Origin of the sequence: Arthrobacter sp. NPDC058130, from assembly GCF_042884475.1 — a bacterium.
In the GTDB taxonomy this organism is placed as follows: domain Bacteria; phylum Actinomycetota; class Actinomycetes; order Actinomycetales; family Micrococcaceae; genus Arthrobacter.
Genome location: NZ_JBHVTV010000013.1, coordinates 1 through 57,005, shown reverse-complemented (window position 1 = coordinate 57,005; position 57,005 = coordinate 1). Strand labels below are relative to the sequence as shown.

51 protein-coding genes, 1 tRNA gene and 1 riboswitch are annotated in these 57,005 nt (G+C 64.3%); of the genes, 32 read left to right on the top strand and 20 right to left on the bottom strand.

Features of this window, described 5'->3' with window-relative positions; all coding sequences use genetic code 11:
- Nucleotides 1-28 precede the first annotated feature (28 nt).
- Together ACFVTM_RS18830 and ACFVTM_RS18825 are read right to left on the bottom strand one after the other, a co-directional pair.
- Nucleotides 29-892 (bottom strand): winged helix-turn-helix domain-containing protein, encoded by an 864-nt coding sequence (locus ACFVTM_RS18830; protein WP_390205421.1) that lies wholly within the window; start codon nt 890-892, stop codon nt 29-31.
- A gap of 546 nt (nt 893-1,438) precedes the next feature.
- Entirely contained in the window at nt 1,439-2,068 is a 630-nt protein-coding gene (locus ACFVTM_RS18825; RefSeq protein ID WP_390205420.1) for a hypothetical protein, read from the bottom strand.
- Between the two features lie 593 nt (nt 2,069-2,661).
- On the opposite strand from ACFVTM_RS18825, the gene ACFVTM_RS18820 reads away from it, so the two are divergent.
- The 6 genes from ACFVTM_RS18820 to ACFVTM_RS18795 all read left to right on the top strand — a co-directional run bounded on the left by ACFVTM_RS18820 (nt 2,662) and on the right by ACFVTM_RS18795 (nt 12,111).
- A complete protein-coding gene (locus tag ACFVTM_RS18820; RefSeq protein ID WP_390205419.1) occupies nt 2,662-3,402 on the top strand; it encodes a response regulator transcription factor in 741 nt (246 codons plus the stop codon).
- A 21-nt stretch (nt 3,403-3,423) separates the two neighbouring features.
- On the top strand, nt 3,424-5,046 hold the full coding sequence (locus tag ACFVTM_RS18815; RefSeq protein ID WP_390205526.1) for an ATP-binding protein: 1,623 nt from the start codon (nt 3,424-3,426) through the stop codon (nt 5,044-5,046).
- 171 nt (nt 5,047-5,217) lie between these two features.
- A riboswitch (cyclic di-AMP (ydaO/yuaA leader) is annotated at nt 5,218-5,375 on the top strand.
- A gap of 2 nt (nt 5,376-5,377) precedes the next feature.
- Complete coding sequence (locus tag ACFVTM_RS18810; protein ID WP_390205417.1) at nt 5,378-6,202, top strand: hypothetical protein; 825 nt, start codon at nt 5,378-5,380, stop codon at nt 6,200-6,202.
- 182 nt (nt 6,203-6,384) lie between these two features.
- Nucleotides 6,385-7,908, top strand: coding sequence for a glycosyltransferase (locus ACFVTM_RS18805; RefSeq protein ID WP_390205416.1), 1,524 nt, complete (start codon nt 6,385-6,387; stop codon nt 7,906-7,908).
- The gene (locus ACFVTM_RS18800) at nt 7,909-9,993 is read left to right on the top strand and encodes a glycosyltransferase family 39 protein (RefSeq protein ID WP_390205415.1); all 2,085 of its coding nucleotides are present in this window, start codon (nt 7,909-7,911) and stop codon (nt 9,991-9,993) included. It abuts the gene before it with no gap.
- A gap of 6 nt (nt 9,994-9,999) precedes the next feature.
- Nucleotides 10,000-12,111: an ArnT family glycosyltransferase gene (locus ACFVTM_RS18795; RefSeq protein ID WP_390205414.1), complete on the top strand. Its 2,112-nt coding sequence runs from the start codon at nt 10,000-10,002 to the stop codon at nt 12,109-12,111.
- 9 nt (nt 12,112-12,120) lie between these two features.
- Here ACFVTM_RS18795 and ACFVTM_RS18790 read toward each other — a convergent pair whose 3' ends face one another.
- The 4 genes from ACFVTM_RS18790 to ACFVTM_RS18775 all read right to left on the bottom strand — a co-directional run bounded on the left by ACFVTM_RS18790 (nt 12,121) and on the right by ACFVTM_RS18775 (nt 14,847).
- Nucleotides 12,121-12,801 carry an HAD-IA family hydrolase gene (locus ACFVTM_RS18790; protein ID WP_390205413.1) on the bottom strand — a complete coding sequence of 227 codons (681 nt, stop codon included), beginning with the start codon at nt 12,799-12,801 and terminating at the stop codon, nt 12,121-12,123.
- An 82-nt stretch (nt 12,802-12,883) separates the two neighbouring features.
- Entirely contained in the window at nt 12,884-13,261 is a 378-nt protein-coding gene (locus ACFVTM_RS18785) for a glyoxalase superfamily protein (RefSeq protein WP_390205411.1), read from the bottom strand.
- A gap of 83 nt (nt 13,262-13,344) precedes the next feature.
- Complete coding sequence (upp, locus tag ACFVTM_RS18780; RefSeq protein ID WP_390205409.1) at nt 13,345-13,980, bottom strand: uracil phosphoribosyltransferase; 636 nt, start codon at nt 13,978-13,980, stop codon at nt 13,345-13,347.
- A gap of 12 nt (nt 13,981-13,992) precedes the next feature.
- On the bottom strand, nt 13,993-14,847 hold the full coding sequence (locus ACFVTM_RS18775) for a phosphatase PAP2 family protein (protein WP_390205408.1): 855 nt from the start codon (nt 14,845-14,847) through the stop codon (nt 13,993-13,995).
- Between the two features lie 82 nt (nt 14,848-14,929).
- On the opposite strand from ACFVTM_RS18775, the gene ACFVTM_RS18770 reads away from it, so the two are divergent.
- Complete coding sequence (locus tag ACFVTM_RS18770) at nt 14,930-15,430, top strand: nucleoside deaminase (RefSeq protein ID WP_390205406.1); 501 nt, start codon at nt 14,930-14,932, stop codon at nt 15,428-15,430.
- 10 nt (nt 15,431-15,440) lie between these two features.
- On the opposite strand, the gene ACFVTM_RS18765 is transcribed toward ACFVTM_RS18770, so the two are convergent.
- Genes ACFVTM_RS18765 through ACFVTM_RS18750 form a run of 4 tightly spaced genes read right to left on the bottom strand, consistent with a single transcriptional unit; the run spans nt 15,441 to nt 19,515 of the window.
- Nucleotides 15,441-16,772, bottom strand: a complete 1,332-nt coding sequence (locus tag ACFVTM_RS18765; RefSeq protein ID WP_390205404.1) for a DNA glycosylase AlkZ-like family protein — start codon at nt 16,770-16,772, stop codon at nt 15,441-15,443.
- A gap of 4 nt (nt 16,773-16,776) precedes the next feature.
- Nucleotides 16,777-18,018 (bottom strand): glycosyltransferase, encoded by a 1,242-nt coding sequence (locus ACFVTM_RS18760; protein WP_390205403.1) that lies wholly within the window; start codon nt 18,016-18,018, stop codon nt 16,777-16,779.
- A gap of 12 nt (nt 18,019-18,030) precedes the next feature.
- The gene (locus ACFVTM_RS18755) at nt 18,031-18,429 is read right to left on the bottom strand and encodes a 6-pyruvoyl tetrahydropterin synthase family protein (RefSeq protein WP_390205401.1); all 399 of its coding nucleotides are present in this window, start codon (nt 18,427-18,429) and stop codon (nt 18,031-18,033) included.
- Between the two features lie 3 nt (nt 18,430-18,432).
- Nucleotides 18,433-19,515 (bottom strand): dehydrogenase, encoded by a 1,083-nt coding sequence (locus ACFVTM_RS18750; RefSeq protein ID WP_390205399.1) that lies wholly within the window; start codon nt 19,513-19,515, stop codon nt 18,433-18,435.
- Between the two features lie 128 nt (nt 19,516-19,643).
- On the opposite strand from ACFVTM_RS18750, the gene ACFVTM_RS18745 reads away from it, so the two are divergent.
- Nucleotides 19,644-19,733: transfer RNA gene (locus tag ACFVTM_RS18745), tRNA-Ser, on the top strand.
- A gap of 230 nt (nt 19,734-19,963) precedes the next feature.
- Here the strand turns inward: ACFVTM_RS18745 and ACFVTM_RS18740 are convergent.
- Entirely contained in the window at nt 19,964-21,421 is a 1,458-nt protein-coding gene (locus tag ACFVTM_RS18740; RefSeq protein ID WP_390205398.1) for a hypothetical protein, read from the bottom strand.
- Between the two features lie 214 nt (nt 21,422-21,635).
- Nucleotides 21,636-22,424: a hypothetical protein gene (locus ACFVTM_RS18735; RefSeq protein WP_390205396.1), complete on the bottom strand. Its 789-nt coding sequence runs from the start codon at nt 22,422-22,424 to the stop codon at nt 21,636-21,638.
- Nucleotides 22,425-24,280: 1,856 nt separating this feature from the next.
- Here ACFVTM_RS18735 and ACFVTM_RS18730 point away from each other — a divergent pair.
- The 3 genes from ACFVTM_RS18730 (at nt 24,281) to ACFVTM_RS18720 (ending at nt 25,608) form a co-directional block, all read left to right on the top strand.
- Nucleotides 24,281-24,511, top strand: coding sequence for a hypothetical protein (locus tag ACFVTM_RS18730; protein WP_390205395.1), 231 nt, complete (start codon nt 24,281-24,283; stop codon nt 24,509-24,511).
- Between the two features lie 16 nt (nt 24,512-24,527).
- Entirely contained in the window at nt 24,528-24,701 is a 174-nt protein-coding gene (locus ACFVTM_RS18725; protein WP_390205394.1) for a hypothetical protein, read from the top strand.
- A 463-nt stretch (nt 24,702-25,164) separates the two neighbouring features.
- Nucleotides 25,165-25,608 carry a hypothetical protein gene (locus ACFVTM_RS18720; protein ID WP_390205392.1) on the top strand — a complete coding sequence of 148 codons (444 nt, stop codon included), beginning with the start codon at nt 25,165-25,167 and terminating at the stop codon, nt 25,606-25,608.
- A gap of 17 nt (nt 25,609-25,625) precedes the next feature.
- On the opposite strand, the gene ACFVTM_RS18715 is transcribed toward ACFVTM_RS18720, so the two are convergent.
- Both ACFVTM_RS18715 and ACFVTM_RS18710 read right to left on the bottom strand, forming a co-directional pair.
- Complete coding sequence (locus ACFVTM_RS18715; RefSeq protein ID WP_390205390.1) at nt 25,626-26,132, bottom strand: hypothetical protein; 507 nt, start codon at nt 26,130-26,132, stop codon at nt 25,626-25,628.
- Between the two features lie 83 nt (nt 26,133-26,215).
- Nucleotides 26,216-26,731, bottom strand: coding sequence for a hypothetical protein (locus ACFVTM_RS18710; protein WP_390205389.1), 516 nt, complete (start codon nt 26,729-26,731; stop codon nt 26,216-26,218).
- A gap of 328 nt (nt 26,732-27,059) precedes the next feature.
- On the opposite strand from ACFVTM_RS18710, the gene ACFVTM_RS18705 reads away from it, so the two are divergent.
- Nucleotides 27,060-27,473: a hypothetical protein gene (locus ACFVTM_RS18705; RefSeq protein WP_390205388.1), complete on the top strand. Its 414-nt coding sequence runs from the start codon at nt 27,060-27,062 to the stop codon at nt 27,471-27,473.
- A gap of 223 nt (nt 27,474-27,696) precedes the next feature.
- Here the strand turns inward: ACFVTM_RS18705 and ACFVTM_RS18700 are convergent, their stop codons facing one another.
- Nucleotides 27,697-28,593 (bottom strand): SDR family oxidoreductase, encoded by an 897-nt coding sequence (locus ACFVTM_RS18700; protein ID WP_390205386.1) that lies wholly within the window; start codon nt 28,591-28,593, stop codon nt 27,697-27,699.
- 283 nt (nt 28,594-28,876) lie between these two features.
- Nucleotides 28,877-29,947, bottom strand: a complete 1,071-nt coding sequence (locus tag ACFVTM_RS18695) for an alkene reductase (protein WP_390205384.1) — start codon at nt 29,945-29,947, stop codon at nt 28,877-28,879.
- A 192-nt stretch (nt 29,948-30,139) separates the two neighbouring features.
- Here ACFVTM_RS18695 and ACFVTM_RS18690 point away from each other — a divergent pair, with 192 nt between their 5' ends.
- Nucleotides 30,140-30,592, top strand: a complete 453-nt coding sequence (locus tag ACFVTM_RS18690; protein WP_390205382.1) for a MarR family winged helix-turn-helix transcriptional regulator — start codon at nt 30,140-30,142, stop codon at nt 30,590-30,592.
- Between the two features lie 1,318 nt (nt 30,593-31,910).
- On the opposite strand, the gene pyk is transcribed toward ACFVTM_RS18690, so the two are convergent.
- The 3 genes from pyk to ACFVTM_RS18675 form a co-directional block, all read right to left on the bottom strand.
- A complete protein-coding gene (pyk, locus tag ACFVTM_RS18685) occupies nt 31,911-33,407 on the bottom strand; it encodes a pyruvate kinase (protein ID WP_390205380.1) in 1,497 nt (498 codons plus the stop codon).
- Nucleotides 33,408-33,566: 159 nt separating this feature from the next.
- Nucleotides 33,567-33,875 carry a winged helix-turn-helix transcriptional regulator gene (locus ACFVTM_RS18680; protein ID WP_390205379.1) on the bottom strand — a complete coding sequence of 103 codons (309 nt, stop codon included), beginning with the start codon at nt 33,873-33,875 and terminating at the stop codon, nt 33,567-33,569.
- Nucleotides 33,876-34,083: 208 nt separating this feature from the next.
- Nucleotides 34,084-35,469 (bottom strand): FAD-binding oxidoreductase, encoded by a 1,386-nt coding sequence (locus tag ACFVTM_RS18675; protein ID WP_390205525.1) that lies wholly within the window; start codon nt 35,467-35,469, stop codon nt 34,084-34,086.
- 320 nt (nt 35,470-35,789) lie between these two features.
- Between ACFVTM_RS18675 and ACFVTM_RS18670 the strand changes: the two genes are divergently transcribed.
- The 5 genes from ACFVTM_RS18670 (at nt 35,790) to ACFVTM_RS18650 (ending at nt 39,230) form a co-directional block, all read left to right on the top strand.
- Nucleotides 35,790-36,581, top strand: coding sequence for a GntR family transcriptional regulator (locus ACFVTM_RS18670; protein ID WP_390205377.1), 792 nt, complete (start codon nt 35,790-35,792; stop codon nt 36,579-36,581).
- Nucleotides 36,520-36,885 carry a heme-binding protein gene (locus ACFVTM_RS18665; RefSeq protein WP_390205375.1) on the top strand — a complete coding sequence of 122 codons (366 nt, stop codon included), beginning with the start codon at nt 36,520-36,522 and terminating at the stop codon, nt 36,883-36,885. Before ACFVTM_RS18670 ends, ACFVTM_RS18665 begins: the two co-directional genes overlap by 62 nt.
- Complete coding sequence (locus ACFVTM_RS18660) at nt 36,843-36,983, top strand: heme-binding protein (protein WP_390205374.1); 141 nt, start codon at nt 36,843-36,845, stop codon at nt 36,981-36,983. Before ACFVTM_RS18665 ends, ACFVTM_RS18660 begins: the two co-directional genes overlap by 43 nt.
- 80 nt (nt 36,984-37,063) lie before the next feature.
- Nucleotides 37,064-38,260, top strand: coding sequence for an enolase C-terminal domain-like protein (locus ACFVTM_RS18655; protein ID WP_390205372.1), 1,197 nt, complete (start codon nt 37,064-37,066; stop codon nt 38,258-38,260).
- Nucleotides 38,261-38,279: 19 nt separating this feature from the next.
- Nucleotides 38,280-39,230 carry a DUF4862 family protein gene (locus ACFVTM_RS18650; protein ID WP_390205370.1) on the top strand — a complete coding sequence of 317 codons (951 nt, stop codon included), beginning with the start codon at nt 38,280-38,282 and terminating at the stop codon, nt 39,228-39,230.
- Between the two features lie 282 nt (nt 39,231-39,512).
- Here ACFVTM_RS18650 and ACFVTM_RS18645 read toward each other — a convergent pair whose 3' ends face one another.
- Nucleotides 39,513-39,815, bottom strand: coding sequence for a DUF4193 domain-containing protein (locus tag ACFVTM_RS18645; protein WP_390205368.1), 303 nt, complete (start codon nt 39,813-39,815; stop codon nt 39,513-39,515).
- A gap of 635 nt (nt 39,816-40,450) precedes the next feature.
- Between ACFVTM_RS18645 and ACFVTM_RS18640 the strand changes: the two genes are divergently transcribed.
- From ACFVTM_RS18640 to ACFVTM_RS18575, 14 genes are all read left to right on the top strand, one after another.
- Entirely contained in the window at nt 40,451-40,639 is a 189-nt protein-coding gene (locus ACFVTM_RS18640; RefSeq protein ID WP_390205366.1) for a hypothetical protein, read from the top strand.
- Between the two features lie 69 nt (nt 40,640-40,708).
- On the top strand, nt 40,709-40,984 hold the full coding sequence (locus ACFVTM_RS18635) for a hypothetical protein (protein ID WP_390205365.1): 276 nt from the start codon (nt 40,709-40,711) through the stop codon (nt 40,982-40,984).
- A 352-nt stretch (nt 40,985-41,336) separates the two neighbouring features.
- Complete coding sequence (locus tag ACFVTM_RS18630; protein ID WP_390205363.1) at nt 41,337-42,869, top strand: ABC transporter substrate-binding protein; 1,533 nt, start codon at nt 41,337-41,339, stop codon at nt 42,867-42,869.
- Nucleotides 42,870-42,946: 77 nt separating this feature from the next.
- Nucleotides 42,947-43,891 carry an ABC transporter permease gene (locus ACFVTM_RS18625; protein WP_390205362.1) on the top strand — a complete coding sequence of 315 codons (945 nt, stop codon included), beginning with the start codon at nt 42,947-42,949 and terminating at the stop codon, nt 43,889-43,891.
- The gene (locus tag ACFVTM_RS18620; RefSeq protein WP_390205360.1) at nt 43,888-45,693 is read left to right on the top strand and encodes a dipeptide/oligopeptide/nickel ABC transporter permease/ATP-binding protein; all 1,806 of its coding nucleotides are present in this window, start codon (nt 43,888-43,890) and stop codon (nt 45,691-45,693) included. Before ACFVTM_RS18625 ends, ACFVTM_RS18620 begins: the two co-directional genes overlap by 4 nt.
- Nucleotides 45,690-46,541, top strand: coding sequence for an ATP-binding cassette domain-containing protein (locus tag ACFVTM_RS18615; protein ID WP_390205358.1), 852 nt, complete (start codon nt 45,690-45,692; stop codon nt 46,539-46,541). Before ACFVTM_RS18620 ends, ACFVTM_RS18615 begins: the two co-directional genes overlap by 4 nt.
- Nucleotides 46,542-46,588: 47 nt before the next feature.
- A complete protein-coding gene (locus tag ACFVTM_RS18610) occupies nt 46,589-47,401 on the top strand; it encodes an IclR family transcriptional regulator (RefSeq protein WP_390205356.1) in 813 nt (270 codons plus the stop codon).
- Nucleotides 47,402-47,408: 7 nt separating this feature from the next.
- Entirely contained in the window at nt 47,409-48,521 is a 1,113-nt protein-coding gene (locus ACFVTM_RS18605) for a hypothetical protein (protein ID WP_390205355.1), read from the top strand.
- 221 nt (nt 48,522-48,742) lie between these two features.
- Nucleotides 48,743-50,908, top strand: a complete 2,166-nt coding sequence (locus ACFVTM_RS18600) for a beta-galactosidase (protein ID WP_390205353.1) — start codon at nt 48,743-48,745, stop codon at nt 50,906-50,908.
- Nucleotides 50,908-52,947, top strand: a complete 2,040-nt coding sequence (locus ACFVTM_RS18595; RefSeq protein WP_390205351.1) for an alpha-amylase family protein — start codon at nt 50,908-50,910, stop codon at nt 52,945-52,947. Before ACFVTM_RS18600 ends, ACFVTM_RS18595 begins: the two co-directional genes overlap by 1 nt.
- Complete coding sequence (locus ACFVTM_RS18590) at nt 52,944-53,891, top strand: D-2-hydroxyacid dehydrogenase (protein WP_390205349.1); 948 nt, start codon at nt 52,944-52,946, stop codon at nt 53,889-53,891. Before ACFVTM_RS18595 ends, ACFVTM_RS18590 begins: the two co-directional genes overlap by 4 nt.
- Nucleotides 53,892-53,934: 43 nt before the next feature.
- Complete coding sequence (locus tag ACFVTM_RS18585) at nt 53,935-56,121, top strand: malate synthase G (protein ID WP_390205348.1); 2,187 nt, start codon at nt 53,935-53,937, stop codon at nt 56,119-56,121.
- Between the two features lie 14 nt (nt 56,122-56,135).
- The gene (locus tag ACFVTM_RS18580) at nt 56,136-56,546 is read left to right on the top strand and encodes a heme-binding protein (RefSeq protein ID WP_390205347.1); all 411 of its coding nucleotides are present in this window, start codon (nt 56,136-56,138) and stop codon (nt 56,544-56,546) included.
- Between the two features lie 109 nt (nt 56,547-56,655).
- Nucleotides 56,656-57,005, top strand: a 350-nt coding sequence (locus ACFVTM_RS18575) for a TIM barrel protein (RefSeq protein WP_390205345.1), incomplete at its 3' end; no start/stop codon positions are given.

Here is a 57,005-nt window from a genome sequence, read left to right as displayed (position 1 = left end):
GGACGGACGCTTTTGCGCTAAGAATAGGCTAGATCGAGTATTCCGGAGCGGCCCATACTACGACCTCGGGGTGCTCGTAGAAGCGGTAGCCCTGGCCGCGCACGGTGCGCACGGTGTTGGCGAGGCGGCCGAGCTTGGAACGCAGGCGGCGGATGTGGACGTCGATGGTCCGCTCGTTCGGGACCTCTTCGGCGTTCCGCCACAGGCCCTCGAGGAGCTCGTCACGGCCCACGGTGCGGGTGCCGTTCTCCACGAGGTAGTTCAGGAGCTCGAATTCCTTGAACGTCAGGTTCAGGGATTCGCCGTCGAGGTGCACCTCACGGCGGGCGAGATCGATCAGCACGCCGGAGGGCCGCGGATCCTGTGGCTGCTGCAGGCGGGCGGTCTCGGTCCGCTGCCGGGCCCCTGCGGTCGGGTCGCCAAAGGTTGAACGGACGACGTCGAGGGCGGAACCCGGGGCGCTGGCCGGCGCTACGGCGACGGCGGCATAGCTTTCTGCCCCGGCAACGAGCGACTGGGCGTAGGCCCGGATTTCCTGGGCAAGCTTGGCGATTGACGTGCCGGCCGCCGCTGCGGTTTCCTCGTCGATCCCCATGTAGAGCACGAAGCCGCGGGCGACGTTGTCGCTGGGGGCCGAACGGACCGGGCTGCCCGCGCCCGGCGCGATCACCGGCGTGGGGGCAGTAGCTGGTGCGGGCGGAACGGCGCGGAGCTGGCCGTAGGAGTCAGGGTTGTAGCCCTGTGCTGCATATCCGGGGGCCGGGAAGCTGCCGGTGGAACCGGCGGGTGCGAACGCCGAGCGGCCGCCAAAGCCCTGGCGGATCCCGGAGGGCTGACCGGCCTTGCTAGCGTTACGGACGGAGATGTGGACGTATCCGGATGCAACTGACATGGATTGCTTACCTCAATGTGAATGGCCGTCATCGCGGCTCGAATGCTTCTTTCCCCGCAATGAAACTGGGGAGGGGCGCCCGACTCTGGGCTGGGGGGCGAATGCCTAGAAACTCTCAGGGGTGTAAAAGTTAGGCGTGCATTCGACAACAGCGCATCTCGGTAACAGCGGGTGTGCTGATCCAGATAGCTGCGGCTGCAGGTGCTGTTGAGTTCTTGTTCACAATTGAAGTGTGCAACGTAACAATGCGAACGTGCAAGTAACAATGGACCGCAGGTTCCACATAGTGAGACAGAACGGGAAATTGTAGCGCAAGTCACAATTCTGCCCCGGGCAATAAAATAACAAGTGTTTTTCCCACCCAAGAGTCAAAAGACCGCGTTTACCGAATATTATTCGGCCGCAATCGCTGAATGGCCAAAACAATTCACAGCATGGCAAGTCGGCAAAACAGGACGCTCCCGCGATTCCCAGCCAGGCGGTCCACGGAGTGGTCATGCCGACATTGCCGCCTGGCACGGAGGCAATGTCGGCATCGGCAGCGGGTTAGTTGGACTGGCCCGTAGCGGTAGCCGCGACAACCATGACGGAGGTCGCCGTGTAGCCGGAACCGTCCTTGGCCGCCACGATCCGAACCGTTCCGCCCGCGACGATATCCGCCACGCTCAGCTGTGTGCCCGACCCGCCAGCCTGCTGGCGCCGCTGTTGCAGATTGCTCACCACCACATCGCTGCCCAAGCCATAACTGCGAGTGAACCCGTCACTGCTCTTGACCGTCACGGAGGAGGAGCTGACCTCGCTCACAACGCCCAACTGCTCGGCCATGGTGGTGTACTCGCTGCCTTGCAGCACGACGTATTCGGCATGCACTGCCGAGGAGAATCCGCTGCCCATCCCACCGGCGGCGAAGTCGCCGGGACCGCCCTGCCCGGGCATTCCGCCTCCCGCGAACCCGCCCTGCGCCGAGCCGGGCATTCCGGGCGCGAAGCCCTGGCCGCCGGCCGCCCCACCGGCAGCCCCGCCAGCGGCCGCGCCCGCCGTCCCGTCGGCTGCGGCTGAACTTGAGGTCAGGGCATAGACCCCGGCACCTGTACCGCTGCCAGGACTGCTGCGGCCCCGGCGACGACGAGCCCGCGCTTGAGCGTCCAGGGGGCCGTCGTCGAGGCTTCTTGGCACCGGCTCCCCGCGCACCCCAGCCGGCGGCAGCTGCGGGCACCGCCTGCTCCTGCCGCGGCATGCCCCACCCCGGCGCCGTTGTCGGAACGTTCGAAGCCGGGGGCGCACCCCAGCCGGGCGCAGCGGCCGCTGCCGGCCACCCGCCGTCGAGCTGGCCGCCGTCGGGCTGGCCACCGTCGTAGGGTCCTGCGTCATGGCGTCCTGCGTCATGGCGTCCTGCGTCGTACTGCCCGGCCGCCTGCGGTGCGGCGTCCATCTGTCCGGCCGCCTGGGGCGTGGTCACAGGCGCGGGCGCCGCAGCGTTGCCGGGGGCTGGGCCGGAACCGGCTCCGGGATGCTGACCGCTCATGGTGTTTCTCCTTTGGGTGCGGATCGGTATTCACCCCAGAGTGCTGAGCGATCCTGTGCCTGGGCTGTGCGGGCCGACAGCCGGGCCTGTGACCTTTGGGGCAGGGCAAAGAAGGGACGGATTCAGTGCTGCCGCAGTGCCCCACCCGGCACCGTAAAGTCTTCCAGCTCGCTAGGCTGGGATTCACAGGTGCCGCACAGGGTCCCCAAAGCCCCACCTAACCGGCAGATCGGAGAGTTGTCCCATGGCCACTCCGCACTCCATGACCAACAACCTTCCCCAGCTCACGCATCCGGACGGCTCCCCCATCCGCGCCCTCGTGGTGGATGACGAACCCAGCCTCTCCGAACTCATGAGCATGGGGCTGCGGATGGCCGGCTGGTCAGTGGCCGTGGCGGCAGACGGACCCGCTGCGGTCCGGCTCGCCAAAGAGTTCCGCCCCGACGTACTGGTGCTGGACGTGATGCTGCCCGGGTTCGACGGCGTCGAGCTGCTGAGCAGGATCCGCGCGTTCGCGCCGGAAGTGCCCGCGCTGTTCCTGACGGCGAAGGATGCCGTCCAGGACCGGATCACCGGCCTGGCGGCCGGCGGCGATGACTACGTCACCAAGCCGTTCAGCATGGAAGAGGTCCTGCTGCGCCTGCACCGGCTGGTCCAGCGCTCCGGCGTGGCCGCCATGGACACCGCCGAACTGGTGGTGGGCGACCTGGTGCTCAATGTCGACACCCGCGAAGTCACCCGGGCCGGTGAGGAACTGCACCTGACCGCCACGCAGTTCGAGCTGCTGCGCTACCTCATGGAAAACCCCAAACGGGTGATCAGCAAAGCCCAGATCCTAGACCGGGTCTGGGACTATGACTTCGGCGGGCAGGCGAACATCGTGGAACTGTACATTTCCTACCTCCGCAAGAAGGTCGACGCCAACCACGCTCCCATGATCCACACGGTGCGCGGCGCCGGCTATGTCCTGAAACCGGCGGACTGATCAGTGCCCACTCTTTCCGGCATGACCCGCGTCCCCGGACGCGACTGGCGCAACCCGTCTACGTGGCATTTGCGCACCCGGCTAGTCCTGGTCGCCATGGCGCTGCTCGTCGCCATCTGCGGCGCGGTAGGACTGTTCAGCTATGCCTCGATGGACCTGTTCCTTACCCGGCAGCTCGATGACCAGCTCAGCAACGCTTCGCACCGGTCCAGCGAGTTCGTCCGGCCCTTGCCCGGCACCGGCGGCGGCCGCCCCGACCCCCTCGAAGCCCGGGGCCAGGGCATCGGGACGCTCAATGCCCGCATACAGGACGGCGAGGTCAGCAACCCCGGATTCCTGGCCGGGGACGCCACCCGCAAGAGCCTCTCCCCCGACGACAACGCGGTCCTCCTAGCGCTCACCCCAAACGGTGTGCCCGTGGACCGGACCCTCTCGGCCGGCGCCTACCGGCTCACCGCCGTCCGCACACCCTATGGCGACGTGATTGTCACCGGTCTTCCGTTGGCAGAAAAGGAAAATACCCTGACTTCGCTGGTCTGGACCATGGTGGTGGTGTCCGCTGGCGGACTCGTGCTGATCGGCCTTGCCGGCACGGCCCTGATCCGGCGGACCATGAAGCCGCTGGAACAACTGTCCGAGGTGGCCACCAAGGTCTCCCGCCTCCCGCTGGACGCCGGCGAGGTGGCCCTCGGGGTGCGCGTCCCGGCGTCGGCCGCCCACCAAGGAACAGAGGTGGGCAGCGTAGGTTACGCGCTGAACCAGATGCTGGACAACGTCTCCAACGCCCTCGAGGCGCGGCAGGATAGTGAAATGAAGGTGCGGCAGTTCGTCGCCGACGCCTCGCACGAACTCCGCACGCCGCTTACGGCCATCCGCGGCTACACGGAGCTGATGCGGATGACCGAGCACTTCACCCCCGACGGCCAGAGATCCCTCGCCCGCGTGCAAAGCCAGTCCGAACGGATGACCACCCTCGTGGAGGACCTGCTGCTGCTGGCGCGCCTGGACGAGGGGCAGCCGTTGAAGATCAGCGACGTCGACCTCACCCAGCTGGCCATCGAGACGGTGAGCGATGAGAAAGTCATGGCTCCGGACCGCGTCTGGCAGCTGGAACTTCCGGAGGAGCCCGTGGTGGTCCGCGGCGATGCGAGCCAGCTTCACCAGGTCCTCGCCAACCTCCTGTCGAATGCGCGCAAGCACACGGACCCAGGGACCAAGGTGGTCACGGGCGTCATGCGTTCGGCCGACGGAAGCGCCGTGGTCACCGTGACGGACAACGGCAGCGGCATCGCCCCGGAATTCATCGGCCGGGTCTTCGCCCGCTTTGCCCGGGCCGACGCCGCGCGCACCAATCCCGCCGCCACCCCGGCAAATGCGCCGGTTGTCGCGACGGCGGGGGCCCGGTCCGGGGCCGGCCCCAGCTCAGCTTCCGGTGCCGCTTCCGGTGCACCCGGCGTTTCTTCCGGCAGCCCTGGCGGTGCCGGCGCGGCTGCTGCCACCCCGACGTCGGAAGGCACGAGCGGTTTGGGCTTGTCCATAGTCCAGTCGATCGTGGAGGCCCACGGGGGCACCGTTGAAGTCACCTCCCGGCCTGGACGCACGGAGTTTGCGGTGCGGCTGCCCGCGGCGCCGCCGTCGGCGTAGTCCCCGCAGGAAATCCTGCCTCGCCTCCACCGTCAGTCCCGCGCAAGCCGACACCCCGCCGCTGTGACTCCTGTTACCAAAATGTGACTTAAGCGCCGAGGTCCTGTAGCGTCGTTGGGGTGCGGCCGCCATTTGTGCCGTATATCCGGATGGACGCCAAACTCTGCCGCTTCCCGGATTCCGCTGGACCAGGCAGAGGCGGGGGACCCAGAGTTCCCGGGCATTCTGCATTCATGCGCCCTCGGGGTGAAGCCGACACGTGATTCTCCGTGCGGCCGGATGACCTCATCCGAACCCGACAGCTAACTCCGTCGGCGTTGAGAGGCCCATCATGACTGAATTCCAGGTACAAACGCGCCCTGACGGCGGTTCCCATGCCCGCTCCCCCAAGTCGCGCCACCGCGCCGAACCAGCCAAGCAGGCATCCGCCCTGTCCAGGCTGGCGGGCGGTCTCGGCATCACTGCCCGCCGCGCCGCCGTCGTCACCGCCGCCTGCGCGCTGCTGGTGGGAGGCGCCGCCGCTAGCCAGGCGGCAGAGCCCGGCGCCCGCGCCAACGTTGCGAGCCAGACGCCCATGAGCGCGGACCCGCTGGCCAAGCTGAACTTCGAACGAGTCCAGGTGGTTGCTCCCTCTGCCCCCGCGGAGAGCAGCGGGGCAGCCCAGGCCGCAGAGGCGAAGCCCGCCGAAGCGCCCGCTGCCGCCCCGGCCGCCCCGGCGCCTGCTGCTCCCGCGCCGGCCCCGGCAGCCGCCCCGGCCCCCGCAGCGGCCCCGGCGCCGGCTCCCGCAGCCGCTCCGGCCCCCGCGCCGGCACCGGCAGCTGTACCCGCCCCCGCACCGGTGGCTGTCGACGACCCTGCCGGAGCACAGGCCTACGCCGCGTCCCAGCTGGGCAACTACGGCTGGGCTGCGGGCCAGATGCAGTGCCTGCAGAAGCTCTGGACCAAGGAATCGGACTGGAAGACCACCGCCACGAACGCCAGCAGCGGCGCCTACGGCGTGGTCCAGTCCCTGCCCGCCTCGAAGATGGCGAGCGCCGGTGCCGACTACATGACCAACTACCGGACCCAGATCAACTGGGGCCTGAACTACGTCAAGGAACGCTACGGCTCCCCCTGCGGCGCGCTGAACTTCCACTACGCACACAACTGGTACTAAACCGGCACTAGCCGTACTGCCCAGGCAGGGTGGTTGAGGCCCCGGATCCATGTGGATCCGGGGCCTCCCGTGCGTCCGCGGCCGGACTGGTTTTGACTGGCCGGTCTGGCTCGCCGGACTTCCACAGCCCCCGCACAGCTTGGCCCTAAAGCCCTCATATGGGCCGGCGGGAATGTTGAGCCATGACATTCACAGACCAGGCCACAGGAACCCTGTCCCGTTCCACGGCGACGCCGGCCGGTCCGGCGGCACCGCCCTCCCCGTCCGGACCTGCACCGTCAGGGCTTGCTTTGGCCGACGCGCCCGCCCCGGGCCCGTTCGCCGGAGCGCTTGCCAGTCCCGGCGGCCGGCGCGCACCCATTGACACGCGCGCAAGCACACCCTTGCTGGACGTCACGATCCCGGTCTTCAACGAGGAACGGGACCTTGAAGCGTGCCTGCGCCGGCTCCACGCGTACCTTCTCGGCGCCTTCCCGCACTCTTTCCGCATCACGGTGGCGGACAACGCCAGCACCGACGGAACGCTCAAGACGGCGGAGCGCGTGGCCCGGGAGTTGCGGGAAGTGACGGTGGTCCATATGGCCGAAAAGGGCCGCGGAAATGCGCTTCGCAAGGTGTGGCTCTCCTCGCCGTCGCCGGTCCTGGCGTACATGGACGTGGACCTTTCCACAGATCTGGCGGCCCTCGGCCCCCTGCTTGCCCCGCTCATTTCGGGGCACTCCGACCTGGCAATCGGCACCCGGCTGACCCGCAACTCGCGCGTGGTCCGCGGACCCAAGCGGGAGTTCATCTCGCGCAGCTACAACTTCCTGCTGCAGTCCCTCATGGGCGCCCATTTCAGTGATGCCCAGTGCGGGTTCAAGGCGATCCGGGCGGACGTGGCCCGGCAACTGCTCCCCCACACCCTGGACAACGCCTGGTTCTTCGACACCGAACTGCTCGTGCTGGCGGAAAAGTGCGGCCTGCGCGTCCACGAAGTGCCGGTGGACTGGACAGACGACCCCGATTCCAGCGTGGACATCGTCCAGACTGCCCTCGCGGACCTGCGCGGCATGGCACGGTTGAGCCGGGACCTGGTTTCTGGCCGGATCCCTGTCCCCGAACTGCGCGCCGCCCTGGCCCGCGGACCGCTGCCGGCCTCCTCGCGGTCCCAGGAACAAAGCCCCGGCGGAAGCCTCTTCGGGCAGCTGGTCCGCTTCGGCAGCATCGGCGTGGCCTCCACCGTGGCGTACCTGGCGATATTCCTGCTCTGCCGCGGGATCATGGACCCGCAGCTGGCAAACTTCTTCGCGTTGCTCACCACCGCCGTGGTCAACACCGCGGCCAACCGGCGCTTCACGTTCGGCATCCAGGGCAGCAGCCAGGCGGCACGCCACCACTTCGAGGGGCTGCTGGTTTTCGGGATCGGGCTGGCCCTGACCTCGGGCGCACTCGCCCTGGTTCACGCCACGTCGGGAGCCTCACCGGACCGCTGGCTCGAACTGCTGACGGTCACGGCCGCCAATCTGGCCGCCACCGCGGTGAAGTTCCTGCTCTTCCGGCTCGTGGTCTTCCGCCCCCGGCGCACCGACACCGTTCCGGCGCCCGACGCAAGCACCGTTCCGACGCCCGACGCAAGCACCGTTCCGACGCCCGCCGCCGCCATCACCGTCGCGGCGTCCGCCGCCGCTGAGGCTTCCCTCCCCCGCACAGAAAAGGCCAAGTAAATGACGGCAACCGTCAGCCCCACCGCCGGAGCCCAGGCCGGATCAACGGCCGGCAGCCCGCCCCTGGACCAGGAAACGACTGTCCCGGCATCCGAGGACACCGGCACGGCCCTGATCTCACCCAACGTGCCCTCACCCAACCCGCCCGCACCCCTGAGCCGCCGGGACCGCCTGCTGTTCGGACGGCAGCCCCGCTGGGTCCGGCCCTCCGCAGCGCTGCTGCTGGTGGTCACCGCCGCGTTGTACCTGTGGAACCTGGAAGCCACCGGCTACGCCAACTCCTTCTACGCCGCGGCGATTCAGGCCGGGACCAAGGACTGGACCGCGCTGCTCTTCGGCTCCCTCGACCCCGGCAACGCCATCACGGTAGACAAACCGCCGGCCGCCCTCTGGATCCCCGCCCTCTTGGGTCGGATCTTCGGTTTCTCGGCGTTGAGCATGCTCATTCCCCAGGCACTCATGGGAGTGGCCGCCGTCGGGCTTCTGTACCTGACCGTCAAGCGGGTGTCCGGACCGGCCGCTGGCCTGCTCGCCGGCGGCGCCCTGGCGCTGACCCCGGTGGCTGCCCTGATGTTCCGGTTCAACAACCCGGACGCCATGCTGACCGTGTGCCTGGTGCTGGCCGCCTACCTCACCACGCGCGCCATCGAGAAGGCCGGCTGGAAGTGGCTCGCCGCGGCCGGCGCGGTGATCGGCCTGGCCTTCCTGTCCAAGATGCTGCAAGGCTTCCTGATCGTTCCCGGACTGGCACTGGCCTACCTGTGGGCGGCACCCACCACACTCGGCCGCCGGCTCCTGCACCTGTTGGCCGCCGCCGCGGGCATTGTGGTGGTGGCCGGAAGCTACATTGGGCTGTTCCAATTGACCCCCACCTCGGTCCGCCCGTACATGGCAGGCTCGGAGACCAACAGCTTCCTGGAACTCACGTTCGGCTACAACGGCCTGGGGCGGATCACCGGGTCCGGCGGGGGCATGCCCGGAGGCGGCTTCGGCGGCAATGCCGGCGGCCCGGGCGGCAACGGGAACGTGGGCTTCGGCGGCACGGCCGGGATCACCCGCATGTTCGGGACCAGTTTCGGCGGTGAGGTGTCCTGGCTGCTGCCGGCCGCCCTGATCCTGCTAGCCGCCGGGCTCTGGTTCACCCGGCGCGAGGCCCGGACCTCAAAGTCCCGTGCGGCGCTCCTGCTGTGGGGCTGCTGGCTGATCGTCACCGCCGGAATCTTCAGCTTCATGAGCGGCACCGTCCATCCGTACTACGCCGTGGCCCTGGCCCCCGCGATTGCGGCCCTGGCCGGCATCGGCTCCCTCGAACTGTGGCGGGGCCGGGCCTACTGGCCCGCGCGGATTGTCCTGGCCGTGGCAGTACTGGCCACCTCGGTCTGGTCCGCCGTGCTCTTGGGCCGCGACCCGGCCTGGCTACCTGGTCTCCGGGTGATCGTCGTGGTCCTGGGCGTGCTCGCCGCCGCGGCGCTGCTCGTGCGGGTGGACAGCCTGGCCGCGCTTCCGGCACGGTTCCGCAAGGCCGCCACGGCCGGCGTCGTGATCCTTGCATTGCTGGCCGGCGGGCTCGGGAGCACCGCGTGGACGCTGGCGACTGTGGCCCAGCCGCATTCCGGTTCGATCCCCACGTCCGGTCCCACCGCATCCGCGATGGGCGGCGGCTTCGGGGCGGCAGGCAGGACCGGCCGTGACGGCATCGCCAGCAGCACCGGCAGCACCGCCGGCGGAGCGGCGGCCGGCGGCCCCGGCGGAGAAACGGCATCGGCGGAGCTGACAGCGCTGCTGAAGTCCTCCGACGCCAAGTGGTCCGCGATTGTCTCCGGCGCCACCCAGGCCGCCAGCCTGGAACTCGCCACCGGCACCAGCGTGATCGCACTCGGCGGCTGGAACGGCGGCGACCCCTACCCCACGCTCGCACAGTTCCAGGCGATGGTGGACCGCGGCGAGATCGGCTACTTCATCTCCGGCGGCATGGGCGGCATGGGCGGAGGCCGCGGGGGAAACTCCGAGGTCGCCACTTGGGTCGCGGCCAACTACCAGGCCCAGACCGTGGGCAACACCACCGTCTACAAGCTGGGAGCCTAGGCCGCCATGACTGACACCCTGAGCCCCCGCCCCGGCCCGGCGCCGGCCCGCACGCCGGACCCGCCGCAGCCGCGGTCACCGGAACATCCCCGGCGCTTTGGGCCCCCGGCCGCCGGCGGCGGGCGTGCCGCCGGCGGCGCACGGACCCTCCGCGCCGCACTGACCGTCCGCGGCGCCCGGCAGCTGCAGCAGCGGCTGGAACTCGCCGCCCTCCTCCTGGCCACGGCCGTGCTGTACGTGTGGAACCTCGGCGCCTCCGGCTGGGCGAACGCGTTCTACTCCGCGGCGGCCCAGGCCGGGTCCCAGGATTGGACGGCCTGGTTTTTCGGCTCCTCCGACGCCGCCAACGCCATCACCGTGGACAAACCGCCGGCCTCGCTGTGGGTGATGGGGTTGTCGGTGCGGATCTTCGGGCTGAGCTCCTGGAGCGTCCTCGTGCCGCAGGCGCTCATGGGAGTGGGCACGGTCTGGCTCGCCTATCTGGCCGTGCGCCGGGCCGCGGCTCCCGCCACGGCCGACGCGCGGCTGGCGCACCGTGCAGGGCTCCTCACCGGTGCGGTCATGGCGCTGACACCGGTGGCCGTGCTGATCTTCCGGTTCAACAACCCCGATGCCCTGCTGGTGCTGCTGATGACCGCGGCCGCTTATGCGGTGCTGCGCTCCATCCAGGATGCGCGGCTGCGCTGGCTCCTGTTCGCCGGGGCGCTCCTGGGCTTCGGTTTCCTCACCAAGCAACTGCAGGTCCTGCTGGTTGTCCCCGGCTTTGCCCTCGCCTACCTGCTCGGGGCGCCGGCGGCGGCCGGCAAACGGGTCCTTCACCTGCTCGCCGCGGGCGCGGCGATGGCCGTCGCGGCCGGGTGGTGGCTGGCCGCCGTCGAACTCATTCCCGCGGCGAACCGGCCGTATATCGGCGGCTCGCAGAACAACTCCATCCTGGAGCTGACTCTCGGCTACAACGGCCTGGGCCGGCTGAACGGCGATGAAACCGGCAGTGTGGGCGGCGGCAACGGCTGGGGCATGCCCGGGCTGTTCCGGCTTTTCAACAGCGAGTTCGGCGGCCAGGTCGCCTGGCTGCTGCCCTCGGTGCTGCTGCTCGGAGCGGGGTTGCTCTGGTTGGGCCGCCGCGCGCCGCGCACCGACGCGGTGCGGGCCTCCGTGATCATCTGGGGCTCGTGGGTTGCCGTCACGGGCCTGACGTTCAGCTTCATGGCCGGGATCATCCACCCGTACTACATGGTGGCGCTGGCCCCCGGGATCGCCGGCCTCGCCGGACTCGGCGGCGTCCTGCTCTGGCAGCGGTGGGACCAGCCCGTGGCGGCCGCCGTCCTCGCCGTGGCGATCGTGGCGGCGGGGGCCATGGCCTCCGAACTCCTCGGCCGCACGGCAACGTTCGTTCCGTGGCTGCGCTGGCTGGTGCTCCTGGGCTCCCTCGCCGCCGCCGGTCTGGTGCTGGCCGCCGCGGCCCCGGGGCTCACGGGAGCCGGCGGGCCGGCCAGAAGATCGGGAACGAAGGCTGCCCTGGTTATGGCGCGGACGACGGCGGGGCTCGCCGTCGTCGCCGCCCTCGCCGGACCGTTGGCGTACGCGCTGTCCACGGCGGCTACCGCCCACAGCGGGTCGATCGTCAGCGCCGGACCGGCAGTGTCCGGCCGGGGCGGGGCCGGGATGCCGCCGGCCTTCGGCGGTGCGGCGGGAGCGAACGGCACGGTCGGTGTTAGCCGCGGCCAAGGTGCGGGCGGGGCTGGCGGAATGGGCGGGATGGGCGGCCTGCTCGGGGCCAGCACGCCGTCGGCGGCCCTGGTGACCGCGCTGCAGACAGATGCCGGCGCCTACACCTGGGCGGCCGCCGTCGTCGGGTCCAACAACGCCGCCGGCTACCAGCTGGCCACCCAGCTCGCGGTGATGGCTGTGGGCGGATTCAACGGCACGGACCCGGCGCCGACGCTGGCACAGTTCCAGCAGTACGTGGCCGACGGGAAGATCCATTTCTTCATCGCCGGGCGCATGATGCAGGGCGAAAGCGGTTCCGATGATGCTGCACAGATTGCCGCCTGGGTGCAGGCCAATTTCACCGCCCAGACCGTGGGCGGGACCACCGTGTACCTGCTGGCAGGCTAGGCGGGCGGCCTAGAACGTGAAGGACAGGGTGCGCAGGCCGTCGGGCGTGATGTGGGTGGTCACGGAGACCTCGGAGTAGTCGGGAATGTGGAGCACACCGTCGGGCAGTTCGCCGGCGTTGGGCCCCACAGCCACGGTCCGGATGCCGGCTGCGATTCCCGCGGCGATCCCGGCCGGGGCGTCCTCGAACACCACCGCGTCGGCCGGGGCCACACCCAGCAGGGCGGCCGCCCGGAGGTATCCCTCAGGGTGGGGCTTGCCCTGCGAGACGTCCTCGGAGGTGACCGAGGCCGCGGGGATCCCGATCCCCGCGGCTGCCATCCGGACCTCGGCCAGATCCCGGGAAGCGGACGTCACCAGGGCCACGGCATCCGGCGGGAGGCTGGCCAGCAGCTCCAGCGCGCCCGGTACCGAAACAATGCCGCGGGTCTCGGCGAGTTCCATCCGGCCGAGTTCGGCAGCGAGGGCCTGGATGTCGGCCCCGGCCGGGGCGAACCTGCGGACCGTGTCCATGGCCTGGACGCCATGGGAAGTGCGCAGAATCTCGCCGATATCCAGGCCGTAGCGTCCGGCAAAAGTGGTCCAGACCTGCTCCACGATGCTGGTGGAATCCACCAGCGTGCCGTCCATGTCGAACAGGACGGCACGGGCGGTCAGGGTCGTGGTGCTGGCATGGGAGGGAAAGCTCATTCTTCCATCCTGCCTTATTGCCCCGCCTGCCCTCTGGGCCGGCGTCACAGGCGCAGTGAATCCGTCATGCAGCCGGGCGGAATCAGCCGTTCGGCCGGCTGGGGATGTACTGCACCGCCCATTTGTTGCCGTCGGGGTCGGCGAAGTGGACGAAGTGTCCCCAGTCCTCGACGTGGACGTCGCTGACGTCCACTCCGTTGTCCTTGAGCTGCTTGTGCGCGGCCTGGATGTCGCTGACCACGAGCTGCAGGCTAGGCGCCGTGCCGGGCGGGGCGTCGTTGAGGCCCTCGCCGATGGCAATCGAGCACCCGGAGCCCGGCGGTGTCAGCTGCACGAACCTGAGCCCCTCCATGGGCCGCTCGTCGTAGTCGGCGTTGAAGCCCACCTTGTTGACATAGAAATCCTTGGCCCGGTCCACATCGGACACCGGGACAAACACCAGTTCAAGTTTCCAATCCATGGCGCTCAGGCTAGCGCGGACCGCGGCGATGCGGAAGGGATCGCCGCGCCTCGCAGAAAGGGCGGACCGGAGCGGAACTGCCCCTAGCCGGCGATGCCGTACAGGCGGTCTCCGGCGTCGCCCAGGCCGGGCACGATGTAGGACTTCGCGTTGAGCTTCTCGTCAATGGAGGCCAGGACGATCGTCACGTTGGCGTCGGACAGCTCTTCCTCCAGCTTGGCCAGGCCTTCGGGGGCGGCAAGGAGGCAGATGCAGGTGACGTCCGAGGCGCCGCGCTTGAAGAGGAACTTGATGGCCTCGCGCAAGGTTCCGCCGGTGGCCAGCATGGGGTCGAGGACAAAGATCTGGCGGTCCGTGAGGTCTTCCGGGAGGCGCTCGGCGTACGTGATGATGTCCAGGGTCTCTTCGTCGCGCGCCATGCCCAGGAAGCCGACCTCGGCGGTGGGGACCAGCTTGGTCATGCCCTCGAGCATGCCGAGCCCGGCCCGGAGAATCGGGACCACCAGCGGGGTCGGCTTGGTGAAGGCGGTGCCGATTGTGGTGCTGACGGGCGTCTCGATGGTCACCGGTTCGGTGCGGACGTCACGCGTGGCCTCGTAGGCGAGAAGCGTCACAAGCTCCTCGGTGAGCTGGCGGAAGACCGGGGACGGGGTGTTCTTGTCCCGCAGAACGGTGAGCTTATGGGCGACCAGCGGGTGGTCCACAACGAGAGTGCGCATGGGTCAAAACTATCACCCGGCCGCTGAGGACCGGCCTGCGGGGCCGGGGGGATCGGCGTCGTCGGCGTCGGTCTGTGTTGTGCCACGGGCGGCGCCGCGGGCGGCGCCGTCATGCAGGTGGGCGGGATGCTCGAACGTGGGTGCCTCGCCGGCGTGTTCCCGATGCCGCATCACGTGGAACAGGTGGTGCGCCAGGATCACGATCCCCACCCAGGCCAGGCCGATCACCCACCCGATGATCACGTCGGTCATCCAGTGGTGGCCCAGGAACACCCGGCTGAGGCCCATTGCCACGATGAAGATCACGCCGGCGGCGATCAAGGCAATCCGGGCACTGGTCCGCTTGATCTGCAGGCACGCCAGGTACACCACGAGGGCGATCACCACCGTGGTGTTGAGCGTGTGGCCGCTCGGGAACGACGGCGAGTTCTCGTAGGGCGGTACGGCGTCGGCGTGGTCCGGCCGCGTACGGCCGATCAGCTTCTTGCCCACGCTCGTGGCGGTCACCGAGACGGCGGCGGCACCGCCGATCAGGATCAGGGGCCGCCAGGTCCGGGACTTGTAGATCAGCAGCGCCGTCAGGATGCTGGCCAGGATGGGCATGCCGATACCGCCGCCGATGTTGGTGAACCCGGTGACAAAGGCGTCCAGGCCGGGGCTGCGCAACTGCTCCATGAACGCCAGCGTCGGCTTGTCCAGGTTCGCCAGGCCGGCGTCGTCCACCACGTTGTCGTAGACCTCGGCACTGAACAGCGCCAGGAGCACTATCACCACGCCGCCGACCAGCATGGTGACCCACAGCGCGGCGTACGGCACCACCCATTTGCCCCAGCGGTGCATGAACCAATTCTCTGTTCTGGTTGTCACGGCCGTCTCCCGACTACGTGGCTACTGGAAGCTGCACAGCCGAGCTGCACAGCATGCTTAGGGTCGAAACTATCATTGACCCATGACTGCCCCTGACCCCCGCCATGCCCAATGGATGAGCCTTGCCTTGGCGGAGGCCCGGAATGCCCTGGCCACCGAGGACGTGCCGATCGGCGCGGTCGTGATCGGACCGGACGGTTCGGTGCTGGGCACCGGGCGCAACGAACGCGAGGCGCTGGGGGACCCGACGGCCCATGCCGAGATGGTCGCCATCCGGGAGGCCGCCGCGCGGTTGCGGGCGAGCCGGGCCCTGGCGGGCAAGGGCGACGACGGCTGGCGGCTGGAGGACTGCACCCTGGTGGTCACGCTGGAGCCCTGCGCAATGTGCGCCGGGGCGATTGTTTTGGCCAGGATCCCGCGCGTGGTGTTCGGCGCCTGGGACGAGAAGGCCGGAGCCGCGGGGTCCGTATTCGACATCCTCCGCGAGCGCCGGCTCAACCACTGGGTGGAAGTGTTTGCAGGGGTCCGGGAGCAGGAGTGCGCCGCGCTGCTGCGGGACTTCTTCGCCGGGCACCGCGCCTGATCCGTTCCGGCTACCCGGCCCCGCCGGAAGACGCCGCGGCGGATGCCCCTGCCGCGGAGGCTTCTGCAGATGCCGCGAGCGCATCGGTCCGCTTCTGCCGGGAAGCCGGTGAGTCCAGGCTGAAGGCCCGGAAATCCCCAAGGTCCTCGCGGATCCAGGCCTCCACCTCGGCGATCCGCTGCGTCACGGCGGGTGTGGGGCCGTGGAACAGCCAGGGCACGATCCGCTCTTTGGCAGGTTCGTACTGCCAGAGTCCGATGATCCGGCCGCGGTCCAGGATCGGGTGGTCCGGGAGATCGGCCTGCAGCGCGAGCGATTCCAGCGCAGGCTTGTGCTGGTCCTCCTCGGCGAGCAGGTCCGCCGCGTTGCGGCGCAGCAGGAACAGGGAGTCCGTTCCGGCGAGCAGCTGGATCTGTTCGTCCGCCGGCTCGTCGAAGGAGGCGAGGCGGCCGACGTCGTCGGGCAGCATCCACAGCGCGTCACCCCCGGAGGCGGCCTGCGATGTGGTTGGGTCGGCGGGCAGTGCGGTGGGCACCTCGACGGCGCCGACGGCGGCGAGCGCCGCCTTGCTTTGTGCCACCGTGAACCCGGTGAACCACTGCGATTGCTTGAGCGTGGCTCCCCCGGTCCAGCCCAGGTAGCGGCGGATCAGTTCGGTGCGCGCCGCGTCGTCGTCGATGCCGCTGGGCGCCAGGTCCCAGGGCTCGTAGGCGTAGCGCTGCTGGTCCAGGCGTCCGTTGGCGGGGACGCGGCGGATCTTGCCCTGCGACTGAAGGATCCCGAGCGCGGTGGGCAGGGTGGTGGTGGCGCCCTTCTTCTTGCCTTCCTCGCCGAGGTTCCGAACGGAGTCGCCCAGTTCCTCCTTGAGCTGCCGCGGATCCATAGGCCCCTCCGCCTCGGCGAGCACGTGCAGCACCTGCTCCTCCAGGAGCGTGATTTCGCCTCGGTCCACGCCCAGCCGGCCGAGCACCCGCACGGCCTCGGCGGCGTCCTTGCCCAGCTTCAGCGCCCAGGCGAAGTCCTTCCGGCCCAGGACGTAGGTGCAGCCGCGTGCGACGGGTAGTTCGAGGATCCGGTGGGCAAGGACGTCGGCGTCCACCTGTTCGCGGCGGATGCCTGCGCGGGCGAAGAGCGTGAGGTACGGGTTGGCCCCGCCCACGGACCGGGCCCAGCCTGCCCGGTCGAAAACCTGCTCCGCAGTGCAGCCGGCCAGCGAGCCGTCCAGGCCCTGCCGGTGCCAGGACCACGCCCGGAGCCGCTCCCTGGTCAGGCTCTGCGGCTCCGGCAGATTGACCGGCTCTTCTACCGACGGCGATTGCGTGGCGACAGGGTGGGTGCTCATGGGCTCATTCTCCAACAGCTTCACTGTCAGCGGTATCAAGACGCGGTATCAACCCGCGCCGTCCGGTTTCCCGGGTTGTGGTTTCCGGCGACTCCGCAGATGCAGGAGATTCCGCAGATTCCGCAGACAGGGCCTCAAGAACGGTCCGGGCGGTGGCGTCCCAGCCGGGCAGCCGGCCCCGGGCGGCCGCTGCAGCGTCCCGCCAGCGGTTCCTGAGTCCGGCGTCGGCCAGCCAGCGGCGCAGCAGGTCCGCCAGCGGGGCGGGGTCCGTTCCGAGGCCGACGGCGGCGCCCGGCAGCTGCGAGTCCGGCACCGGGGCGCCGGGCGCCCGGGCGCCGGGCGCCGCACTGTTAGGCACCTGCCCGCCGGGCGGGGTCCCGGCGGCGAGCGCCTCGACGGCTCCCGTGCCGTCGCGCACCACCACGGGAATGCCGCGGGCCAGGGATTCTGTGACCACAAGGCCGTAGGTTTCGGCCCGGGAAATCAGCAAGCTGAGATCGGCCGCGTCCCATGCGGCATCCAGCGCCGGGCCGCGGAGCTCGCCCGGGAGACCGACGCGCCCGGCCAGGCCCAGATGTTCCACGGAGTTCCGGAGCCGGGCAGCATAGGCAGGGTGGGCGGTGTCCGAGCCGATGAGGGACGCCGTCCAGGGCAGGTCGGTGAGCCGGGCGAGGGCGTGCAGCAGGAGCGACTGGTCCTTGTTCGGCAGCAGCGCGGCCACGGCGATAAAGTGCGGCACGCCGGAGCCGGCAGCCAGGCTTCCCGCCGCCGGCGGGGCGGCCGCGGTACCCGGCAGCGCCACCTGCAAGTTCTCGAGGCCGTGCCGGGCGCCGATGCCGGCCGCGGCCGAGCGGCTGGTGCAGATGACGCCTGCCGCGGCCCGCAGTGCCCGGTGTTCACGCTCGGGATTATCCGGCAGGGGCATGTGCAGCAGGATCCAGGCCGGCTGCCCGGCGGCCGCGGCCGCCTCCAGTTCGGCGGGCGCCCCGCAGGCGAGGAGACTATCGACCAGCGTGATGGACCCCGCAGAGCCGCCGGCGCCTGGCGCCGGGCGCAGCAGCGCGGCCAGGCGCCGTCGGTCCCCCGCGCTGCCGCCGGGCCAGTCGCCGTCGAGCGGGCAGGTTTCCACCGCGACGCCGAGGGCGGCCAGCTCCCGGGCGAGCGCCGCGTTGTAGACGTTGCCGCCGGAGTTGTGCCGGACGTTGCCGGGCACCACAAACCGGAGGCGAGGACTGGCCGGTGGCATCTGCTGCTGCGCCTAGCTGGCGTCGAAGTCCAGCGAGTAGCCGGCCCAGGCGTCGGGGGTTTCGCGCAGGGTGACGTCCAGTCCGCTGAGATCGCGCCCGTCGTTGCCGACCCGGATCTGCGCGGCGACGGCGTCGGCGATGTACCGGGCGAGGGCCTCGGTGGTGCTCAGCTTGCCGGCGAAGTCGGGGTGCTCGTCGAGGTTTTGGTAGTTCAGCTCCTCAAGGACTTCGTCCACCACGTCCCCGGCCGCGCCGATGTCCAGCACGATCGAGTCGTCATTGAGCTCACGACGGCGGAAGGTCACCTCCGTGACGAACGTGGCCCCGTGCAGGCCCTGGGCGGGGCCGAAGACTTCGCGGGGAAGGCTGTGGGCGATCATGAAGTTGCGGCGGACGGTCAGACTGAACACGGGCTACCTCGTGGCTTCGTTGGACTGGACTTCGCTGGACTGGACTTCGGCGGACTGTGCGTTGGTGGATTGGACTTGGATCGGAGGGGTTGCGGCGGCCGGGTATTCGATGACGTGGCACAGGGCATCCAGGGTCCCGTCGGCGAGCCGCTGGACGACGCCGGGGAGTTCCGCGAACGGCGACGTCCCGGTGAGGAAGACGTCAAAGAGCGGGTCCTGCAGCAGGGACACGGCGAGCGCGAGGCGCTCGGAGTTGGTGCGGCGGTGCCGGCGGGCGCGGGCCACCATCCCCACCTGGCTGGCCCGGATGGACAGGCGGCGGGCGTGGAAATCCTCCCCCAGCGGGAGGGTGACTTTCCGGTCGGCGTACCAGGACATTTCGATGATGTCGCCGTCGTCGCCGGCCAGCTGCAGGCTCCGCTGCAGGCCTTCCTGCGAGGCGGAGCAGTGGATCACGATGTCGCAGTCCGGGAGGGCGTTATCCGGGTGGCTGAAGTCGACTCCGAGAGCGTCCGCGAACGCGCGTTTGGCGGGGTCGACGTCGATCAGCTGCAGCCGCGCGAGCGGAAACCCGGCCAGGAGCTTGGCCACCATGCCGCCAACCAGTCCGGCCCCGATCACGGCAACCCTGTCGCCCAGGCGGGGTCCGGCCTCCCAGAGGCCGTTGACGGCGGTTTCCACCGTGCCGGTAAGCACCGCGCGGCGGGCGGGGACGCCGTCGGGAACCACTGTGAGCGATTCGACAGGGACGATGAAGCGGTCCTGGTGCGGGTAGAGGCAAAAGACGGTCTTCCCGGTCCAGCCCTCGGGGCCGTCCTCGACCACCCCCACGGTGAGGTAGCCGAACTTCACCGGGTACGGGAAGTCCCCCTCCTGGTTCGGGGCGGCCATGGCTCCGGCGACGCACGGCGGGACGCTGGCGTGATGGACCACCAGCTCGGTGCCCTTGCTGATGCCCGAATACAGGGTCCGGACCAGCGCCTCGCCGGGCCCGCGGGCGGGCAGTTCCTCACTCCGGAGCTCGCCCTGTTCCGGGCCGACGGTCCAATAGGCGGTGGCCTCGGCGTGCCGTTCAGAAATCATCATTGTGCTTACGAATCTAGTGCCCCTTCCCGTTCGTGGGGAAGGGTGCCGCGCGCGGGCGCGGTGTTATTTGGCCGCCGTTGCGGCTCGTTTTGTGGATGGGCGCCTTGCTCCGGTACCCTAGTCAGGTTGGTGACGTGTCCGAGCGGCCGAAGGTGCAACACTCGAAATGTTGTTTGGTGTAAAAGCCAACGTGGGTTCAAATCCCACCGTCACCGCCAAGGGGGGTTTTACGAATTACCCCCGCCAGTGATTACGAATTCCCCCGGGCATCTTGCCCGGGGGAATTTTTCTTTGGGCGAAGGCCCCAACGTCAGATTCTTGCCCGCGGACCCCTAACGGACGTGTAACGCTATACCGCCCGGGAGCCGCGGCAACTCCGGAATCTGTTTGATCGCACGCCGATGACCCCGGTGCCTCAAGGCTCCGGGGTCATCGTCGAAGGGTGCGGCTAGCTATCCGGTTGGTCCGTTATGAGCTTGGTCCGGCGTGCCCGGGTTTTCTTTGGCTCGGGGCCGAAGTCCCAGTGCTCTCCGCCCCAGGGGCTTTGTAGCCGTCGTTTGAAGGCCCAGTCGCGTACGATCCAGTAGTTCAGGGCGACCAATGAGATTGCCAGGAGGAAACCGGTCCGGGGACGGTTGAAGGTTTTGACGTAGCCGCGTCGCCAGTTGAGCTTGTTCGTCCTGACGTCAGCGTTAAAGGACTCCACCGCGTTCCGGGCGCCGTAAAGTTTGAGCCAAGCTGTCGTTCCGAACAGTGGCCACTGGGATTCACGCGCGTGTTCCTCCGGTCCTACCGTGACCGTTCCCGAGCAGCCGCATTTTGTCTCTGCGGTGTCCGGGGCGCAGTTGGTTTCGTATTTGTAGTCAACGCGCATCGACTCAGCGTTGTTGGGGCAGCGGAGCTTTCCAGCGGTAGCGGGTCCTTTGAATCGTTGTCGACCGGTTTCCGGGTCGCGCGCACCGTGTGGACGGTAGGCGTAGTCGTTTCGCTCATCGAAGCTTTTTGCACGCTTTGCACTTTCCTCGGAACTGATTCCCGATTCGCGGGGCGAGGGCAGCTTTCTGAGCTTCTCGGGGAGGGCTTCGGAAAACAACCCGCCGTCGATGAAGATCGTTCCGCTGTGGGTGCTTGGCTGTGTTGTCTTCTGGTTTTGAGCCAGGTCGAAGACCGGAGAAAGCCCCCTTTGCCAGAGAGGCAGTTGCACGTTTTCGGCCTTAAGCATCGAATAGCCTCTGTCTATGTAGACCCTTGAGAGCCGGTAGCCTTCGGCGGCTACCTTTTTGATAATGTCCAGTGCGGCCACTGCCGCGGCTGCGCGGTCCGAACTGGCTGGTACCAGCACGAATGATCTAAGGACCCGCGGGGCGTCAACGGTTCCTTGAGGGTAGGCGTCGACCGCGAAGTGGGCTTCATATCCGAAGTACATCTCCTTCGGATGGTTGTCCGTGGCCGTTTTCTTACCCCAGCGCGCATCCAGGTCCGCGCACCGCCGCGGGCCCGGATCCGGGATGCCCCCGGATCCGCCGTTCTCCTTGCCTTTTCCGGGCTTGCCCGCACGCCCCGCCGGCTGGATTGGTCGGCGGTACAGGGCGTAGGCCTCCACCCCTGTGCCGTCAATGGCTGTTCCCTCAGGCGATACAAGGTCTTCGGGTATAGAAGCGGCAATCATCCAATTGATGAATAGGTCGAAGGACGAGATCGCATTACGGCTGATCCTGGCCTCGTCAAGGACTTCCCCCGTGGCCGGATCAACCCATGGTTCTTCGTCCATGGTGAACCTCGTCAGCAGTTGCAGAAGGGATGATTTGGTCTGCCACACGTTCTTTGCAGTGGCGGCGCCCTTTACGCCGAGTTCCTTCTTACGCTGCCGGCTGAGCAGTTCGATTTCCTGGGCAACGGCGCTCATGTGCAGGCTCAAGGGATTGCGGTGAAGCATGTGGAACACGGCACCGACAAGGAGGGCCTTGAACGGGACTTTCCGCTTGGGCCCGGTCCGGGATGTTTCGTAGTCGATGACGAGTTTCGGAAGGTTCAGCCGGGCGCACCAGTCAAGCGCAGCAGCGTAGGCCTGCGCTTCGGTCAGCCGAGGGGCATTGCCGAGGTGACGGACGTCCAGTGGTTCAGTCATGAAAGGTCGCCGCCTCTGCAAACCAGTCCTGCGCGTTTCTGAAGTCGATGTACGGCACAAGGTCAATGAGGGACTTCGTGCCCTGAAGACCGGACATGTACATGACTTCGGCCAAATTGCAGCCGCTGCGCAGCATCCGCACCAACCACGTTGTCCGCAATCTGGTGGTCGTTGGACGCCAAACTCCTGGGTATTTGATCACGCCAAGGACCTTGTCAAGCCGCTCAGACGGTGCAGTGTCCGTCAATGGGGCAATAAAAGGCTCGCGGGGGTGCCGGTCGCCGATTTCAAGGAGAAGATCCGCGTACCGCTGGTGCATAGGTACTTTGCGTGCCTTTGCCCCTGGGATGTCCAACATGAAAACGTCCCCGTGCAGAACTAGATGCTCCAGACCCATCGTCATATATTCCTGGGCGTGCAGCCCCGCGCCTAAACCCAGACAAAGCTGCGCCGTCGCGACCCGGCGCTTGAACTTCGTCGACAGCTGTCCCGCCATTTGAAGATACAGTTCGACCTCCGACGGGGAGTACGGCGGCTGAAGCTGACGCATTTCAAAGCTCACCCCCGGAGGCGGCCACGGCGCCCGGCGCGTGACCTCACGTCCCACCCTGACGAGGGCCGCACGGTGGGAAGCCCGCGAACTGGGGACCAGATGAGTTGTGGCCGTCTGGATGTAGTGCTGCACCCTGGACGGGGTGAAGACTATCTCGACATCGAGCAACAGACCGCGCTCGTAAGCCCAGAAGACGTAATAGGCGATCGCGTGGATGTAGTTCTTCATCGTTTCGGGGCTTAGGTATCCAAGTCGTCCGGCTACTTCCCGCACGAACGGACCGATAGCCGACCACGCTTCCGCGGGCACGCGGCCTGGTTTGGGTTCGTAGGTCGAGACGACAGCGCTTGTGCTCCCCTGATTCACGAGGGCCCCCCGCAAATGAACCGGAGCCCGCCGTGATGACGGCACAGCCCATAGCCAGCGGAGCCGTTCGGACTGGGGGCGGCCGCGGCATCGCCTGACAAAAAGATACTGAGGGCTGTAAAAGGGCGCACTGAATCCACGCGTTGCATACCCGGGACAAACTGGGTAGCATCAAGAACGTCATCCAACAAGACGTTTTCCTGAGGGCCCCCTGAAGATGCGCGCCAACGCATCCGCAATTCGGGGGCCTTCGGTGTATCCAGTGCCGCCTCGTGGCGGCTTTTCATAGAGTCGAATGTGCCTTTCTGTGCACTGAATGACGTTGCTACACAACGGCTTGTATCCCGTCAACGAGCATGCTATCCTTGCGGTGGACATGATGTATCCAGCCGAAGTCACGGTACCATGGGGTATGGCTATTAGCATTAATGTCGACGGCACACCGTGAGCAACCCCCGCTACACGCCTAAAGGGTTCGCCGCTGACCCCGCCGAATTTGGGAAGCGGGAACGGATCCTGTGGACCTCCCCGGAAAACGAAACCGCAGCCAGGCAGTGCCTCGCTTCACAGCTGCAACACGAGTTTTCATACCGTATCCTGCGTCGGATAGCCGAGACAGGAATCTCCATCAAGTCCTACTCATCCATGACCGGACAAACGTACGACAGCACAGTAAAAATGCTTCGCGGGGACGCCGTCATGCGCTTGGACCACATAGCCACCGCCGAACGGCTCCTCGGAGGCCTGATAAGACACCCAAGCGCCCCAACGAGAATCGCGTGCGAACCGGACCTCAAGCCAACCCAAACCGCTTCTCCACGCCACAGTTAGGGCGGTCGAGCGACTTTTGGGCGCAGGCTGACGGTCGCCGTTTCCCCTGAATCCCCGTCGACGCCGCGCAACTTCGAGATCCGCCGAAAACAGCCGTTCCCTGCTAAGTACACCGCGTAACGCCAGCCAAACAGGGTTCTGGATCGCCAGGCTCCATATCTGCGTCGGCTTCGGCACATGAACTGTGGGCCAGTAAATTAAGAAATAGCGGTGATTCCGGACACGCTCGTCCAGCCCGCCCCATAAGCGGCTGCGGGAACACGAGCCGGCCAAGTACCAACTCGCCAACTCCCGCGGCCTGGACGAAAGCCTTCCCAGCCCTTCCCGAGCAGCCCAACAGTGCGCTTCTTTCCGGCGCCACCGCGGCTTGCCACTTCCTCCGCCAGGACGATGACTTCACAGCGACAAAGGTGCCTGCGGTTCAACGGCTGGATGGGAAGGGCCGAGAAAGACCGCCGCCGGCTAGGAACCTGTGCGGTGCTAATCTCGGCCCTGATGCCGCTAGTACTCAAGGCAATTGAGCACTGGTGGCGTTAGTGACGCGCCCACATCCGAGGGTCGATTGGTTAGCTCCCGGTCGGCTCCTCTGCATCACATACTAGGCGCCGCCGGACTTCCGCGCTACGCCAATGGGAGACCGGCGCCGGCACCACAACGGATTCGTGATCGCGGTCTTCTGCATGATGGGTGGCGGTACGCGCGGCGGGCGGCCGGGTTCGCAGCAGTGGCATCATCACCGATTTCTCAGATTCCTTCTTCGTTGGATATCCGTCGCCCCTCTGGGCATTTGCGATGTTAGCGAACGCCCAAGAACGTGGGCAGGCCTGAGGTACGCCACGCTGCAACGCCACTTATTGAAGAGACAATCAGGGTCTACGCTGGTCGCTATGACAGCCATAGAGGACGTCGAAGTCATCGTCAATTCTGCGCTCGGCCGGGATGACCATGCCCTGGTGAGCCAGATGCTCAGCCTGATGACTCCGGAGGCTGCCCTACTGTGGCTTCAGGGGTCCGAGCCATTCCTTGGTGGGGCACGGCCCATGGACGTTCTCGCCCTCGATGGCTCCGGCCCTCTCTTGGACGCCTTGGGCGCGATCGAACAAGGCGGATTCGCCTAGATTATGAAGGTGACGGGTGAAAAGACCATTCCTGACAAAGGACGACGTCCTTCGCATCCGGGCCACCGTCGACGCAGACTATTATCGCGACGTGAACAAACTCACCGACGAGACGACGGACGATTTGGGGCCCATCCAGGTACAACCTCCCGCATGGGGAACCGAGACCAGGGCCACCGAACCGCCGTAACGGCGCTGGCCACTACAAACAAAAACGCTCAATTTGAGACGCAGCCGGCAAAGCCAACCTTCGCCACCGCCCCTAATGCGCCGCGTCTATAGCCGATGCGATTGCACACCCGACAGTCACCCTGGCGCTCTGTGGGCAGCGTGTTGCCGTGCTGCGCCGGCTGCGGCAATCCGGATCTCCGGGGCCAGCGGATTTCCCATCGTCATGTGCCGCCTCGATGTTTCCTTGGTGCGCGGCTTCCGCCCCACTCCCTGACTGTTGGCAGCTCTGGCTCTACCGGGTCCGATCGTTCCGGGGCGGTCGTGTTTCTGATTGGCTGGATATTGAACTCGGGAGCTGTTCGTGACCTGAACACACCTTGAAGGTCGCGTTCGGTGGATCCGAGCTGTAACGCCTCAGGATCGTAGCCCACAAGGCCGCCACTAGACCAGCATATCCGCGGCCGTAATCGCAGCAACTGCAAATGCGGAGTCCTGTCTGCCTTGGCTATCGTGTGATCATGGCCATGAAGGACGAACACCGCCTGAGCTCGAGGAGGACCGCCGAGATCATCAAGCGCGAGCTGGAGCACGGAGAGCTTGATTTCGCCTTCCGGGTCATGGTCACCGCCATCAATGACTTCCGTCAGACATCACCGTCGAATCATGAGGAATTCCTGATACCACCGGGCTCCACCGGATCCCTACGGTGGGACACACTGCTTGCAGCGGTCATTGGCCGTGAATGCGAACGGCTCGGAATCCCCAAGCCTCCGTGGACGCAACCGAAGCCCTTGGCGGAAGAGTGGGTTGTCACGACCCTGCCGAACGCCACAGAGAGGTCGCTGGCCAGAATTAGATCCGGAACCCCGGTTGAGTTCTCCCGCCTGGGTATTTGGATCCATGCCCGGGATCTGGACACCATGTAAAACGAAACCAGTTTGCGTCAGCGCCTTCTTTGGGAACTCGGCATCCATCCGGCGGTAACGATAGCGCGAGCGAGGTAGCGGTGTTGTTCAGGCTCGGGCATGCCGGCTTTCTGTGCGACATATGACGTTGCATGGATGAGCTCGCCGAGTAGATGCAGGTCATCCAGTTGCGGGTTCACGCTTGTTACGGTCGCATACCAGCCGCTCCAGTCCAGCTGGCTCACGGGGTACTCCACGTTCCCGGACTGGGAACGGAAATAGGGCTGCTCCCCTGCCGGTGGGATGCGTTCCTGTGCCGGCTGGCGGCTCGGGGCGGCCCACCCGGCGGTGATGACCGCTTGGGCGATGTAATTCTCCCGTTCGTACCAAGGCATGTCGTACGAGGGGTCGTCCGGGCACCGGGTCTCGATTGTGGCTTTCTCGAGCAGGGTGGCGAGCACGTCCACGCTGGCCAGGTGCGGGGAGGCGGCCGTCAAAGCCTCGTACCAGTCGAACCAGTCGAGCCGGGAGACCGAAAAATTCATATCGAGGGATTCGGAGTAGAAGTGCAGGTGCTTATCCCTCTTCGGGTTCCAGTTCCTGGGCGTCCCCGACCGGTGCGCTGCGTTCACCACCGGGCCCCGGCTTCGTCTTCGAACGCGGCCAGTACCCGGGCAGGTTCATCTAGATGATCGACTGGGCGGCCCTCGTCAGCAAACCATGTCGTCGGAGATGTCATCCACAGGACAACGTCAGCACCGTCCCAGCTGTACTCGTCCGCGATCGTCTTCAGGTCCTGCATGAGCGGGCGAACTCTTACCGACCCATTACCGCTGGATGACTGTTCAAATAGGAATTTCGGGTACAACTCCTGGCCCCTGTACCGCAGCGCGAAATCATGCGCTTCCGCCTCGTTCCCAGGACCGAGGGCGTCCCGGACTTCACTCGCCGTCAGAAACCCGAACTCACGTCCGACACGCTTGACCGCGTTGATCGTCGCCTGCACCGACCGGACCAGCTGGGGTGAAACGTCCGCCTCGACGCTCTCCAGGGCGCGGAACACAGCGGCAACAGTTTCCCGCGAATAATCAGGTAGAAGTTGGCCATCGTTGTTCTCGTCTGAGCGTTCTGCAGGTGGGGCCATCCCCTATTTCTCCTCGTTCACCAGAGGTGCATCGATACGCGACTCTAGCCCAAACCTGGAGGGGTGAAAAGCGCTACACCTCGCCTCAGTCGGACCCATGGAGAGTGGCCTTGGCAAGTCTCGCGCACACTGCTATGCGTCCTTACCCAGCGATTCTCGAGCCGGCCCACATGGTCGGTGGCCGCTTCGCACCGCGAGGATGGCGCATGACGTCCGCGCCGCCGCCTGAGGTCACTGCTCGGCCGCCCGTCCGAACTTGCTTCTTGGATCCTTGTCGCCCGAAATCATGCCCGCTGTGGCTCCAGTCGAGTCGATTAGGGTGATGAGCATGAACATAGCGGAGTGGGCCGAGGAGTTGACAGAGTCACTAGCCGACGGCCCGGGCGCGCCCGGGCTGCTAACTCTGGCACAGTGCGGGGACACGACGGCCAGCGACGAGGTCATTGACTTGGCTCGCCATGCCGCTGACGCCGCCGGCTGGCCCTTGTACGAACTCTCCGCCGATCAGGCCGGGGGCACACCCTTCCCACCACAGGAAACCGGCTTCCTTATCCTCCGTGACGTCGTCGCGCCGCTCCCGCCAGGAGTACCCGTACTGGTGGCCGCCTTTCAGCACCTAGTACGCCGAGGTCAGCCCGTGGGCCTCCTAGTGGTGGGCCCTCCGGAGGGCCTCGACGCGCTGCGCAAGCACCCGGCAATGGGATTCCTGAGCCGCGCGGAGTGGGTCGTTCACGACAGATGAGGGAACGTCGAAATCTATACCTCCGACCGGCAGAAATACCGGATTCCTGCGACGGCGCGCCCTCATAGATCGCAGCTTGCCAAGGGGGCCGGTGGAGTCCACCGCACAGCTCAGGCTCTCTCCCATCGGTGTGAAACCCGTCGCACCGGAGACTCAGAACAGGAGCGCTCCCCCGCTGCCTCAGACTTTCCCGGGACCGCTGCGAACTTCAGAGGCGCGCTCGTTAGTGGCCGAGTCCGGCGGCGAACCGTGTGATGGCGTCTTCCGGAGTTGGCGCGGGACCGAAAAGTTCTGTCTGGCGCGTTGTGTTAGCGACGTATCGGCCGCTGTCGAACCAGGCCGCCATGCCTCCCATGTCGCTCATGAGCGGTGCGGATTTCCCCACGATTTTCCCTACGGCTCGGAGCAGTCCGGTGGGCATGGCAAGGACCCTGATCTTCTTATTCCTCAGTCGCGACGCCACGTCGGCGCTTTCGCGCATGCTGGTCGGGCGGGTCCAGCCCAGATCGATGCGTTCTCCGTCTGCGACGTTCGCATCGACTGCTTCCGCGAGGTAGGTCGCGAGGTCGCTGGTCAGGACGAACGTCAGGGGAACGTTCTTGGAGCCGAGCCAGATGATGCGGCCCTTCTCGAACGGGTCGCCGCCGAGTTGGGCGATCTGGTCGAAGAATGCTCCGGGTCGCAGCGCAACGAACGGAACGCCAAGTTCTTCGAGCTTGTCTTCGGCGAGCTTCTTGTGCCAGAAGTGCGGCACATCGGGTGTCTGATCACTTGTGAGGATGCTGGTCAGCACAAAGCGTTTCACTCCGACTTTGCTGGCGGCGACGGCGAGATTGGTGTTGCCGAGGGTGTCGATCTCATGGGCGTTCTTGTTGTTCCCGGTGTAACCGGCAGCCGTGGTAATTACGGCCGCGGCGCCGGTCATCGCTGCGATGAGCGATTCCAAGTCGAGCATGTCGCCGCGGGCAATCTCGACACCCTTGGCTTCGAGTCTGCCCGCATTCGAGGTGGGGCGGACGAGTGCACGCACTTTCTTGCCCCGGGCAAGGAGCCGGTCGACGACCTGACCGCCCAGCGATCCGGTTGCCCCGACGACGAGGACAGGTTCTTGCTCAGACATTTTTCTCCTAATAAATTGTTCATTGCTGTGCACTGGTGGTCGAAATCTGCGCGGGCGCGGGGCACCTCCGGTTGGATCCGGAGGTGCCTCGTGCCTTGTCATCGGGGTTCCCTGACGGGCTCAGAGCCGATTCGCGGTCTCCCGGTGCGGATGTTTCGGCGGACCAATGTTGGTGTTGCGAAGCCTAATAGGGCGGTCCTGCGTCCGGATCGCCCCGCCCGGCAACGTGGCAGGGAGGAACGGGCCGGGCTTTCCGCTGGCCTGGAGGCGCTGTTGATCAGGCCTAGTTGAGAGTCGGGTAATCGGTGTAGCCGTGGTGGTCGCCGCCGAAGAATCCGGTGCGCTCCGGGGTGTTGAAGGGACCCCCGGCCTCGAGCCGCACGGGCAGGTCGGGGTTGGCCAGGAACAGCGCGCCGTAGGCGAGCAGTTCCGCTGTCCCGTCCTCAACCAGCGCCAGTTCGTCAAGGCCGGTCGGTGCCGGGTGGGTGGCGGGGTTAAGGATGAGGGCGCCGGGCCACAGGCTGCGCAGGGTCTGCGTGAGCGGGCGCTGCCCGGGAGATTCCAGGATATGCACATAAGCCAGACCAAGTTCAGCAAGCCCTGCGATGAGGGTGCTGTACGTGTTCTCGAGATCGTCTTCAGTAATGTCGTGCAGCGGGTTCGCGGGAGAAAGCCGGATGCCGACTTTTTCTGCACCGATGGCGTCGGCGACGGCTTTGGCGACTGCGAGCGGAAAAGCCACCCGGCCGGCGATGCTGCCGCCCCAGGAGTCGGTGCGCTGGTTCGCGTTGGAGGAGATGAACTGCTGGATGAGGTAGCCGTTGGCGCCGTGAATCTCGACGCCGTCGAACCCGGCCTCGATCGCGTTGCGTGCCGCCGTCGCGAAATCGGCGACAGTCTCGAGAATCTCGTTCTCTGTGAGGGCCCGGGGTGTCGCGAAGGGCTTCATCCCAGCGTGCGTGTAGATCTGCCCTTCGGCCGCGATTTCGGAGGGGCCGACGACGGTCATCCCGCCCGGCAGCAGGTCCGGATCCCCGACGCGGCCGGTGTGCATGAGTTGGGCGAAGATGACGCCATCGGCGGCGTGTACCGCCTCCGCGACCTTCTTCCACGCCTGCACCTGCTCCGCGGAGTGCAGGCCGGGGGTGTCCGGATAGCCCTGCCCGGCCACGGACGGCTGGACACCTTCACTGATGATGAGCCCGGCACTCGCGCGCTGGGCGTAGTACGTGGCCATTAGGTCAGTCGGGGTTGCGCCCTCGCCGTAGGCACGGCTGCGGGTCATGGGGGCCATTACGATCCGGTTCTTGAGCTTGATCGAACCGAGCGTGAATGGATCAAAGGGCGAAGTCATGGAATCTCCTTGAAGTGATGCAGTGACTTGACTGCCACCCGGAAGGGGTGGAGCGCCGGCACCTAGGTGGAAGCCTCGGCGTGAGCCACCAATTGATTTACAAGGTAGATCGTTGACTGACTCACGCAAATCGAGCATGGCTTAATTGCGTGAGTAAGTCAACTAATGAGTTGTTGATGTATTCTGTACTGCATGACGCAGTTGCAGGACATGTACGAGGAGTCGCGACGGCTGTCGCAGCTATTGGTGGCTGTCGCGGAGCAAGCCAAGGCCAACTTTGCTCAGTCGATTGCCCCGTTCGGCATACCGGTGCATCTGGCACGGGCCGTACTGCTGCTCGACTCCCCGGCACCCATGCGGGAGCTCGCCAACGGCCTGGCATGCGACCGCTCCTACATCACCAGCCTGGCCGACCAGCTGGAGGAGCGGGGCCTCATTGCCCGGGTCCAGGGTGACGACCGGCGAATCAAGCTCCTGGCGCTGACCGAAGCCGGCACCACGTTGCGCGACCAGATGTCCGATGCCGTGGCCCGGCACAGCCTGGTCCTGCAGCGGCTGACCAGCGAGCAGCGCGCGGAGCTCGCCCCCATTCTCAAAACCCTGGCTGGCTCAGGCGCAACCGAAGTTGCACGGGCTGAGTGCTGACTGAGCATCTAGGCTTCGCAGGCACTGTTCGGCCGTGGCCACGTACTTGCGCTTTTTCTGGCCGCTGTTGACAGCACCGACATCGACTAGGAGACAGATCTGTAGGTGCACCATGGCCGTCTCCCTCACGGGGCGCGACCTCACTCGATAGTGCGCAGGTGACGCTTCCTCCTCCCGCCGGGCCTCATCCCGTGGTTCATCTCGGGCTGGCGGCGGTACGACCGGGAGCGGTCCGGGCTGGGCCGTCGGGCCGATCGCTTGGATCGCGATCGCTATCGGGGTGGCCGTCTTCCTGTGTGGAGTTTGCGAGGGCGGCTCTGTTACTTCCAGACTCCGTCAGTCTGTGGGAACGATGGCGATAGCTGCGAGTGTGCTCACGCAGCTCAACGCTGATCAGCGGTGTCGTTATGCGCTTTGTAGTTCATTGACCACGGACACAAGTACGAGCACGTCAGTTTCGGACAGTGGCTGCAAATCGTAGAGAAAGGCATTCATCTCCGCCGTGCAGGCACGTCCCCCATTTGACCAGAACCTGATCCAGAGAAATAGCAGAGCGAAGTCGCCATCCGCCACGCCGCTTCGGACAGCCCGCCGTAGGTCGGTGATGCTTGCGGCTACTTCCTCTTCGCCTAGTGTCGGGCTGGGGGTGCGCAGAGTTATCGGCGCCCTGTCCGAGTGTTTGCTTTCATCCACTTGGGGGTTCTTGTCAAAAGCGCATTGTGCATCCCGGCGCGACGGGAAATCAGAAGGCTCCTGGTGTACTGCTGGTCTTTCGGGATCCTCCATTGGTGGAATTTGCCTGGGTGGTTCCTGGTGCCCAGGAACAGAGTTCAGGTGGCGCTCCTCGTGCACCCGTCCCAACATCTACTCCTTTATTCCGGTTGAAGCCCGTCTTCGCAGCCTTGCACTTCAGAAATCCTGAAGTCTGTCAGTTCGGGGGGTGTGGCCCTGCTGAATTGGCCAACATCCTAGGCCGAGGCATGGCTGTGGTCAGGTGACCAGATAGTGCCAATCTGGGCTCCGCGTGCCCCTTTTTGGGAGCACCGAGTGCTCTTGGAGGTCCAGCAACCGTCGTTCCCCGGCATCGGTTTGGATCCACAGAATGCCCAGATGCGGAGCTATTGTCTCAATCATCCCGTCCATGTTCACCATGCCACTTGAGTCGTAGACTTCCACGTGATCGCCGGCCCGCAGGGAAGACTCGAGTGAGTAGAAGGCCTCGATATCAGGACACGATTTATCATCTTTCGGCACGGTCTTCCTTCCCAAATGATCGTAGTTCTTGCCTGCGCTCAGTGGTGGCGCGCGGAATGGTGGCTCAAGAGCTGTGCTTTCTTCTTCTTTCCGGCCACGGGCCGAGCTTGTCCTTGTTGCCGGCTGCTTCGCCAGGGCCGATGTTGTCGGCGGGGTCGCCCACCTTGTGGACCTTCAGCAGGTTGGTCGAGCCGGCTTTTCCGGGAGGCGAACCGGCGGCGATGACCACCAGGTCGCCGTCCTCGACGATGTCCAGCTCCAGCAGGCTGCGGTCAACCTGGGCCGTCATCTCGTCCGTGTGGCCAACCATCGGGACCAGGACCGGCTGGATGCCCCAGGTCAGTGCCAGCTGGTTCCAGACGTGCTCCACCGGGGTGAAGGCGAAGACCGGCTTGATCGGGCGCAGCCGGGACAGGCGCCGTGCGGAGTCACCGGACTGGGTGAAGGCACAGATGTACTTTGCCTCCAGCTGGTCGGCGATCTCGACGGCGGCGCGGGTGATGGCACCGCCGCGGGTCTTGGGCTTGGTGCCCAGCGGGGGGACGCGCTCGAGGCCGTGCTCTTCGGTGGACTCGATGATCCGGGCCATGGTCTTGACCGTCTTGATCGGGTACTTGCCCACGCTGGTCTCGCCGGAGAGCATGACCGCGTCGGCGCCGTCGAGCACGGCGTTGGCGCAGTCGGAGGCTTCGGCGCGGGTCGGGCGCGGGTTCTCGATCATGGACTCGAGGACCTGGGTGGCCACGATGACCGGCTTGGCCCAGCGGCGGGCCAGTTCAATGGCGCGCTTCTGCACGATCGGCACTTCCTCGAGGGGAAGTTCCACGCCGAGGTCACCACGGGCCACCATGATGGCGTCGAACGCGTCGATGATCCCGGGCAGCTGGTCCACGGCCTGCGGCTTCTCGATCTTGGCGATCACCGGCACGCGGCGGCCTTCCTCATCCATGATCTCGTGGACGCGCTTGATGTCAGCAGCGTCCCTGACGAAGGACAGGGCAACCATGTCCACGCCGCGGCGCATGGCCCAGCGGAGGTCGTCCTCGTCCTTTTCGCTCAGTGCCGGGACGTTGACGGCCACGCCGGGCAGGTTGATGCCCTTGTTGTTCGAGACATACCCGCCCACAATGACCTGCGCAACGACCTTGACGTCGTCAACGTCGATGGCGCGCAGGGCCACCTTGCCGTCGTCGATCAGCAGGGCATCGCCCGGGTTGACGTCCTCGGTGAGGCTCTTGAGCGTCGTGGAGCAGATGTCCTTGGTGCCCGGAACGTCCTCGGTGGTGATCGTGAACGTGTCACCACCGGCAAGCAGGTGCGGCCCGTCGACGAAGCGGCCCAGGCGGATCTTGGGGCCCTGCAGGTCGGCCATGACGGCGACGGCCTTGCCGAGCTGTGCCGCAGCCTTGCGGACGTTTTCGTAGGTGTTGTCGTGCACGGAGTAATCCCCGTGGCTCATGTTCATGCGGGCCACGTCGACGCCGGCTTCCAGCACGGCAAGCGTGTTGTCGAAGCTTGCGATTGCCGGTCCGAACGTGGCCACGATCTTAGCGCGTCTCATATATCTACCTTGTTGGTCACTTGCATTGATGTAAGGTGCCGCCGGGCCATGTGTAACAGCCCCGCTGCGGACAAAAGCCACCGGCTTTAGACGAGTAAGTCCGGGAGCCCACTCTTGCCGGCAGGGCTAGGGGACCCGGACCCAAAGCATGCCGTGTGGCTAAAGCCCGGAGGACGCCCTGATGGTCACATTTTTTGATTCCACTTCGCTGCTGTCGACAAGGACAGCTCGCCGCCCGGAACTGATGACGGACTGCGTTCGAACTCGATGGTCGGCACGCAAAATATTGACGAGATTAGAGATGGTGGCCGTTGAGAACCCGGTCCGTTCGGCCAGTTGGCGCTGAGTGGCGGGGCCGTTGACTCTCAGGTCCTCAAGCAGACTCTCGATGTTCCGCAAGCGCCACGCCGATTGCGACCCCACGCCCGATCGTGGAGCGCTTTGGCGGTGGGAGGTGGGCCTGCTCATGTTCGTTCTCTCCGATCTTGAGTTGTTGGCCGTGAGTACCGCACGCTACTCATAATCAGTCTCCGGTGGCACGGCGGTTCATGCTCTTTTGCGCCCCGGCAGCGGCGGCCAGCAGAAGGTTACTTATCATTGCCTGCTCCCTGAGGCCGCAGCGCTGCTTTTGGACATGGGCGTAGTGTCCTTATCCCGGAGTTCACCAAGGCAAGTTTTAGATACCTTTTCCGGGATTCAGGATTCGTGTCGGGTCAAGGACCGTTTTAATGGCGTGCTGAATATCCAGTGAAGTGGCCCCGAGTTCTTCGCGGATCCACTCTCGCTTGAGTAGCCCCACGCCATGTTCTCCAGTGAGGGTTCCACCCAGACGTTGTGCGAGATGAAACATATCTGCCAGAGCCGCTTTGGCCGGACCTTCGGTGATGGACTCGCCGGGTGCCACGACGATCATGGGGTGCAAGTTGCCGTCGGCGGCGTGGGCGACGCTGAAGATGCGTACATGGTTACGGGCAGCGATTTCCTCGAGGCCTGAAAAGGCCTCTGCGAGCTTGTTCCGTGGTACTGCGATGTCACCAATGGATACCCGGCCCAGCTTTTCCAGGGCAGGGATTGCATCCCGCCTTGCCTTCACAAGGGACGCAGCCTCCGCAGCGTCCCCTGCACGGTTAACGGAGGTTGCGAAGGGTTCGATGGCGCGCACGATTTCATCGAGCTCGAGGTGTGCGCCGTATCCGTCTGTTTGCGCCAGGAGGAATGCTCCCCCCAGCGATCGATGACTCGTTCCCTCGGCTTGGTCGACCGCTTCCATTGTTGGCCCATCCATGAGCTCCAGGATTGCTGGCTGTATGCGTGCTGCCGTTATTGCTGAGGCGGCCCGGCCTGCGGTCTCGATGTCGGGGAAGTAGGCGGCAAGTGTTTCTGTCCGAACGGGCCGGGGGCGCAGCCGCAGGGTGGCCTCAACCACGATGCCAAGGGTGCCTTCCGAACCGACAAAGAGGGCGTTAAGGTCGTAGCCGGTAACACCCTTGATGGTATTGCGACCCGTGCGGAGGATCCGGCCATCGGCAAGCACAACGCGCAGCCCAAGCACGGATTCGCGGGTAACACCGTACTTGGCACACCACATCCCGCCTGCATTTGTCGCAATGTTTCCGCCGATGGAGCATATGGCGGTACTTGCAGGGTCAGGTGCGTAGAAGAGTCCATATTCGGCGGCAGCGGCGTTGACGGCAGCATTGAGCACGCCAGGCTGGACGATGGCAATCATCTCTACCGGGTCGATGTCCAATATCTGGTCCATCTGCGAGAGATCCACCACGACTTCCCCTGCCCGTGCGCTGGCTCCGGCCGCCAGCCCTGTGCCAGCACCCCGCGGGACTATCGGAACCTGGTGAGCATGGGCTATACGAAGCGCATCGACAACGTCGTTCACCGACAGGCATTGGATGACAGCGTCCGGCAGCGAGGGAGGTACAAAGCCCGACCTGTCCGACGACGCGCTGGTTCGGGCCTGCGAGTCTGTGGTTGCGCGAGGGTGTGCCGTCAAAGCCGCAGAGGGACGCGCAATTGGGTCAGAGGGGCTGGATGCGACATCGGCCATGTGGGACATGATGCGACCTTCCGAGGAGTCGTGGGGGTTCAGAGTTGTGATTTCATCAACCAGCGCTGGGTCCGCAACTGGGCTACAGGATGATTCAGTCCGTAGAGCAGGGCAGCGAATGAAAAATTAATTCCGTATGTTGGAATTAAATGAACGCTTTCAAGCAGATTAGGCCAATAGTGTCTACACGTCAACGCACTGCCAGCGGTCGCATTCCCCCAAAACGACTCCCTTAGCCCCGCCGTTTCGGTCTTTTTGCGCATATATCGAACGTGCGAAAATACCAACACTGCGTACACATTTCGGCTATCATTAGGGCCATGACAGTCAGTGCTCTGATGGCCGGGCATCCCATGCCCATGGTCAGCGACCCCCGGCAGACAAGCGTGGCGATCCACACCTACCTCCGGGGCTTGATCATGTCCGGGATTCTTCCGCCGGACACGGTTCTGAAGCAGTCTGAACTGGCAGTATTGCTGGCAGTCAGCAGGACGCCTCTGCGCGAAGCTTTCCGCATGTTGCAGGAAGAAGGCCTGATTGAGGCCGACGTCAACCAGCGGGCAAAGGTGAGTAAGTTTGAGCCGGAGGCTCTCGACTCGTTGTATGCTGCCCGGATCTCCCTGGAGTGCCTTGGTGTGCACATGACGTCCGGTCGCCTCACACCTGAGGAGCTGCGCGAAGGACGCCGACTTCTTAAAGCAATGAACCGCGCTGCGGTCGGGGAAGATTTTGAGTCGTGGACGACCCTTCATCGCCGTTTTCATGCCGTTCTCATCTCGCGGTCGAGTTCGTTCGTTGGACGGACCATTGCATCTTTCGCAGCTCACAGCGAGCGTTACTGGCGGGTTTATAGGTCCGATACACCAGGCTCGTTGGCCGACCGGCACGGGGAGCACGAGCGACTCCTGCAGGCAGTCATTGACGGGGATCGCGAACGGGCCGCCGAGCTCATGGCACAGCACCTTTCAATCACCGCAATCGCGGTGCTGTCGGGCCTCAAGCCCGGATTTGAGCCCAGTGCGGTCATGTCAGCTGTCCGGATGATTACCGGTGGTCTTAGCGACGGGGCTGCGGCTGAACCTCACTCACCAGACCTGGAAGCCGCAGTCTAACGAGCTCGCAAACTGGGCCACGCATAGTGCGCGCCAGTTTCTGGCCCATTCCCGACCCGTCGTGCTTGACGCCGGCGGCCACCTCATCGCCGCAGAAAGACAGGACGGATCATCGAATAAAAGATTCGAAATCGCCCACGCGAAGGCATTCGGAGCCGTCTCTTTGGGTATCGGCTCACGGGCGCTGATGAACAGAGCCGAGGAGCAGCCGTATTTCGTCCTCGCGGCGCCTCCCAGGCCATCGGTTGGGGACTGGTCGCCGTGCCAGGTGGCGTGTTGGTCCGGTCCAATACGGGCGACCTGATCGGGGCCGTTGGCGTTTCGGGCGACCACTCTGACAACGACGAGAAAGCGGCCATCGAAGGAATTGAGGGTTCCGGGTTGCAGGCTCAAGCGGCCTGACAACGGCGGTGAACCATGTTTGACGACTGGATGCCCTACTCAGGTGCCGTCCGCATGACCATATTTCGAAAGGCCAATCCATGATCCAAGCAAAGATCTCCTCGGTCCGGATGATCGAGCTGTCGGCGCTGCTGCCCGCCGATCCGTCAGACCGGGGATACCCCCCGCACTCTCGCCCCCTTAGCGTCTACACCCACCACCATCCCGCCGAGGGATGGCCGGCGTCTCCAAACCCGCGACGCAAGACCTCCCTCTACCTTGAGATCGGCACCACCGCCGGGGTAACCGGGCGGTATGGACCCATCGACCAGGAAGCCGTGGCTCCACTGAAGGAAGGCATGGCCACCTCACTCCTCGGCCTTGACGCCCTGGCGAACTCGTACGTCTGGGAGGTGCTCCAACGCGGGAACCGGCACTCCCGCCACGGCAACCGCAAAATTGCCATCAGCGCCGTCGATAACGCCCTGTGGGACCTGCGGGGGCGGCTTCTTGGACTCCCCGTCTGGCAACTGCTCGGCGGATCCGGACGCAGCCGGATTCCCGCCTACGCCAGTACTCTCGGTACGTTCCACGGAGAGGGGGAAGTGGAGCGTACAGCAGCTCGACTGCTCGACGAAGGTTACACAGCGCAGAAATGGTTTTTCGCGGACGGCCCGGGACAGGGCGTCGAGGGAATGAACCGCAACGTGGCCCTCGTGGAACGAACGCGCGGAACTGTTGGCCATCGTTCCGCGCTCATGTTCGACGCCTTCATGAGCTGGGACCCCACCTACGCCCGACGGTGGTGCACTCGCGTAGAGCACCTGCACCCGGACTGGCTCGAGGAACCATTCGCCACCGGCTCCATAGAGTCCTTCGCCCAGCTCCGTGCCTCCACATCGATTCCGCTGGCAACCGGCGAACACCTCTACGACCGCCACGACATCCTGCCGTTCCTTCAGCGCGGGCTGCTCACCGTCCTTCAGGTGGACCCGGAGTGGTGCGGCGGCGTCACAGAACTGGCGCGGATGTGTGCCCTGGCCGAAACATACGGGGTCCCTGTGATCCCCCACGGTCATGGGATCCATGCCGCACTGCACCTCGTAGCCAGCCAATCCCCAGAAACCTGCCCCCGCGTCGAATACCTTTTCCATCACATGCCCGAACGGCATTTCTTCGAGGTGGATACCCCCGCGCCGGTCGGTGGAAGTTTTGCGCTGCCCTCACGCCCCGGCTTTGGTATCGAGTTTGCAGAGGATCGCATCAAAGAATCCCGCGAGATCTTGGCCACTGCATGAGCAGGGGAAAGAAGAAACCATGACAGCCATTGTTTACTCCGCCTACAACGCTGCTCCCGCAGGGCTCGCTGATGACGCCACAGCCGAAGACCTCTGGTACTCGGCACTCCGATCAGAACCTCGAATCGGTGGGCTGGAGCTCCCCGTCATTGGCGGCACGTTGCATCCCCATGGCCTGGACAGGATGGCCGACCTGCTCGATCCCGAGTGGTCAAACACCATCAGTGCCATGTCAATGACCCTAGGCGCCCTCACATCCAGCCCGCACTACGGCCTGGCATCGGTAGATCGCGGGGGCCGCCAACTTGCCCTGGCGGACATTGCCGATGCGCGAGAGGCGACGCTGCGACTGCAGGAACGTCTTGGGCCGGACTCTGTGCGGGCCTTCGCACTCCAATCCGCTCCGCGCGCGGACCGGTCCCGCCTGTCAGCTTTCACAGAGTCTCTCGCGGAAATCGCTACTTGGGACTGGGGAAATATCGAACTGCTCGTTGAGCACTCGGATGCCCTCATTGCCGGCCAGACACCGCAGAAGGGTTATCTTGCTCTGGAAGAAGAGGTGGCGGCTGTACGTTCAGTGGCGGCTTCGAATGCCCAGCGCATACGCCATCTCCTCAACTGGGGCAGGTCTGCCATTGAGGGCCGTAATGCGACCACGCCGTGTGACCACATCCAAATCGTAGGTGCAGGGCTGGGAGGGTTCGCCTTCTCGGGAGCGGGTCCCCTCGCGACCAAACGCAGCGCCGAATGGGAAGACGCGCACCTGGGCCTCTCAGCGGATGAGCCAGAATCCCTGCTCAGCCGCGACGCGCTCCATGCAGTGCTGACAAAACTTCCGGACGACTTGTCTTACATCGGGGTCAAGACAGGGGCGGCGGCACGGTCCCGCGGCCTGGAACGACTTCAGCTCGGGCTTTCCATGCTCGGCGCACTTTCCCAGATTGGACGCAGGAGCGCACTGATGGGTTAATTGCTGGCTTCGAGGTGCGCCCGTTCAAGACGGCGGACCATGTTCCTCGATGTAGATCCTGCCAGCAAGGGTAGCCCTGACCGTGGAGGTACGGACGCAGAGTTCATCATGTTCCGTCCTGGTGGGCTGCCGGTACGTCCGGATCGGCGCGGATGGGGTCCAAACTACTCATCCCGGTAGGCCAGTGGTAGCCCCCACGAGGACGGGTCGATCGATGGCAGGCACAGCGATGGTCGTCCAGGCGTCAAGGCTGTTGCTTCTCGGCATCTGTGCGGGATCGTCCTAGCCCTCGCACTCGATGCAGTAAGAGTGGCCGTCCTTTTCACGCGCGAGCTGGGACCGGTGCCGGACCAGAAAACAGGAATAGCAGGTGAACTCGTCCTCGCCCTGGGGAACTACCTGGACAATCAGTTCCTCGGCGACAAACTCCCCTCCGGGAGTCATGGCGTCGTCGAGTGCGTCCGATTCGTCCAGCTCACGGACGACGGTCTGGGCATCCGGGGCGTTCGCGGACTGCAGCGCCTCGAGCGAGCGTTGCTGTGATTCCCTGACGTCGGAACGTACTTCGTCGTAATCGGTGGCCACTTTTGGTCATTCTCATTTCTGGCGTTCTTATCTGACGGAAATTCAACGCACGCCGACGGCGTAGTATTCCCCTCAAGGATGCCCGTGGGCCACGTCGGGGAACCCGAATATTCTGGACCCGGCTCTTCCTGGACTGCGGGCCGCAAAAACACACCATGCGCCGGACCGGAGTCCTCGGTTGTCTCGCGCCGCGCGGACTGGATACTGGACCCGCACTTCGTCAGCGGACACCGAGCCTATCCCCATGGCCGGATGTCGGATAAACTTCATGTGTTGCCCCGGACCCCGGTAGCGCCCCTTGGTCGGAGAGCTATCCGGGAGGACGCCATGCACGATGCCAGGTTACCCAAGTATCAGAACTGCATCCATTCAGGGTCCACATCCCTCTCTGCAGACCCCAGCCGCACCTCCGCCGGACCTCACGGACACACACGCGGAACAGCGCGGACCTGCGGCTAAGAGGGCCCCCGTTCCGCTTACTTCATCGCCTCTGCCAGATGAGACCCCCGGGCTCCCGCCCCATGAGCAAGCGGGACGTTTACGGGGGCTGCGTGCGCCAAGCGAGTACCTTCGCCCCTTCCAGTGCCAGGCACTCCGCCGCCGCACCAGGCTCCGAACCTTGGCGGGATTATCTTTTGGCTGAAATCGAAGACCTTAGCGCGGAACTCCAAACGAAGGTGGCCCGCTTTACTTTGTTTCGGTCGCTCCAATTCTCGGGTGAGACCTCCCGGCCAGGCAACGAAGCTGCCTTCAAATCCATGAACGACGCCCTCGAGGATATCTCCGCGGTGACACCGGGCATCGAACTGGCGTCCCACCAGTAATTTCTCCGGATTGGCCGGCCACAACACGGGCCCCGATCCTCCTAGGCGCCAATAGTCAGGAATCACAGGATGATCAGCACCATTGAGGCCAGCCGAACGTTTTTTGTCGAGGCCAATGAACCACACGAGATCGAACAAGAGCTGAACGCCGCAGTGGACGCGGCGCGCCAGCACGCCATGAAAGATGGCAGCCAGGGCATCCTGGTGACCCGGCACGGACACTCGATCTTCACCGTTCCCGTCAGCAGCAAAGTCCCTTATGGACAGACGAACGAAGAGAATGGGCCGGTCGGAAGTCCGAGGCCGCCTCAATCGCTTGGTCAAGGAGTTCAGCACGACGCCTGACAACAGCGCCCACCGATTCTGGAGGGTGCTGACGGTCCCGGCCCGCGCCTCGCCACGACAACTTCCTTGGCATAGCCGGCACCGCAGCGATGCCCGCCGGACCCGGCGATGTGGTCGGCCCCTGTTGCTATCGGAGCAGCGGGCACGGCACCTCCCATCGTATTCCGCTCCCCTGCTGTGTATGCACTTTGTTTCCACATGAAAGACCATCGTGGCCCGATGTGCCGCAGGGGCGAACTTCCGCAAGGCGAAAAGTGCTTTCCAAGGCTCCAAAAAGTGTGTACAGTATTTCTCACGACCGGTGAGGCAAGTCACACCACCGGAAATCCAAACTTTTTGACAAGGAGGTCAGATGAAGACGTATCGACTTAGGCTGGCGACCATCGGGGCTACTGTTCTCGCAATGTCCCTGGTCGGGTGCGGGGCAGGCTCGACTGACACACAAGGCACTACTGCAACGGAACTCAAGCTCGCAGTGGCGGTGGACAATGACACCTTCGACCCGGCCCAGCTTTCTGGCGGGGCGAAGGACAATTACTGGCAGGCCGTGTACGACACGGTGCTCAAATTGAATTATGAGACGCTCAAGCCCGAACCCAATCTGGCGACCGAGTGGTCCTACAATTCGGACAAAACCGAGTTGACAGTCAAACTCCGGGACGACGTGAAGTTCTCTGACGGTTCGAAGCTGACCGCCGAGGCCCTCAAAGTCAACGCTCTTGCTCTCCGGGACAACTCCGGCAGCAGCAGCATCATGATGACGCATCTGGCCGACGTGCAGGTTGTGGATGAAAAGACGGCCGTGTACAAGCTGAAGGAAGCTGACCCGGCATTCGTCGGCTACCTCACCACCATGGGCGGGGCCATCGGTAACCCGAAGAACGTCGGTACGAAAGACATTGCGACCAAACCCGCAGGTTCCGGCCCCTACATCCTTGACGACTCTCGCACGGTCGCGGCGTCCCAGTATGTCTTCAAGCGCAACCCCGCGTATTGGAACACCAAAAGTTTCCCCTATGACGAAATCGACCTCCTCCCGATCAACGAGGCCTCGGCAAGGGTCAACGCCGTGAAGTCCCATCAGGTTAACGGCGGCGTGTACGATCCAGCAGCGCGCCAGGAACTCGAGTCCAGCGGCCTGAAGGTGGGATCCCAGGCGGTTGACTGGCGCGGCCTGATGCTGGTCGACCGGGAGGGCAAGATGACGCCGGCACTGTCCGACGTCCGCGTGCGGCAGGCCATCAACTATGCGCTGGACCGCAAATCATTCCTCGACAACATTGAACTCGGCCAGGGTGTAACCACAAGCCAGATCTTCATCCCCGGCAACGTCGGTTACGTCCCCGAGCTGGACAACCGTTACCCATTCGATCCTGCCAAGGCCAAGGAACTGCTCAAGGAGGCGGGGTACGCGGACGGTTTTGATCTTGTCCTGCCCGCGTTCGACTTCCGCAGCGGGGTTCAGCCCGTCATGGTCCAGCAGCTCGCTGACGTGGGAATCCGCGTGAAGACCCAGCAGGTCGTACCCGATCAGTACAACTCGGTCATGAAGTCCGGTAAGTTCTCGGCCTTCTGGATGCAGCTCACCTCCGGCGACGCGTGGCGCAACGTGGAGAAGACCCTCCCGGCCAAGGCCACCTGGAACTCCTTCCACACACAGAGTCCTGAACTGACTGCGCTGATCGACAAGGCCCGGGCAGCCTATGGCGACGATAAAGCGTATAAGGATGCGATGGGCGCCGTCAGCACGTACATCGTGGAGCAGGCGTACTTCGCTCCGTGGTACCGGATCAATTCCCTCTTTGTGACCGACAACACGTTCGACTTTACGTACACGCCCTGGGCCACCACGCCCGAACTCCGGACATACCGGCCGACTTCCTGAGCTGGCCCCAGGTGTTGGGGATACCGAATTGGAGTATCCCCAACACCGAACAAGAAACCATTGCGAGGAGGCAATGAATGTTGCACTTTATAGTCAAGCGAGTGCTTATGGGCGTCGCTTTGCTGCTCGGGGTCTCAACCGTCACCTATGCCCTGATCTATAGCGGCGGATCCAACATCGCTGACCAGGTCCTCGGTGGCGAGGCAAGTCCTGAGGCTGTGGCTGCGAAGGCCGCAGAGCTGGGGCTCGACCAGCCTCTATGGCAGCAATACCTCGGCTGGCTGGCCGGCGCGGTCCACGGCGACCTGGGAACATCCTGGTACACGTCACAGGATGTTCTGACAACCATCCTTCAGAGGCTTTCCGTTACCCTGTCAATCGTCGTGCTGTCCATTGTGCTGGTGACAATATTCAGCGTCTGCGTCGGAGTGCTGGCTGCGGTGAAGCGGGGCTGGATCGACAGTGCTCTGCAGTTCGTCTCCGTCATTGGCCTGGCACTACCCAGCTTCTGGGTTGCTCTTGTTCTTGTGCTGGTGTTCGCCATTTCACTGCATGTCCTGCCGGCCACCGGTTTCGTCCCCTTCGCCAAATCACCCTCCGCATGGTTCTCGTCAGTCATCCTGCCTGTTACCGCGCTGTCCATCGGCGCGAGCAGTGCAACGGCGCAGCAAGTCCGCTCAGCTGTCATTTCCGTGCTCGAACAGGACTACATCAGGACTCTTCGCGCCCGTGGCCTCTCCGGCCGACGTGTCCTATGGGGACATGTGCTGCGCAACGCGGCCCCACCGGCCCTGACTGTGCTGTCGCTGCAGTTCATCTCGCTGGTGGGCGGGGCCGTCATCATCGAGCGCGTCTACGCAATCAATGGAATGGGGTCCCTGGCAGTGGACTCGACCCTAAAAAATGACATCCCCGTCGTGGTGGGCGTGATGGTGACGATGACCGTTGTTGTGGTCATCGTGAATCTTGCCATCGATATCCTCAACGGCTTCATCAACCCGAAGGCACGAATTGAGTCATGAGTGAATCGACGACTATCAGTTTTAACGACGCCACGACTGCTGCTGCAGAGGGCAGGAGCGGCCTGGTCCGGAGATTCCTGCACCGCCCGCTTGGCGTAGCGGCCCTGGCCATTTTGGCCCTCCTCGTGTTCTGCGCTGTTTTCGCGCCTTTCATTACCTGGAACGAACCCGGGATGGCGAGCCTGAACCGCATTAATGCTGTTCCGGGTGGAGGCTACCTCCTGGGCGGCGACAGTGCCGGCCGGGATGTCTTCGCCAGGCTAATCTATGGCACGCGCCTGACCCTTGTCGGTGCCCTCATTGCGGCTGCCGTTGCCGCCGTCGTCGGTGTGGGCTTCGGTCTCGTTGCCGGCTACCGCGGCAAGAGCTTCGACCTGATTGGTGGCGGCATTTCCGATCTTGTGATGGTGCTGCCGAGCATGATCGTGCTCGTCGCCCTCTACACGGTGACAGGGCCCAACGCCTATATCGCCATGTCAGTCCTGGGAATCATGCTGGCACCGAGCTTCTTCCGCCTGACACGCAACATGGTCATCCAGGTCCGGAAAAACCTGTACGTCGACGCGGCCAAGGTTGCCGGGCTGTCCGACTCCCGGATCATCTCCCGCCATATCCTTTCGGCGGTGCGTGCGCCAATCGTCATCCACTTCGTACTCATCATGAGTGTCGCGATCATTGTGCAGTCAGGCCTGGACTTCATCGGTCTGGGTGACCCCGCCGTTCCGACCTGGGGCGGAATGCTGCAGGATGCCTTCCGCGCCATCTACCAGGCGCCCACCTCTTTCATCTGGCCGGGGCTTGCGATTGGCATTACGGTGGCGAGTCTCATGCTGCTGGGCAACGCGCTGCGTGACGCCATGGAGGACCTCGCGCCGCAGGCCAAACGCCGCCGTGCCCCCCGCGGAAAGTCAACTGGGCGTGTCCAGGACAAAGCCCAGTCCGCAACGCCAGAGGCAAAACCGGAGATCAGTCCGGACGTGCTGATGAGGGTCGACGGTCTGGTTGTCGGCTACGACCGTAAAGACGGAACGCTGACGAAAGTCGTTGACGGAGTTTCGTTCGATGTTCGCGCCGGGGAAATGCTTGGGGTGGTTGGTGAGTCCGGTTCAGGCAAAACGCAGACGGCGCTGGCTGTGCTTCGGCTCCTTCCCTACGGAGGAAAGATCGCCGCGGGCCGTGTCTGGTTGGCGGGAAACGAGATCACCACCGCCGATGAGAAGGAAATGACCAAACTGCGGGGCGTAGAGATCGCCTACATCCCCCAGGAACCGATGAGTAACCTCGACCCCTCCGCCCGGATCGGAAGCCAATTGGCCGAACCAATCCGGATCAAACTCGGCATTTCACGGGACGAAGCCAAGAAGCGCGCCCTTGACCTGCTGAAGCAGGTCAACATTTCCGATCCGCAGCGCGTCTATGATTCCTACCCGCACGAAATCAGCGGCGGCATGGCCCAGCGGGTCCTTATCGCCGGGGCCGTCTCGTGCGACCCGCAGCTGATCATCGCGGACGAACCCACTACGGCGCTGGACGTCACGGTCCAGGCCGAAATCCTGGAAATCCTGCGCCGCCTACAGAAGTCCCGGGGTCTCGCAGTCATGCTCGTGACGCACAACTTCGGTGTCGTAGCAGACGTCTGCGACCGGGTAGTGGTGATGAAATCCGGAAAAATCATCGAACAGAACGACGTGACCTCGATCTTCTCCAACCCGCGTCACGAATACACACAGATGCTTCTCAACTCCACACTTCATGGCCGGCCCGCACGGGTCCAGCGCGACAACACGGAGGTCATACATTGAGCACGCTAACTGAGCGCAGCGGGGAATTGCTCAGGGTCCAAGACCTCGAGGTCGAATTCCGGAGCCGGCACTTCAGAGGAAAGCCCTTCCAAGCCTTGAAGCGCGTCTCTCTCGACATCCGCCCCGGCGAGACCGTGGGCCTGGTCGGTGAGTCCGGATCCGGCAAGACTACCCTCGGCAGGGCAGTGCTCGGGCTTGCCCCGGTCGCCGCCGGCAGCATCCACTTTCGCGGCCGGGACATTACCCACCTTTCCCGACGTGAACGCCGCGGCATGTCCAGCGACCTCCAGGTGGTTTTCCAGGATCCGTACAACTCGCTGAACCCTTCGATGGAAATCGCCGACATTCTTTCGGAACCGCTGCGTGCACGCGGACTCGCAGGCGCGGAGGCCCGAAACCGGGTTACCGAATTGCTGGACAGGGTGAATCTTCCGCGGGATGCGGGACGGCGCCTACCCCGCGAGTTCTCCGGCGGGCAACGCCAGCGCATCGCGATCGCCCGGGCACTGGCGCTCGAACCGTCACTGATCGTTTGCGATGAACCAGTTTCTGCCCTCGACCTGTCCAACCAGGCGCGCATCCTCGATCTCTTCATTGAGATTCAGGAGGCCACCGGTGTGGCGTACCTCTTCGTTTCCCACGACCTGGAGGTTGTGCGGTACATCAGCCATCGCGTAGCCGTCATGCTGCACGGGGAAATAGTCGAATACGGAGACGGGGACACGGTCACCTCAACCCCCCAGCACCCGTACACGCAGAAGCTCCTGATGGCGTCTCCCGTGCCTGACCCCTTGGCGCAGGCGCAACGACGCCATGAACGCGCTGCTCTCCGCGGCACCGGAGCCTGAGCCGCATGCCTGAAACTCTGATGCTCCCGCCCACAGGAGGTGGCCCCGTGGATCCGAAAGGTGCAGTGACCGGGGTGCAGTCCGTTCAGCGGACCTTCGCGTTGCTCGAGCGGATGGGCGCATCGGGCGGAGAAGCAGGCATCTCCGAACTGGCCACCGACCTTGGGGTCGCACTCCCAACAGCACACCGACTGATTCGCACGCTCACAAAAATGGGGTACGTCCGGCAGCTGCCCTCGCGCAGATACGCCTTAGGGCCCTCCCTGGCGTTACTGGGCGGCAAGGCTTCAGGTTTCTTCGCTGAATGGGCCCGCCCCGTCCTCTCACGCCTGGAAGCGAAGATCAACGAAACGGCCAACCTGGCGACGCTGGACGGTGACATGGTGACCTACATCGGCCAGGTCCCGGGGCGGCGCCAAATGCGGATGTTCATCGAAGTGGGCAAACGCGTCCCGCTGCACTCCACAGGGGTGGGCAAGGCAATTCTTGCGCAACTGGACGACGACAAAGCGATACAGCTGCTGCAGGGCAACAAAATGCTCCGGTACACCGAGACCACCATCGTCGATTTCGAGGCCATGAGGCAGGAACTGGCCCTGATCCGCGGCCGCGGGTACGCGGTCGACGAAGGCGAACAGGAAATGGGGGTCCGCTGCTACGCGATGGGCGTGCCCGGTGCTGTTGTCCCCATGGCGGTCTCGGTATCAGGACCAACCTCCCGGATGACCGCCGAACGCGAGTCGTCAATCGTCGCGTCCCTCCGGGCAGCCGCACTGGAGCTCAGCGGCGTCCTTGGCGGCGGCCTGAACCCTGCGCCCATCCGGCCTAACCCAACAAACCTACGAAAAGACAAGAGATAGGAATCCTATGGACATCGAAGACATGGAGTCAGCAAAGCGCGACTGGCTACGGGAACACAAACCGCTCACCATTCCACATGTTCTCGACAACCCGCCGCCCTTCCACACCAAAGTGACCGAGTGGGGCGAACGGCCCTACTGGTACCCCGACGGCCGCAAACTTGCCTTTATCGGGAAGAACTACGGCGACGCCTTCGAGTACGACCTGGAAACCGGCGAATCCATTAACATCACCGAGCACGGCGAATACCACTCGTTCCTCCGCGTCCTGGTCATGCACAACGGCGACTACCTCCTCGTGGGGCCCAAGGAATTCAAGGACCGGATCACCAGCCGCATCCACGAGTCGGAGATCTGGTGGATGCCCGCAGACAGGCACCTCCCCCCCACACCCCTTGATGATACGTTCATCCAGGAAGGCCTCGCCGTCTCGTGGACCAGTCCGACCATCTCTTACCTTCAGGGCTACCACCAGAACCCTGAACTGCCCAAGTTCACCTACCAGATCCATGTCCGGGACATTGAATATGGCGCCGATGGCCGCCCGCACCTTGGCCCGGACCGCGTCGTCTACACCGGCGGCCAGTACCGCTGGTGCGAACCACAGGACTTCCGCTTCGATGACACCGAAATTATCTTCGCCGAGTACCAGGGCCCTGAGCGTGGAGACCGTGCCGAGTACAACTCCGTAACCCGCGGCGTCAACCTAGTCACAGGCCGAGTGCGCACCTACGTCGACGAAACGAACCGGCACAACGAACCCGAGGGGATCTTCCCCGACAACGAGCACATTTGCCTGGAATCCTCCTGTGACGTGGACAAGCCCTATCCGCCCAAGGATCTCTGGAAGCTGAAGCTGGATGGATCCATGCGTCGGGTACGAATGACCCGGATGCCCGACGACCACTCCTGGCGCGCCGTCAATTCAAACATCAGCCCGGATGGCAAAACGATGGCCTTCATGCTGGGGCTGCAAAGCGACGAAGCGGGCTACGGCCGCGGCATCGGCCTGTTCGACCTTGAGGCATGGGAAAAGACTCCAGAAGCCCAAGAGTGGGAAACACCCCTGTCACGGGTGGAAAGCCAGCCCAGGCCACTCCCCCGCGGCGCGGCGTTCTGACAATCCCCCCCATCCGGAGCGCGGGCCAGGGGCCGGTGAGGCGTACACCGGTCATAGTCCGTGGGCTGTGAAACGTCAGGGTGCCTGGGCCTCCGCCCAGGCACCCTGACACCAGCGTCGAATCGAAAGTCTTCAGACGCGGCGAGCCGGTTCCCGGCAACACACTTTGTTTCAGTTTCGGTCCGCAGCTATCGCGGAAATAATAAGGAGTCCAGCGCAACATGTCAGATTCACAGGTGGCCAAGCAGCCCCGTCAGATCGCTTACGGGGCCGTCTACTACCGGAAGTCCAACCCGCCCCGGCAAGACTGGGAACGCGATTACGCGGTTGCAGCCGAGGACGGGATGACGGCGTTCCGGCACTGGTTCATGTGGTCTGTCATCCAGCCGGCACCCGATCGCTGGGAATGGGATGACTTCGACGCGCAGTTCGACCTCGCAGAACGCAACGGGCTGGAAACCGTCATTGCCGAACTCACCAAGACCGCGCCGGAGTGGGTGTTCAAGCGGTTGCCACACACGAGGTACCAGCGGCGTAATGGTTCCGCCGTGGAGTCCGGAATGTTCGACTCCAGCGCCATCGGCGGCAATCCAGGGGTTTGCCTTGACAACGAGGACGCACGCGAACTCGCGGGCGAATTCCTCACACGCCTGGTCACCCGGTATCGGGACCGCGCCTCCCTCACCGGATATGACGTCTGGAACGAGTGCAACTACGAGGAAGACGCCTGCTACTGCGATGCCACGGCGGACCGTTTCCGCCAATGGCTGGCGGCGAAATACGGTGGACCTGAAGCTCTTGGCGCCGCATGGGGACGCCACGTTACCTCCTTCGAAGACATCGTCCCGCCCCGCGGGGGCTACGCCTACGGAGATGTACTCGACTGGCTAGAATTCCGCCGCGACAATGCCTACCGCCTCATGCGCTGGCGCATAGACCTGATCCGGAATCTCGACCCGTCCAACAGCATCATCGCCCATGGAGTCGCCGCGACCCTTGGGCACGCGTCCTCCCGCGGTGCCGATGACTGGCGGGCCGCAAACGACGTCGATCTCTATGGCATGACCTTCGTACCCGCACGGCATGGCGACGAAGCATGGCGCCAGCCCCTGGCCCTTGATCTGACCCGCTCGGCATCGCGTGGGAAGCCATTCTGGCATGCCGAACTTCAGGGCGGTCCGCTTTGGCTGCAGCCGCAGGTCGTGGGCCGATCTCGGGATGACGGACGAATCGCCTCACCCGACGACATCCGCTACTGGAACCTGACCAGCTTCGCCCACGGTGCTTCTGGTCTGTTTTACCTGCGGTGGCGGCCACTGCTCAACGGGCCCCTGTTTGGTGCCTTCGGCCCCTACGGCATGGATGGCGAACGCACGCCCAGATCCGCTGCCGTCGCTGACATGGCGGAGTGGGTCAATGCCCCGGCACGATCAGAACTGTGGGAGGCCCGGCCGTGGCAGGCCGACGTCGCCATCGTCGTTGTCCCCGAGTCGCAGGACCTCGCCTATGCTCAGCAGTTAAACGCCTCCACGGGTGCTGGACTGGCGAATCATTGGGTCAGCTCGGCTGAATACCACGACGCTGCTTCCGGGGCCTGGCGAGCATTCTTCGACAACGGTATCCGTGCAGACTTCGTTCACGTAGATGACCTCATCGACAGCGGCTACAAGGCGGTATACCTTCCTTACCCCCTCATGCTCAAGGACGAGACTGTTTCGACGCTGCGCCGGTGGGTTGAAGCTGGAGGTCGCCTCATCTCCGAGGCCTGCCCCGGCTACTTCGGCCAGAACGGATGGGTACAGCCACGCCAACCCGGCCGTGCTCTGGATGAACTGTTTGGAGTGCGCGAAGTGGATGTGGAATTCGTTCCGGACCTACTGGACCAAACAACCATGTCCACCCCAAAGGGCGAACTTCGCATAGGCGGGAACCGCCAGTGGTACGAAACAACGACCGGCACGGCCCTGGGAACCCACGATGACGGCCGTACAGCCGTCGTCGAAAATTCATCCGGAAACGGTCAGACGCTCCTGTTGGGGTCCCACCCGGGAATTGGATATGCCCGGCACGAAGACCCTGCCTCACGGGATATTTTCGCGTGGATGGTGGACTGGGCCGGTGTGAGCCCGCAGGCATCAACGGACGACGCAGACATTATTGTGCGCCTGCATCGCGCAGATGGCCAGCTTGCCGTGTGGGTCCTAAACCCTACTCGCAGCCAGCGTGAAGCGGTCATCTCTGTGCGCGAAGACCTGTCTTCGGGTGCCGTTCCCCGTCTGCACCGCGGCGGGGACGATGCAGTCCGCCGAATCGGACCGCACGAATTCGTGGTGACGCTGCCGGCGCGTGACGCCGTCGTCTTCATGATCGACGCAGGGGACCAGTAATGTCAGCGATCCTTAGCCAAACCGCGCCCGCCCGAATGGCCGGGCCGGACTGGTGGCGTGCTCCGTTCCGGATGATGCAAACAAATCTGCGCCTCATCGACGCGGGGCTGGACGCCGACAGTGTCGCTGATTTTGTTAAAGCTCACGGGGCTGATGCCTGGCTGCTCAACACGGGCGGAATCTATGCCAGCTACCCCAGTGACCTTGCATCTCAGACGCCCAATCCCAACCTGGATCTGAGGCCCTCCGGCGACATCGTCCTTGACGCTGTCAAAGCAGCCCACGATCGTGGGCTGAAACTACTTGCCCGCATGGACTTCTCCAAAGTGCTGCCCCATATGGCTGCTGCAAACCCCGATTGGCTATACGTCAGCGCCGACGGCAAACACCAGATATTCAACGATCTGGTTACGACCTGCCCAAGCGCGGGCTACTTCCAGGAGGAAGTGTTCACCATCCTCGATGAAGTCCTGACACGGTACGACGTGGACGGATTCTTTATCAACTGGTTCATGTACAGCGAAATGAACTACGCCCATGAATACCTTGGGCCCTGCCACTGTGAAACCTGCGCAAAGGCGTGGGCCAAGGAAACCGGGGAACACCTTCCGAAGGGTCCTCAGGATGCCAACTATCAACGATGGAAAGCCTGGGCGACTCAAAACATACTGGATATCGGCGGACGGATCCGGGCACATATTGCTGAACGGAAGAGCGGGGCACCGCTTATCCTTCACGACACCGCAGACATGCGGTATGTCGAGGCCAACAACGCCGTCGGACGTGAGTTCTGGCCGCACCAGACCGCTGAGTCCGTAAGCGCCGCTTTCACACGGGCCCCGGAAACGCCCGTCCTCGTCAATTGTGTGGCATTCCTGGATTTCCCCTACCGAATGGCGGCAGAACATCCCGAACGTTTTGCCCAGTACCTTATCCAAGCGATGTCCCGAGGAGGTTCAATCTCGACCTACATCATGGGTCCACCCCACGCCATCGAGTACGGCGCGGTGGGACTTGCCGCGGAAATCACGCGCTTCCACCAGGCAAACGACGACACCTACGCTGAGCTGAGCACAGCATCCAAAGTGCTGCTCGTTTCTCCCGCCGAGCACATGGAGAGAGGGCCGATCCCGGCGCAGGTAAACGAGTTCCGCGGGCTCTACACCGCCCTCCAGGAACTACACATGCCCTTCGATGTCATTGAAGCCGAACACCTGCAGCGTTTGTCTACTTCGCAATTAGAACGCTATGAACTCATGGTTCTACCCCTAGGATCCGGACTTGCCGCGGGCGCAGTAGCGCTGATCGACAGCTGGGTTGAGTCCGGAGGAGCACTCCTGGCGACTCTTTCAGATGTTGAAAACGCTGACTGTCTACCCCGCAGCATCGGCGTGGAAGCCATCGTCGCCAGCGATGAAGACGCCCAGCTGCTCTCGGCCTATGCTCAAGACGGCCAGGGAGCCGTTATCCCCCTGCACGGCAAGGCTCACCACGTCGTTCCCTCAAATACTGCAACCGCCGCAGCCGTCCTCGTGCCACCGGCCCGTTTCGGACCGCCGGAATACTGCTACGGGCACGAACCCTCGGCCGAGCCGGCCATCTTAGGAAACACGTGGGGCAAAGGTCGGGCGTTGACCCACACTTGGTCAATTGGACGCGCCCACAAAGACCTTGCCTTGGCCGATATACGAAGCGCCTTGGAGGAATCGCTGAATGACCTGCGGGGCGATCTTTTCATCGATACGACACTGCCCGAGTTCGTTGAAATCACGGCAGCCCAATGCCCAGGAAAAAGGGTTTACCACCTGATCAACCATTCCGGGGCACGAAGCAACGGCTACGGGGCCTACGCTTCGGTCAGCGGAGCCACGCTTCGCATTCCCGGCGGGGCCGGGGGCCGCGCGCGGACCCTGGTTTCAGAAGCTGACCTTTCTGCACGCGTGGATGGGGCCGACCTCGTGGTGGACCTTCCTGTTGTTGACCGATTTGAGGTCCTGGTCTGGTCGGAGCAGAAGTCCCAGGAAAGGGGCGCCCCGTGAGCGCCGGCACTATCCTCATCAAGGGTTTCCTGAAGGCAGAACACCACGGCCGGGCCGAGGCCCTGGCTGGCCCGTTCACCATCCGATATGCGGGCGACGCGCCCCAAATAGGCCGGGAACTCGATGATGTCGTGGCCATAGCCGGCCCCGTGTCACCATCTGAACTGCAGATGGCGCCCCGCCTTCAATGGGTGCACAGCTGGCTGGCCGGACCCGACAACGCCTTATTTCCAGAACTGGTGAATGGCCCAGTCGTTCTGACCTCATCCGCCGGAAACGGCGCCGTCCCTCTGGCTGAACATGCCATGCTCCTGCTGCTGATGCTGGACCGAGACGTCCCCCGATGGGCTAAGGCACAGCAAGAGCACCGATGGGACAGGTACCGCCACGGAGAGCTGGCGGGGACGACCGTCGGAATATTTGGGTTGGGTAGGTCTGGAATGGACCTGGCAAGCAAGGCGAAGGCCTTCCACATGCGTGTGGTTGGCCTCCGACGCCGTGCAGAGCTTCCTACACCGGGAATCGACCACCTGTATTCTCTGGATCAGCTCCACGAATTTGCCAGCGAATGCGATCACATCGTCATCACGGCGCCGCTCACGGAGACAACCAAAGGAGTTTTCGACGCAGGGGTCTTCGCGGCCATGAAGCCTACGGCGAATCTTGTCTGCATCTCGCGCGGCGGCATCATCAACGATGATGATTTGTTGGCCGCCCTTCAACAGGGTCAGATCCGCGCCGCCGGCCTGGACGCCCATGGAGTGGAACCCCTACCCGACCAGAGCCCGTTCTGGGACCTGCCCAACGTCATCGTCACACCGCATAACGGCGCCACAACGGGCGCCCTGTTGGAGAGGCAAACGGCGATCTTCCTGGACAATCTTGAACGTTTCGGGCAAGGGGCACAGCTGATCAACGTCGTGGACAAACAGGCTGGCTACTGACCTGCCAGCCCACGACGGCAATAGAAAATCTTGAAGGAGAGCCATGAACCAACGCATCACCATTGAGGGCCTGTCCATCGCCTCCACGCTGGTCGAGTTTGCTGAAAAAGAAGCCCTGCCAGGAACCGGGATTGAGACCGAACAGTTCTGGAAAGGTACTGCCTCGATCGTTCGCGATTTGCGGGCACGAAATCGCGAACTGCTCGACGAACGCCAGCGGCTGCAGACCCGTATAGATGAGTACCATGCGAAATCTCCGGGTGAGGTGAATCCTCGGGCCTACGAAGAGTTTCTGCGGCAGATCGGCTACCTTGTGCAGGACGATCCGGCAGATGTGACGGTGTCAACAGACGGTGTCGATGCGGAAATCAGCCGCCAGGCAGGTCCGCAACTCGTAGTTCCTTTGTTGAATCGACGGTTCGCAGTCAATGCCGCCAACGCCCGTTGGGGCTCCCTCTACGACGCCCTGTATGGAACGGACGCGATCGATCAAACCGGGTCCCTCAGGGCCGGGGATTCCTACAATCCCGTGCGGGGTTCCGCTGTGGTCGCCGCAGCCCGCCGCTTCCTGGACACAGCGATTCCGCTTGCGGAGGGTTCCCATGAGGAGGCCGTTTCGTACGTGATCGATGATGGGCGACTCACTGTTCTCACGGCACCGGGGACACGCCACGAGCTGGCCGACGCCGGGCAATTAGTCGGATATCGCGGGGTACCGTCCTCTCCCGAAGCCATCATTTTCGTCAACAACGGGCTCCATTTCGAAATCCTCTTTGACGGTGCGGATCCTGTCGGTGCCGCGGATATCGCGAAGATCAAGGACATCATCCTGGAATCTGCGGTGACGACGATCATGGACCTTGAGGATTCCGTCGCGGCGGTGGACGCCGATGACAAGGTCATCGGATACCGCAATTGGCTTGAGCTGATGCGCGGAACGTTGTCGGAAACAGTAACGAAGAACGGGTCGACCTTTGAGCGAGTGCTTGAAGTTGACCGCGACTACTTAACACCGGAGGGCGAATCTCGTCGCCTGCCGGGTCGTTCGCTCCTGTTCATCCGCCAGGTCGGCCATTTGATGACCTCCGATGCGATCATCGACGAAAGCGGCGACGAAGTACCCGAGGGCGTTCTCGACGCGATATTCACGGCGCTGGGTTCGCTGCACGACATCAGAGGATTGGGCGCACTTAAAAACTCACGAACCGGTTCAATGTATGTAGTCAAACCAAAAATGCATGGCCCCGACGAGGTCGCCTTCACTGTCGAGCTCTTCGAGAGAGTGGAGCGGCTTCTGGACATGCCGGCAGGAACAATCAAGCTCGGAATCATGGACGAGGAGCGACGGACTTCGGTAAACCTGCGGGCATGCATAGGTGCCGCCCGCGAACGTATCGCCTTCATCAATACTGGATTCCTCGATCGCACCGGCGATGAGATGCACACATCGATGCACGCAGGCCCCTTCGTCCGCAAAGCGGAAATGAGAACGCAGCGCTGGATCCAAGCCTACGAGGACTCCAACGTCCGGATCGGCCTCGGCGCAGGACTGTCCGGACGGGCTCAAATCGGGAAAGGGATGTGGGCCATGCCAGATCGCATGTCAGCAATGCTGGCCGAAAAGATTGCACACCCCCAAGCCGGGGCCACCACCGCCTGGGTGCCCTCACCGACAGCCGCCACACTGCACGCGCTTCACTACCACGAGGTCGATGTCTTCAGCGCGCAGCGTGAAATCATGGCAAGAGCTTCATCGCTACCGCTAGGCGAACTCCTCGTCATACCGCTTGCCAAGACTGCCTACTCAACAGCCGAGAAGCAGGAGGAGCTGGATAATAACCTGCAGTCAATACTCGGTTACGTGGTTCGTTGGGTTGACGCGGGCGTCGGATGCTCCAAGGTTCCGGATATCCACGACATAGCTCTGATGGAAGACAGGGCAACGTGCAGGATTTCCTCGCAGCATGTCGCCAATTGGCTGCTTCATGGGCTCGTCAGCCCAGAGCAGGTTCGTGATTCACTCCGGCGGATGGCTGTGATCGTCGACGGGCAAAATGCGTCTGACCCCGGCTACCGAAGCATGTCTCCCGGCTACGACGGCGACGCCTTTCTTGCCGCCAGCGAACTTGTTTTCGAAGGGACATCCCAGCCCAGCGGTTACACGGAACCCATACTCCATCGGCACAGACAACTCGTGAAGCTGAGGGCCCTTGCCGAGGTGATCGCATGAGCATAGGAATTGACTTGGCGCGGCAGATTATCGCTGCTGCCCTATCCGTGGGCAAGGACTCAGGACTGAAGCCACTGGCCGTGGTGGTGCTCGACGCCGGAGGCCATGTCATCGCGGCTGAAAGGGAAGACGGTTCGTCCAACAAACGGTTCGAAATAGCCCATGCGAAGGCTTTCGGCGCAATCTCGCTGGGCAGCGGGTCGCGGGCACTGATGAAAAGGGCTGAGGAGCAGCCATACTTCATCATCGGCGCATCCCAGGCTATTGGTTCGGCGCTGATCGCTGTGCCGGGCGGGGTCCTGGTCCGGTCCGCCGAAGGGGCGATCGTCGGCGCAGTGGGCGTTTCAGGAGACACCTCAGACAATGACGAGAGAGCGGCAGTAGAAGGCATTGGACAAGCTGGGCTGCAAGCGCAGCCGGACTGACAATATTGCCACCTATCAATAACGGTTCTCCGCGATTTGGAATCCATTCGGAATTCGATCAAGACCCGATCTCAAGAAAGCCAACCCAACTCTCGCTGAAAGGACCACGATGAAGTACTCCGTGAACTGCTCCATCCTCCTGACGGAGCTCCCCCTGCTCGAACGCCCCGCCGCCGCGAAGGCCGCCGGTTTTGACGCCGTCGAATTCTGGTGGCCCTTCGAGACCTCCGTCCCCACCGACGCCCAGGTCACCCGGTTCGAGAACGCCATCACCGACGCCGGCGTGCAGCTCACCGGACTGAACTTCAACGCCGGCGACATGCCCGGTGGTGACCGCGGCCTGGTCTCCTGGCCGGCACGCTCGGCCGAATTCCTGGACAACGTCGACGTCGTCGCCGGGATCGGTGAGCGCCTCGGCTGCAAGGCCTTCAACGCCCTCTACGGCAACCGCATTGACGG

Excerpts from the sequence above, each read along its gene's own strand:
- ACFVTM_RS18800 (WP_390205415.1), top strand. The coding sequence starts at position 7,909 with ATGACGGCAACCGTCAGCCCCACCGCCGGAGCCCAGGCCGGATCAACG.
- ACFVTM_RS18675 (WP_390205525.1), bottom strand. The coding sequence starts at position 35,469 with ATGGCCGATGTCGCATCCAGCCCCTCTGACCCAATTGCGCGTCCCTCT.
- ACFVTM_RS18695 (WP_390205384.1), bottom strand. The coding sequence starts at position 29,947 with ATGACTTCGCCCTTTGATCCATTCACGCTCGGTTCGATCAAGCTCAAG.
- ACFVTM_RS18595 (WP_390205351.1), top strand. The coding sequence starts at position 50,908 with ATGTCAGCGATCCTTAGCCAAACCGCGCCCGCCCGAATGGCCGGGCCG.
- ACFVTM_RS18710 (WP_390205389.1), bottom strand. The coding sequence starts at position 26,731 with ATGGCCCCACCTGCAGAACGCTCAGACGAGAACAACGATGGCCAACTT.
- ACFVTM_RS18750 (WP_390205399.1), bottom strand. The coding sequence starts at position 19,515 with ATGATGATTTCTGAACGGCACGCCGAGGCCACCGCCTATTGGACCGTC.
- ACFVTM_RS18690 (WP_390205382.1), top strand. The coding sequence starts at position 30,140 with ATGACGCAGTTGCAGGACATGTACGAGGAGTCGCGACGGCTGTCGCAG.
- ACFVTM_RS18680 (WP_390205379.1), bottom strand. The coding sequence starts at position 33,875 with ATGAGCAGGCCCACCTCCCACCGCCAAAGCGCTCCACGATCGGGCGTG.
- ACFVTM_RS18740 (WP_390205398.1), bottom strand. The coding sequence starts at position 21,421 with ATGAGCGCCGTTGCCCAGGAAATCGAACTGCTCAGCCGGCAGCGTAAG.
- ACFVTM_RS18785 (WP_390205411.1), bottom strand. The coding sequence starts at position 13,261 with ATGGATTGGAAACTTGAACTGGTGTTTGTCCCGGTGTCCGATGTGGAC.
- ACFVTM_RS18605 (WP_390205355.1), top strand. The coding sequence starts at position 47,409 with ATGGACATCGAAGACATGGAGTCAGCAAAGCGCGACTGGCTACGGGAA.
- upp (WP_390205409.1), bottom strand. The coding sequence starts at position 13,980 with ATGCGCACTCTCGTTGTGGACCACCCGCTGGTCGCCCATAAGCTCACC.
- ACFVTM_RS18720 (WP_390205392.1), top strand. The coding sequence starts at position 25,165 with ATGCGGAGTCCTGTCTGCCTTGGCTATCGTGTGATCATGGCCATGAAG.
- ACFVTM_RS18585 (WP_390205348.1), top strand. The coding sequence starts at position 53,935 with ATGAACCAACGCATCACCATTGAGGGCCTGTCCATCGCCTCCACGCTG.
- ACFVTM_RS18700 (WP_390205386.1), bottom strand. The coding sequence starts at position 28,593 with ATGTCTGAGCAAGAACCTGTCCTCGTCGTCGGGGCAACCGGATCGCTG.
- ACFVTM_RS18770 (WP_390205406.1), top strand. The coding sequence starts at position 14,930 with ATGACTGCCCCTGACCCCCGCCATGCCCAATGGATGAGCCTTGCCTTG.
- ACFVTM_RS18625 (WP_390205362.1), top strand. The coding sequence starts at position 42,947 with ATGTTGCACTTTATAGTCAAGCGAGTGCTTATGGGCGTCGCTTTGCTG.
- ACFVTM_RS18790 (WP_390205413.1), bottom strand. The coding sequence starts at position 12,801 with ATGAGCTTTCCCTCCCATGCCAGCACCACGACCCTGACCGCCCGTGCC.
- ACFVTM_RS18655 (WP_390205372.1), top strand. The coding sequence starts at position 37,064 with ATGATCCAAGCAAAGATCTCCTCGGTCCGGATGATCGAGCTGTCGGCG.
- ACFVTM_RS18715 (WP_390205390.1), bottom strand. The coding sequence starts at position 26,132 with ATGAATTTTTCGGTCTCCCGGCTCGACTGGTTCGACTGGTACGAGGCT.
- ACFVTM_RS18650 (WP_390205370.1), top strand. The coding sequence starts at position 38,280 with ATGACAGCCATTGTTTACTCCGCCTACAACGCTGCTCCCGCAGGGCTC.
- pyk (WP_390205380.1), bottom strand. The coding sequence starts at position 33,407 with ATGAGACGCGCTAAGATCGTGGCCACGTTCGGACCGGCAATCGCAAGC.
- ACFVTM_RS18705 (WP_390205388.1), top strand. The coding sequence starts at position 27,060 with ATGAACATAGCGGAGTGGGCCGAGGAGTTGACAGAGTCACTAGCCGAC.
- ACFVTM_RS18765 (WP_390205404.1), bottom strand. The coding sequence starts at position 16,772 with ATGAGCACCCACCCTGTCGCCACGCAATCGCCGTCGGTAGAAGAGCCG.
- ACFVTM_RS18795 (WP_390205414.1), top strand. The coding sequence starts at position 10,000 with ATGACTGACACCCTGAGCCCCCGCCCCGGCCCGGCGCCGGCCCGCACG.
- ACFVTM_RS18635 (WP_390205365.1), top strand. The coding sequence starts at position 40,709 with ATGATCAGCACCATTGAGGCCAGCCGAACGTTTTTTGTCGAGGCCAAT.
- ACFVTM_RS18600 (WP_390205353.1), top strand. The coding sequence starts at position 48,743 with ATGTCAGATTCACAGGTGGCCAAGCAGCCCCGTCAGATCGCTTACGGG.
- ACFVTM_RS18830 (WP_390205421.1), bottom strand. The coding sequence starts at position 892 with ATGTCAGTTGCATCCGGATACGTCCACATCTCCGTCCGTAACGCTAGC.
- ACFVTM_RS18815 (WP_390205526.1), top strand. The coding sequence starts at position 3,424 with ATGACCCGCGTCCCCGGACGCGACTGGCGCAACCCGTCTACGTGGCAT.
- ACFVTM_RS18810 (WP_390205417.1), top strand. The coding sequence starts at position 5,378 with ATGACTGAATTCCAGGTACAAACGCGCCCTGACGGCGGTTCCCATGCC.
- ACFVTM_RS18620 (WP_390205360.1), top strand. The coding sequence starts at position 43,888 with ATGAGTGAATCGACGACTATCAGTTTTAACGACGCCACGACTGCTGCT.
- ACFVTM_RS18805 (WP_390205416.1), top strand. The coding sequence starts at position 6,385 with ATGACATTCACAGACCAGGCCACAGGAACCCTGTCCCGTTCCACGGCG.
- ACFVTM_RS18630 (WP_390205363.1), top strand. The coding sequence starts at position 41,337 with ATGAAGACGTATCGACTTAGGCTGGCGACCATCGGGGCTACTGTTCTC.
- ACFVTM_RS18735 (WP_390205396.1), bottom strand. The coding sequence starts at position 22,424 with ATGAAGAACTACATCCACGCGATCGCCTATTACGTCTTCTGGGCTTAC.
- ACFVTM_RS18820 (WP_390205419.1), top strand. The coding sequence starts at position 2,662 with ATGGCCACTCCGCACTCCATGACCAACAACCTTCCCCAGCTCACGCAT.
- ACFVTM_RS18760 (WP_390205403.1), bottom strand. The coding sequence starts at position 18,018 with ATGCCACCGGCCAGTCCTCGCCTCCGGTTTGTGGTGCCCGGCAACGTC.
- ACFVTM_RS18730 (WP_390205395.1), top strand. The coding sequence starts at position 24,281 with ATGACAGCCATAGAGGACGTCGAAGTCATCGTCAATTCTGCGCTCGGC.
- ACFVTM_RS18670 (WP_390205377.1), top strand. The coding sequence starts at position 35,790 with ATGACAGTCAGTGCTCTGATGGCCGGGCATCCCATGCCCATGGTCAGC.